General features: G+C 58.9%; 51 protein-coding genes and 1 pseudogene (2 of these 52 only partly in view). 20 read left to right on the forward strand and 32 right to left on the reverse strand.

The features are described from left to right. Positions 1 to 290: the final stretch of an efflux RND transporter permease subunit gene (locus tag P2081_RS15445; protein WP_278923762.1), read on the forward strand. The gene continues 2854 nt to the left of window position 1, outside the view; only the last 290 of its 3144 coding nucleotides appear in the window; its start codon lies beyond the left edge, outside the window; the stop codon is at positions 288 to 290. A 62-nt stretch (positions 291 to 352) separates the two neighbouring features. Here the strand turns inward: P2081_RS15445 and arsJ are convergent, their stop codons facing one another. Genes arsJ through P2081_RS15460 form a run of 3 tightly spaced genes read right to left on the reverse strand, consistent with a single transcriptional unit; the run spans position 353 to position 3494 of the window. Then, positions 353 to 1594 (reverse strand): organoarsenical effux MFS transporter ArsJ, encoded by a 1242-nt coding sequence (gene arsJ / locus P2081_RS15450; RefSeq protein WP_438826542.1) that lies wholly within the window; start codon positions 1592 to 1594, stop codon positions 353 to 355. 14 nt (positions 1595 to 1608) lie between these two features. Then, positions 1609 to 2607, reverse strand: a complete 999-nt coding sequence (locus P2081_RS15455; protein ID WP_278923764.1) for an ArsJ-associated glyceraldehyde-3-phosphate dehydrogenase — start codon at positions 2605 to 2607, stop codon at positions 1609 to 1611. Beyond that, complete coding sequence (locus P2081_RS15460) at positions 2604 to 3494, reverse strand: arsenate reductase/protein-tyrosine-phosphatase family protein (RefSeq protein ID WP_278923765.1); 891 nt, start codon at positions 3492 to 3494, stop codon at positions 2604 to 2606. The genes P2081_RS15455 and P2081_RS15460 overlap by 4 nt, the downstream gene beginning before the upstream one ends. A gap of 163 nt (positions 3495 to 3657) precedes the next feature. Here P2081_RS15460 and P2081_RS15465 point away from each other — a divergent pair, with 163 nt between their 5' ends. Continuing rightward, positions 3658 to 4098, forward strand: coding sequence for a MarR family winged helix-turn-helix transcriptional regulator (locus P2081_RS15465; RefSeq protein WP_278923766.1), 441 nt, complete (start codon positions 3658 to 3660; stop codon positions 4096 to 4098). A gap of 17 nt (positions 4099 to 4115) precedes the next feature. Here the strand turns inward: P2081_RS15465 and P2081_RS15470 are convergent, their stop codons facing one another. The 4 genes and pseudogenes from P2081_RS15470 to P2081_RS15485 form a co-directional block, all read right to left on the reverse strand. After that, positions 4116 to 5912, reverse strand: a complete 1797-nt coding sequence (locus tag P2081_RS15470; protein ID WP_278923767.1) for an IlvD/Edd family dehydratase — start codon at positions 5910 to 5912, stop codon at positions 4116 to 4118. A gap of 53 nt (positions 5913 to 5965) precedes the next feature. Continuing rightward, on the reverse strand, positions 5966 to 7255 hold the full coding sequence (locus P2081_RS15475) for a TRAP transporter large permease (RefSeq protein WP_278923848.1): 1290 nt from the start codon (positions 7253 to 7255) through the stop codon (positions 5966 to 5968). A 156-nt stretch (positions 7256 to 7411) separates the two neighbouring features. Beyond that, a pseudogene (locus P2081_RS15480) lies at positions 7412 to 7975 on the reverse strand (TRAP transporter small permease subunit); the annotation flags it as partial. A gap of 69 nt (positions 7976 to 8044) precedes the next feature. Beyond that, positions 8045 to 9082, reverse strand: coding sequence for a TRAP transporter substrate-binding protein (locus P2081_RS15485; protein WP_278923768.1), 1038 nt, complete (start codon positions 9080 to 9082; stop codon positions 8045 to 8047). 305 nt (positions 9083 to 9387) lie between these two features. Here P2081_RS15485 and P2081_RS15490 point away from each other — a divergent pair, with 305 nt between their 5' ends. After that, the gene (locus P2081_RS15490) at positions 9388 to 10419 is read left to right on the forward strand and encodes a LacI family DNA-binding transcriptional regulator (protein WP_278923769.1); all 1032 of its coding nucleotides are present in this window, start codon (positions 9388 to 9390) and stop codon (positions 10417 to 10419) included. A 139-nt stretch (positions 10420 to 10558) separates the two neighbouring features. Here the strand turns inward: P2081_RS15490 and nqrF are convergent, their stop codons facing one another. From nqrF to P2081_RS15520, 6 genes are read right to left on the reverse strand one after another with little or no spacing between them, the layout of a single operon-like run. Then, on the reverse strand, positions 10559 to 11779 hold the full coding sequence (gene nqrF / locus P2081_RS15495; protein ID WP_232405345.1) for an NADH:ubiquinone reductase (Na(+)-transporting) subunit F: 1221 nt from the start codon (positions 11777 to 11779) through the stop codon (positions 10559 to 10561). Positions 11780 to 11793: 14 nt separating this feature from the next. Next, on the reverse strand, positions 11794 to 12402 hold the full coding sequence (nqrE, locus tag P2081_RS15500) for an NADH:ubiquinone reductase (Na(+)-transporting) subunit E (protein WP_278923770.1): 609 nt from the start codon (positions 12400 to 12402) through the stop codon (positions 11794 to 11796). After that, positions 12402 to 13055, reverse strand: coding sequence for an NADH:ubiquinone reductase (Na(+)-transporting) subunit D (locus P2081_RS15505; RefSeq protein WP_278923771.1), 654 nt, complete (start codon positions 13053 to 13055; stop codon positions 12402 to 12404). The genes nqrE and P2081_RS15505 overlap by 1 nt, the downstream gene beginning before the upstream one ends. Next, entirely contained in the window at positions 13055 to 13861 is an 807-nt protein-coding gene (locus tag P2081_RS15510) for a Na(+)-translocating NADH-quinone reductase subunit C (protein WP_278923772.1), read from the reverse strand. The genes P2081_RS15505 and P2081_RS15510 overlap by 1 nt, the downstream gene beginning before the upstream one ends. Then, the gene (locus tag P2081_RS15515; RefSeq protein WP_278923773.1) at positions 13854 to 15053 is read right to left on the reverse strand and encodes an NADH:ubiquinone reductase (Na(+)-transporting) subunit B; all 1200 of its coding nucleotides are present in this window, start codon (positions 15051 to 15053) and stop codon (positions 13854 to 13856) included. Before P2081_RS15515 ends, P2081_RS15510 begins: the two co-directional genes overlap by 8 nt. Before the next feature lie 4 nt (positions 15054 to 15057). Continuing rightward, positions 15058 to 16395 carry a Na(+)-translocating NADH-quinone reductase subunit A gene (locus P2081_RS15520; protein WP_278923774.1) on the reverse strand — a complete coding sequence of 446 codons (1338 nt, stop codon included), beginning with the start codon at positions 16393 to 16395 and terminating at the stop codon, positions 15058 to 15060. Positions 16396 to 16591: 196 nt separating this feature from the next. Between P2081_RS15520 and P2081_RS15525 the strand changes: the two genes are divergently transcribed. Next, complete coding sequence (locus P2081_RS15525) at positions 16592 to 17617, forward strand: FAD:protein FMN transferase (protein WP_278923775.1); 1026 nt, start codon at positions 16592 to 16594, stop codon at positions 17615 to 17617. 14 nt (positions 17618 to 17631) lie between these two features. Further along, entirely contained in the window at positions 17632 to 17880 is a 249-nt protein-coding gene (gene nqrM / locus P2081_RS15530) for a (Na+)-NQR maturation NqrM (RefSeq protein WP_278923776.1), read from the forward strand. Between the two features lie 88 nt (positions 17881 to 17968). Here the strand turns inward: nqrM and P2081_RS15535 are convergent, their stop codons facing one another. After that, entirely contained in the window at positions 17969 to 18157 is a 189-nt protein-coding gene (locus P2081_RS15535) for a hypothetical protein (protein ID WP_278923777.1), read from the reverse strand. A 97-nt stretch (positions 18158 to 18254) separates the two neighbouring features. Here P2081_RS15535 and P2081_RS15540 point away from each other — a divergent pair, with 97 nt between their 5' ends. Continuing rightward, positions 18255 to 18776 (forward strand): CBS domain-containing protein, encoded by a 522-nt coding sequence (locus P2081_RS15540; RefSeq protein WP_278923778.1) that lies wholly within the window; start codon positions 18255 to 18257, stop codon positions 18774 to 18776. A 55-nt stretch (positions 18777 to 18831) separates the two neighbouring features. On the opposite strand, the gene P2081_RS15545 is transcribed toward P2081_RS15540, so the two are convergent. The 5 genes from P2081_RS15545 to P2081_RS15565 all read right to left on the reverse strand — a co-directional run bounded on the left by P2081_RS15545 (position 18832) and on the right by P2081_RS15565 (position 24338). Next, positions 18832 to 19626 carry an IclR family transcriptional regulator gene (locus tag P2081_RS15545; RefSeq protein WP_278923779.1) on the reverse strand — a complete coding sequence of 265 codons (795 nt, stop codon included), beginning with the start codon at positions 19624 to 19626 and terminating at the stop codon, positions 18832 to 18834. A 67-nt stretch (positions 19627 to 19693) separates the two neighbouring features. Next, positions 19694 to 21034, reverse strand: coding sequence for a TRAP transporter large permease (locus P2081_RS15550; protein ID WP_278923780.1), 1341 nt, complete (start codon positions 21032 to 21034; stop codon positions 19694 to 19696). Between the two features lie 47 nt (positions 21035 to 21081). Next, complete coding sequence (locus tag P2081_RS15555) at positions 21082 to 21585, reverse strand: TRAP transporter small permease (protein WP_278923781.1); 504 nt, start codon at positions 21583 to 21585, stop codon at positions 21082 to 21084. Positions 21586 to 21668: 83 nt separating this feature from the next. After that, positions 21669 to 22733: a C4-dicarboxylate TRAP transporter substrate-binding protein gene (locus P2081_RS15560; protein WP_278923782.1), complete on the reverse strand. Its 1065-nt coding sequence runs from the start codon at positions 22731 to 22733 to the stop codon at positions 21669 to 21671. A 78-nt stretch (positions 22734 to 22811) separates the two neighbouring features. Further along, a complete protein-coding gene (locus P2081_RS15565) occupies positions 22812 to 24338 on the reverse strand; it encodes a class I adenylate-forming enzyme family protein (RefSeq protein ID WP_278923783.1) in 1527 nt (508 codons plus the stop codon). Positions 24339 to 24707: 369 nt separating this feature from the next. On the opposite strand from P2081_RS15565, the gene P2081_RS15570 reads away from it, so the two are divergent. From P2081_RS15570 to P2081_RS15580, 3 genes are all read left to right on the forward strand, one after another. Then, positions 24708 to 25793, forward strand: a complete 1086-nt coding sequence (locus P2081_RS15570) for a TRAP transporter substrate-binding protein (RefSeq protein WP_278923784.1) — start codon at positions 24708 to 24710, stop codon at positions 25791 to 25793. Between the two features lie 113 nt (positions 25794 to 25906). Beyond that, positions 25907 to 26410 carry a TRAP transporter small permease subunit gene (locus P2081_RS15575; RefSeq protein ID WP_278923785.1) on the forward strand — a complete coding sequence of 168 codons (504 nt, stop codon included), beginning with the start codon at positions 25907 to 25909 and terminating at the stop codon, positions 26408 to 26410. Beyond that, positions 26403 to 27953, forward strand: a complete 1551-nt coding sequence (locus P2081_RS15580; protein WP_278923786.1) for a TRAP transporter large permease — start codon at positions 26403 to 26405, stop codon at positions 27951 to 27953. Before P2081_RS15575 ends, P2081_RS15580 begins: the two co-directional genes overlap by 8 nt. 69 nt (positions 27954 to 28022) lie before the next feature. Here P2081_RS15580 and P2081_RS15585 read toward each other — a convergent pair whose 3' ends face one another. After that, the gene (locus P2081_RS15585) at positions 28023 to 28394 is read right to left on the reverse strand and encodes a hypothetical protein (RefSeq protein WP_278923787.1); all 372 of its coding nucleotides are present in this window, start codon (positions 28392 to 28394) and stop codon (positions 28023 to 28025) included. Positions 28395 to 28591: 197 nt separating this feature from the next. Further along, a complete protein-coding gene (locus P2081_RS15590; protein ID WP_278923788.1) occupies positions 28592 to 29752 on the reverse strand; it encodes a lytic murein transglycosylase in 1161 nt (386 codons plus the stop codon). Positions 29753 to 29930: 178 nt separating this feature from the next. Between P2081_RS15590 and P2081_RS15595 the strand changes: the two genes are divergently transcribed. Next, complete coding sequence (locus P2081_RS15595; protein WP_278923789.1) at positions 29931 to 31172, forward strand: lytic murein transglycosylase; 1242 nt, start codon at positions 29931 to 29933, stop codon at positions 31170 to 31172. 32 nt (positions 31173 to 31204) lie between these two features. Here P2081_RS15595 and P2081_RS15600 read toward each other — a convergent pair whose 3' ends face one another. Then, positions 31205 to 32350, reverse strand: a complete 1146-nt coding sequence (locus P2081_RS15600) for a trans-sulfuration enzyme family protein (RefSeq protein ID WP_278923790.1) — start codon at positions 32348 to 32350, stop codon at positions 31205 to 31207. A gap of 190 nt (positions 32351 to 32540) precedes the next feature. Between P2081_RS15600 and P2081_RS15605 the strand changes: the two genes are divergently transcribed. Next, a complete protein-coding gene (locus tag P2081_RS15605) occupies positions 32541 to 33026 on the forward strand; it encodes a GNAT family N-acetyltransferase (protein WP_278923791.1) in 486 nt (161 codons plus the stop codon). Between the two features lie 2 nt (positions 33027 to 33028). On the opposite strand, the gene P2081_RS15610 is transcribed toward P2081_RS15605, so the two are convergent. The 3 genes from P2081_RS15610 to P2081_RS15620 all read right to left on the reverse strand — a co-directional run bounded on the left by P2081_RS15610 (position 33029) and on the right by P2081_RS15620 (position 36200). Then, the gene (locus tag P2081_RS15610; RefSeq protein ID WP_278923792.1) at positions 33029 to 34237 is read right to left on the reverse strand and encodes a pyridoxal phosphate-dependent aminotransferase; all 1209 of its coding nucleotides are present in this window, start codon (positions 34235 to 34237) and stop codon (positions 33029 to 33031) included. Between the two features lie 171 nt (positions 34238 to 34408). Further along, complete coding sequence (locus P2081_RS15615; RefSeq protein WP_278923793.1) at positions 34409 to 35302, reverse strand: LysR substrate-binding domain-containing protein; 894 nt, start codon at positions 35300 to 35302, stop codon at positions 34409 to 34411. A gap of 1 nt (position 35303) precedes the next feature. Beyond that, positions 35304 to 36200, reverse strand: a complete 897-nt coding sequence (locus P2081_RS15620; RefSeq protein ID WP_278923794.1) for a LysR substrate-binding domain-containing protein — start codon at positions 36198 to 36200, stop codon at positions 35304 to 35306. 144 nt (positions 36201 to 36344) lie between these two features. On the opposite strand from P2081_RS15620, the gene amaB reads away from it, so the two are divergent. After that, positions 36345 to 37847, forward strand: a complete 1503-nt coding sequence (amaB, locus tag P2081_RS15625) for an L-piperidine-6-carboxylate dehydrogenase (RefSeq protein ID WP_278923795.1) — start codon at positions 36345 to 36347, stop codon at positions 37845 to 37847. Further along, positions 37837 to 39114 (forward strand): NAD(P)/FAD-dependent oxidoreductase, encoded by a 1278-nt coding sequence (locus P2081_RS15630; protein WP_278923796.1) that lies wholly within the window; start codon positions 37837 to 37839, stop codon positions 39112 to 39114. Before amaB ends, P2081_RS15630 begins: the two co-directional genes overlap by 11 nt. A 66-nt stretch (positions 39115 to 39180) precedes the next feature. Here P2081_RS15630 and P2081_RS15635 read toward each other — a convergent pair whose 3' ends face one another. Next, positions 39181 to 40248 (reverse strand): zinc ABC transporter substrate-binding protein, encoded by a 1068-nt coding sequence (locus P2081_RS15635; RefSeq protein ID WP_278923797.1) that lies wholly within the window; start codon positions 40246 to 40248, stop codon positions 39181 to 39183. Positions 40249 to 40363: 115 nt separating this feature from the next. On the opposite strand from P2081_RS15635, the gene P2081_RS15640 reads away from it, so the two are divergent. Genes P2081_RS15640 through P2081_RS15650 form a run of 3 tightly spaced genes read left to right on the forward strand, consistent with a single transcriptional unit; the run spans position 40364 to position 42455 of the window. Beyond that, positions 40364 to 40852, forward strand: coding sequence for a transcriptional repressor (locus P2081_RS15640; RefSeq protein WP_278923849.1), 489 nt, complete (start codon positions 40364 to 40366; stop codon positions 40850 to 40852). Continuing rightward, positions 40843 to 41628, forward strand: coding sequence for a zinc ABC transporter ATP-binding protein ZnuC (gene znuC, locus P2081_RS15645; RefSeq protein WP_278923798.1), 786 nt, complete (start codon positions 40843 to 40845; stop codon positions 41626 to 41628). Before P2081_RS15640 ends, znuC begins: the two co-directional genes overlap by 10 nt. Next, positions 41625 to 42455: a metal ABC transporter permease gene (locus P2081_RS15650; RefSeq protein ID WP_417701414.1), complete on the forward strand. Its 831-nt coding sequence runs from the start codon at positions 41625 to 41627 to the stop codon at positions 42453 to 42455. Before znuC ends, P2081_RS15650 begins: the two co-directional genes overlap by 4 nt. 2 nt (positions 42456 to 42457) lie before the next feature. On the opposite strand, the gene P2081_RS15655 is transcribed toward P2081_RS15650, so the two are convergent. Together P2081_RS15655 and P2081_RS15660 are read right to left on the reverse strand one after the other, a co-directional pair. Then, positions 42458 to 44761 (reverse strand): hybrid sensor histidine kinase/response regulator, encoded by a 2304-nt coding sequence (locus P2081_RS15655; protein WP_278923799.1) that lies wholly within the window; start codon positions 44759 to 44761, stop codon positions 42458 to 42460. An 18-nt stretch (positions 44762 to 44779) separates the two neighbouring features. Continuing rightward, the gene (locus P2081_RS15660; RefSeq protein WP_438826543.1) at positions 44780 to 45631 is read right to left on the reverse strand and encodes a PhnD/SsuA/transferrin family substrate-binding protein; all 852 of its coding nucleotides are present in this window, start codon (positions 45629 to 45631) and stop codon (positions 44780 to 44782) included. 462 nt (positions 45632 to 46093) lie between these two features. Between P2081_RS15660 and P2081_RS15665 the strand changes: the two genes are divergently transcribed. Next, positions 46094 to 49951: a PEP/pyruvate-binding domain-containing protein gene (locus tag P2081_RS15665; protein WP_278923852.1), complete on the forward strand. Its 3858-nt coding sequence runs from the start codon at positions 46094 to 46096 to the stop codon at positions 49949 to 49951. A gap of 124 nt (positions 49952 to 50075) precedes the next feature. Then, the gene (locus P2081_RS15670) at positions 50076 to 51002 is read left to right on the forward strand and encodes a MurR/RpiR family transcriptional regulator (protein ID WP_278923800.1); all 927 of its coding nucleotides are present in this window, start codon (positions 50076 to 50078) and stop codon (positions 51000 to 51002) included. Here the strand turns inward: P2081_RS15670 and P2081_RS15675 are convergent. The 4 genes from P2081_RS15675 to P2081_RS15690 all read right to left on the reverse strand — a co-directional run bounded on the left by P2081_RS15675 (position 50988) and on the right by P2081_RS15690 (position 55503). Further along, positions 50988 to 51770, reverse strand: a complete 783-nt coding sequence (locus P2081_RS15675) for a dimethylarginine dimethylaminohydrolase family protein (protein ID WP_278923801.1) — start codon at positions 51768 to 51770, stop codon at positions 50988 to 50990. The genes P2081_RS15670 and P2081_RS15675 overlap by 15 nt on opposite strands. A 4-nt stretch (positions 51771 to 51774) precedes the next feature. Continuing rightward, positions 51775 to 53382, reverse strand: a complete 1608-nt coding sequence (locus P2081_RS15680; RefSeq protein ID WP_278923802.1) for a 5-guanidino-2-oxopentanoate decarboxylase — start codon at positions 53380 to 53382, stop codon at positions 51775 to 51777. Continuing rightward, entirely contained in the window at positions 53379 to 54587 is a 1209-nt protein-coding gene (locus P2081_RS15685) for a pyridoxal phosphate-dependent aminotransferase (RefSeq protein ID WP_278923803.1), read from the reverse strand. Before P2081_RS15685 ends, P2081_RS15680 begins: the two co-directional genes overlap by 4 nt. Positions 54588 to 54819: 232 nt before the next feature. Next, positions 54820 to 55503, reverse strand: a complete 684-nt coding sequence (locus tag P2081_RS15690; RefSeq protein ID WP_278923804.1) for a DnaA N-terminal domain-containing protein — start codon at positions 55501 to 55503, stop codon at positions 54820 to 54822. 647 nt (positions 55504 to 56150) lie between these two features. Here P2081_RS15690 and P2081_RS15695 point away from each other — a divergent pair. Further along, positions 56151 to 57455 carry an AAA family ATPase gene (locus tag P2081_RS15695; protein ID WP_278923805.1) on the forward strand — a complete coding sequence of 435 codons (1305 nt, stop codon included), beginning with the start codon at positions 56151 to 56153 and terminating at the stop codon, positions 57453 to 57455. Beyond that, on the forward strand, positions 57452 to 57671 hold the start of the coding sequence (locus P2081_RS15700) for a ParB/RepB/Spo0J family partition protein (protein WP_278923806.1). Its footprint extends 926 nt past the window's final position; 220 of the gene's 1146 nt are visible here — the first part of the coding sequence; it begins with the start codon at positions 57452 to 57454; the stop codon falls past the right edge of the window. The genes P2081_RS15695 and P2081_RS15700 overlap by 4 nt, the downstream gene beginning before the upstream one ends.

Consider the following 57671-nt stretch of genomic DNA (forward strand, 5'->3'; position numbering starts at 1 on the left):
GCCTTACAATCCGCGAAGCCGCGCTAGAGGCCGCCAGCCAGCGCTTCCGGGCGGTGATGATGACGGCGCTGTCCTTTCTGCTGGGCGTGGTGCCCCTGCTGGCCGCCAGCGGCGCGGGCGCGGCCAGCCAGAAGGCCATCGGTATCGCCGTCTTTGGCGGTATGCTGGCGGCAACGGTTCTGGGCGTGATCATCGTGCCCGTTCTTTATGTGCTACTGCAAAGCCTGCGGGAATGGATCAAGGGAACCGGGCCAACTGCGGGCAATGCCCCAGCACAGCCAGAGGCCTGATGTGACGGCAAAGCGCAGGGCGTCACGGTGCCCTGCGCTTTGCCATGCCGATTGCCTCCGCCCTATGCAGAAACCGAAGCTTCATCACGGAGCTGCGCCACCGCCAGCGTGCTGCAAACAACCATGGCCGCAGCCGCCCCGAGACAGGCCACCAACCCACCCATCTGATACATCGCCCCCGACAGGACCGTGCCAATCAGCCGTCCAGCCGCATTTGCGGTGTAGTAGAACCCCACATCCATGCTGACCCGCTCGGCTTTGCTGAAGGCAAGGATCAGATAGGAATGCAACGCCGAGTTCACCGCAAACACCGCCCCAAATGCCAACAGGCCCAGGATAAGCACCCCTGTCAGCCAGGGTGCCGTTCCGCCTGACAGGGCAACAGCCCCGGTCAGAACCGCCGGGATCAACGCCAAAGCGGCGGCCCAGTTGCGCGCCGATGCCGCCAGCTCTGCCTGGCTGCGCTGTGCCGCCCGCAACAGCCGTGGAGAACTTGCCTGAACACCGCCATAGAGGATGGTCCAAAGTGCCATGAAACTGCCAATCAAGAAAAACGCTGAGCGATTTCCGGCTTCGCTGCCATCGGAAAACACCGCGTAAAAATAGACTGGGATGCCCACCACAAACCATATGTCTCTGGCGCCAAACAGGAACACCCGCGCAGCCGACAGCCAATTGATGCTACGGGATTTTGAAAACACCTCAGAGAATTTTGCCCCCCTGCGCCCAACAGGCAATCCCTTTGGCATCGCCACCAGAACCGCGCCCAGAATAACCGCCAGGATCAGCGCCATCGCCAGTACCGAGGCGGTGAAACCCGCCGTCGCCAGCAGGCCCGCGCCCAGCAAAAAGCCCAGGCCCTTGATCGCGTTCTTGGATCCGGTCAACGCCGCAACCCAGCGAAACAAGCCGTCGCCCTGTGTCGGCGCCAGCAATTTGACCGCCGATTTTGATGACATCTTCGCCAGATCCTTGGCCACCCCCGACAGCCCCTGCACCAACATCACAAAGCTGACCGAGGCAGCAATCTGCCAGCTGGGATCCAGCTGCGTCAGCAACAACAGTGCCACCACCTGCAGGGCAAGCCCGCCATAGAGCGTCGCCGCCAGGCCAAAGCGTGCCGCAATCCAGCCCGCCGATAGATTGGTCACCACGCCTGCAATTTCATACAGAACAAACAGATAGGCCAGCTGCACCGGCGAAAAGCCCAGCGTGTGGAAATGCAGAAGCACCAGCATGCGCAACGCGCCATCGGTCAGCATGAAGGCCCAGTAAGAAGCAGTTACCGCAACATAGGCCGCCATCCCGCCACGCTCTGTCACAGCTGATCCCCAACCATGCGGGCCACATCCACCAGCCGGTAGGCATAGCCCATTTCATTGTCATACCAGGCGTAGATCTTCACCTGGGTGCCATTCACCACCATGGTCGAAGGCGCATCGACAATGCTTGAACGCTGGTCATTGGTGTAATCGGCCGACACCAGCGGCCGCTCTTCATAGCCCAGGATACCCTGCAATGGCCCGTCAGCGGCAGCTTGGAACAGGGCATTGACCTCTTCTGCCGTGGTTTCACGCTCCACCTCAAACACGCAATCGGTGATCGAAGCATTCAACAGCGGCACCCGCACTGCGTGGCCGTTCAATTTGCCCTTCAGCTCGGGATAGATCAGCGTGATCGCCGTGGCGCTGCCGGTGGTGGTCGGGATCAGATTGGTCAGGGCAGAACGCGCCCGACGCAGGTCTTTGGCAGGACGGTCGACAATGGTCTGTGTATTGGTCACATCATGGATCGTGGTGATAGAACCATGCTTGATGCCAAGCGCGTCATGGATCACCTTGACCACCGGAGCCAGGCAGTTGGTGGTGCAGCTAGCGGCGGTGACGATCCGGTGGCGCAGGGGGTCATAGATGTCTTCATTGACACCCATGACGATATTCGCCGCATCACCGTCCTTGACCGGCGCCGAGACCACAACCTTTTTTACGCCCGCCTCGAAATAGGGGGCCAGCTTGGCCTCCGATTTGAACACCCCGGTGCAATCGATCACCACATCAACGCCATCAAGCGGCAGGTCCTGCAGCCGTGCAGTGCAAAGCGTCGGCAACCGGGTCCCGTTGACGGTAATCGATTCTGCATCATGACAGAATTCTGCGTCCCAGCGGCCATGGACGGAATCGAACTCCAGCAGATGAGCGTGCATTTCCGGGTTGCCAACCGCATCGTTGATCCAGGCAATGTCAGCCCCGCTTTCCAGCAGGGGTTTCAGTGCCAGTTTGCCCATGCGGCCTAGGCCATTCAGTGCGTAGGTGGTCATGGTTTATCCTCATCATGGTCTTGGGCGATGCCATCAACGGCGTGTTGCAGAGAAATCAGATCAAGCTGTTGCAAAGGCAGGGCCGCAAAGGCCCGCAATCTGCGATGCAGCACCCCATAGGCCTGTTGAAAAGCAAGGCTCTTCTGGGCTTCAGTCCCAGTGGCCTTGACCGGGTCCGGCATCCCCCAATGGGCACTGATCGGCTGCCCCTCCCAGGCGGGGCATTCTTCATTGGCCGCCTGATCACAGACGGTGAAAACAAAATCGAACTTTGGCGCGCCACTGTCGATGATCTCTTGTATCAGTTTGGGGTGCAGATCTTCGCGCCACAGACCTTTGCTTTTCAGCATTTCCGCGGCGACCGGGTTCACCGCTGTATGCGGTGTGGTCCCGGCAGAAAAGGTTCGGAACCGGCCGGGGGCGAGGTTGGTCAAAATGGCTTCGGCGAAAATTGAGCGCGCCGAATTACCAGTGCAAAGGAACAATACGTTATATGGTCGGGGCTGGGATGTATCTACAGCCACGAAAGACGTCGGGGCGGAATTCAGGTCAGTTTCCATATCAGTTTTCATGTCAGGATCTGCGGTCGGGCCGCAAAGATCCGGGCGACCGCGACAGCAATCAAGATAGAGCGCATCAAGCGTCTGTCGCGTGGCGGTCATATTGATCTGATAGCGCTGCCATGTGCCTTCACGCGTTTTGGTGACCAAGTCGGCCAGGGTCAGCGCCGAAAGATATGAAGACAGGGTGCTGGGCTTGATCCCAAGCGCGGCAGCAATTTCGCCCGCGGCGACGCGATCTGGATAGCGACGCATCAACAGGCGAAATACCGCAAGGCGCTGCGGGTGTCCCAGGATCGACAGGCGGAGGGGTATTGATTCTTCCATATTTCACGTTTTATCGAAATAGAAATCCTGATGCAACCTCGAAACTGCTAAAACCGCCCCGGCCTCCCCCGCAGTTTCCTGCGAAAAACAATCGGCCAGAAACTACCACCGGGGGGAAAGTTGCAGTACACAGGCCCCGGCAGGCCGCAGCAGGAGGAAGGCGATGAATGTGCAGAAAATGGCGGGGCATTTGATCCGTCGCCTGAATCAATCTTCGACCCATATTTTTGTTAACCACATGCAGGAGGCTGGGTTTGATCTCACCCCGGTGCAGTTTGCCGCCCTAGATACCATCGCCTCAAATCCTGGTATCGATCAGGCTGGGGTCGCAGCAAAAATCGCCTATGACCGCGCCACCATTGGCGGTGTGATTGATCGGCTTGAACACAAAGGCTATGTCGCGCGCAGCGTCAGCACCCGGGATCGCCGGGCGCGCGATGTGCGGCTGACGGATCGGGGGCAGGCGCTCTATGATCAGGTTCTACCCCTGGTCAACGCCCAAAAAGACGACATGCTCGGCGCGCTCAGCATCGACGAACGCGCCACCTTCTTGCAGCTTGCCAGCAAAGCCTTGGGGCAGGACCGGAACCAAGACCCAAGCTAGGTCAGCCCCAAAGCGCCCTAGTGATTGTTGCGCGGCAGATGTTTGCGGGCGATGGCGCGGAAATCAGCGGCGCCGCGCAGGATCATCCCTTCATCAAACTGGGTCACGTAGTCCCGAAAGATCTGCTGCCAGGGTGTCTGCGACGGCGGCACAGGATAGCCACCAGAATCGGCAAGCGCTTGGTATCTTTCCGTTATCTCATCTTCGGAAAGATCCACCATGACCCGGCGCTTCCCCAGATCAACGCGGATCTTATCCCCTGACCGCAAGATGGCCAGCCCGCCACCCGCGGCCGCCTCTGGGGCGGCATTCAGGATAGAGGGCGAGCCAGACGTCCCCGATTGACGGCCATCGCCAATGCAGGGCAGCTCTTTGATCCCCTGTTTCAGCAAATAGGCGGGGGGCCGCATATTGACCACCTCGGCGCCACCGGGATAGCCAAGCGGCCCGGTGCCGCGCATCACCAGAATAGAATTCTGATCGGCCTGCAACGCCGGGTCATCGATACGGGCGTGAAAATCCTCTGGTCCGTCAAAGACCAGCGCGCTGCCTTCAAAGGCATCGGGGTCATCGGGATTGGATAGATAGGCGCGGCGAAACCCTTCGGATACCACCGAAGTTTTCATGATGGCGCTGTCGAACAGATTGCCCGACAGGTTCAAAAAGCCAGAGGCAGGTTTCAGCTGCGTTTCGATTGAGCGGATCACGTCTGGTTCACCGCTGCGGTAATCTTCATAGTTTTCCGCAAAACTGCGCCCCAGACAGCCCTTGATATCCGGTGCCGGGATCAAACCAGCCTGTAGCATTTCCCCCGCCACCGCAGGCACCCCGCCGGCACGGTGGAAATCTTCTGCCAAATAGTCGCCAGCGGGCTGCAGATTGGTCAGCAGGGGCACATCATGGCCGAAGGCCTCCCAATCGGCGTTGTTCAATTCCAGCCCCAGATGGCGGGCAATGGCGTTCAGATGGATTGGTGCATTGGTTGACCCACCCAAGGCAGAACACATTGCAATGGCATTTTCAAAGGCGCCGCGCGTCATGATATCGGATGGCTTCAGGTCTTCATGCACCATTTCGACTATCCGCTGGCCAGTGCGGTAGGACATCTGCCCCCGTTCCCGCAGCGGTGCCGGAATTGCCGCCGATCCGGGCAGCTGCATCCCCAGAACCTCGGCCAGGGAATTCATCGTGCTTGCGGTGCCCATAGTGTTGCAATAACCCACCGATGGCACCGAGGACGCCGCCATTTCAAGAAACTGTGCCTCGTCGATTTCACCTGCGGCCAGCATCTGACGCGCCTTCCAGATGATGGTGCCCGACCCGGTACGTTTGCCGTTCAGCCAACCGTTCAGCATTGGCCCCACAGAAAGCGCAATCGCCGGGATATCCACCGTGGCAGCCGCCATCAACAATGCAGGCGTGGTCTTGTCGCAGCCAATGTTCAACACCACCGCATCAATAGGATAGCCATGCAGTGCCTCAACCAGCCCCAGATATGTGAGGTTGCGATCCAGGTTGGCTGTGGGGCGTTTGCCGGTTTCCTGAATGGGATGCACCGGGATCTCCAGCGGCGTTCCCCCGGCGGCAATAATCCCGTCGCGCACCCGCTTGGTCAGCTCCAGATGGTGGCGGTTACAGGGGCTCAGATCACTACCGGTCTGGGCGATGCCAATGATCGGCCTATCCTCCCGCAGCTCCTCCCAGGTCAGCCCGTAGTTGATATACCGCTCCAGATAGAGCGCAGTCATTTCCGGATCATCCGGATTGTCAAACCACTGGCGCGATCGCAGATTTTTTGGATTGAATTTGGTCATCGGGGTCTTTCACTTGAATAGTCATAACAAAACTGAAGATGCCACCTGGCCGGTCAGTCCAGCCAGTTGGGCAGCCAAAGCGCCACATCAGGCACCATGAAGACAATCGCCAGCGCAATGATTTGAATGGCGATAAAGGGCAAAAGCGCGCGGAAGATTTCCGCCAGGCTCATATCCCTTGGCGCGACCGATTTCAGATAAAAGGCCGCTGGACCAAAGGGGGGCGACAGGTAGCTGACCTGCATGTTCATCGCAAAAAGAATGCCGAACCAGACCGGATCCATGCCCAGTTTGATGATGATCGGTACAAAGATTGGCATGGTCAGCAGCGCGATGCCAATCCAATCCATGAACAGGCCAAGCACAAGTAGGATCGCCATCATGATCAGGACGACCACCGCAGGCGACGCATCGCTGGCCAGAATTGCGCCCTCAATAAAGCGGTTCCCACCCATCAGGTTGTAAACGCCAACCAGGGCGGCGGCGCCAACACCAATCCAGATGATCATACCACAGGTTTCCAGCGTCTGCTGCAGACTGTCGCGGATCAGCGCCCAGCTGACTTCCCGCCGGATTGCCGCCGACAGAAACACACCCATGACGCCCATCGCCGCTGCCTCGGTCACCGATGCAACCCCGCCATAGATCGACCCCAGCACCAACACCGCCACCCCAAAGGGCAGCACCACACCTTTCAGCTTGGCCAGTTTTTCCGCCATGGGAATGTCTTGCTCTTCAGCCGACAGCGCAGGTGCCATATCCGGCGAAATCGTGCAGCGCACATAGATATAGAGAATATAAAAGCTTGCCAGCATCAAGCCAGGCAGCACCGTGGCCAGAAACAGATCGCCAATGGAAACGCCGGATGTCAGCCCATAGACGATTAATACGATCGACGGTGGAATCATCGTCCCCAGTGATCCGCCCGCGCAGACGGTGCCAATGGCCAGCGCCCGATTGTAGCCCAGCCGTAGCATCTGCGGCAGTGCAATCAGACCCAACAGCACAATTTCGCCGCCAATAATACCAGAAATCGCCGCCAGAAACACCGCAGCGACCAGCGTCTGGATCGCGACGCCACCGCGCAATCGCCCCGCCACAATGCGCATCGCGTCATAAAGATCGCGCGCCATGCCAGAGCGGTCCAGCAATGAGGCCATCAGCACAAACATCGGGATCGCCACCAGGACATATTCATTCACAAAGGAATAGATCCGGCTGGACACCAGCGGCACTCCCATGGGGCCAAACCAGGCCAGGGTAAACAGGATTGCAATCAACCCGGTCACAAAGGCCAGCGGAATGCCAGTCAGGATCATTACCATAATGCTGCCCACCAGCATCCAGGAACTGATCTCTATGCCCAGACTGCGCCCCTGTGTGAACAGCACTGCGCAGACCGCCAGAAGAATGGCAAAGACCAGCGCAATCCCAATCATCGCGGATTTGCTGGGCGGTTCCTGGCAGGATTGGCGATGCCCAGTGCCTTTAACTGCCACCCAGATATGACCAAGCGATTGCAGGGTCAGCACCACCGCTGCCAGAAAAAGCGCCATTTTGACCAGCGCCGGGGTCACCGGGTTCCAGGCGGAACCAGAACGTTCTAGCCGCAGATCCCCCTGCGGGGTCCACCAGGATTTTTCCACCATACTATAAGCGGCATAGGCAATGGCGACGGCAAAACACAGGGTCAGCAGGGCATTGACCAGATCCAGCAGACGACGGGTGCCGCCTTTGGTGTCAAAATAGATCAGCCCGATGCGGATATGTTTGTCCGATGCCAGACACTGCACGCCGCCAAACAGGTAACACACCGCCACCAGCGCGATCACCGTTTCATGCGCCCAGATGGTGGGGGCGCTAAAGAAATAGCGCATCACAATTTCGTAAATCGACACCAGCGTTGAAATCGCAAACAGAAAGGCAACGCCACCGCCCAGCGACAGGATCCCGCGATCCAGCCTGGTCTGCGCACCACCGCTATCGGCTTCATGTGCCTGTTTCAGCGCTTCAATCTGCGCTTCGGCCTCAGCCGCAAAATCCACTGTTGTGTCCTGTGCCATGCGCAATTCTTTCCCGCCCCGGATAAAGGAGGGGCCGCAAAGCCCCTCCTCTTCTGTCTGAGATCTATGCTATTTGGCCAAAAGACCGGCCGAAATCAGATAGGCAGAGACGCTTTCATAGGCCTTGCCGGCCATTTCTGAACGATCAGCCCATTGCGCCCACTGCGTCTGGGCGATACCGCGGAATTTGGCGCGCTCTTCGTCGGGCCAGTTGATCACCGTGACCTCTGGATCGGCCATGGCTTCGGCGACGGCCACCGCATTGGCCATATCCAACCGCGCCACCATATCCTGGGCGAAGTCACGCACAGAAACTGCGAGAATTTCCTTCAAATCGGCAGGCAGGCTGTCGTAGATTCCCTTGTTCATCGACACATCCACCACCGGCATCGAATGAAACCCCGGATAGATAGGATAGTTGGCAAATTCATGCATGCCCTGCGCATGGTTGGTGGAAAACACGGTATAATCGGCCGCGTCAATCACGCCTTTTTCCAGTGAGGTATAGACCTCGGATCCAGGCAGGTTCACCGGGGCAGCCCCGGCGGCGGCGAAGACCTCTTGCACCATGCCTTCGGGCGCGCGCATTTTCAGCCCCTTCAGATCGTCCACAGTATTGAGCGGCCGGGTCGACAAGAACGCCTCTACCCCAGTGGCCGAGGCACCGAGAAACTGCAAACCGTAGGGATTTACCAGTTCGTTATAGAGCTCCATCCCGCCTCCATAGTTCATGTAGTTGAACATCTGCTGCGGATCTGACCAGGCACCAACCAGATTTCCCAGCATGGCAAAAGCCGGATCCTTGCCGGAAAAATAGGACGGATCGGTCATATGCCCCTGTAGGATACCGGCCCCTACCGCATCCAGGGTTTCGCCATGCGCCACCACAGAACCGACTGGAACAATAGTGATTTCCAGCCGTCCGTTTGACATGGTCTTGACCCGCTCGGCCCATTCTTCCTCGATCGCAAAGAAATTGTCCCCCGCCTGGGCAGAGGTCTGGAATGTCCACTGATGCTCTTGCGCAGCTAGAGGCGCGGCCAGGGCCGCCAGCGCGGTAAGGCTCAGCGCTGCGGACCGTGGAAATTTTACAAAATTCTTGATCATCGTTGTTCTCCCTTACAGGCCGGTTTCGCCCGACCGCTCCTATGTGCGAAGGCTAGGCCCCGCATCCCAACCGCCCCCTATGGCTGCACCCCTGCGGGCTTTGCGGCGGCAACATATTCCACCAAAATGGTGCACCGGTTTCTCCAGCCTCCCAACTGGTATCGAAACCGGTATCGGTACCATGCGCGAATTTCCATCCACAGGTCAACGCGTTTCAACGCTTTGCTATTGGCCGCCGCGTCCACTAAGTTGGCAAAAATCGGGGGCCGCGCGACATTACCTTTGGTCAACAACAGGTTGAAACAATGCACAAGAGAAAGACCTTGCAGGACGTTGCCTTGGCTGCCGGGGTCAGCAAGATGACTGCCTCGCGCGCCCTGCGAGGGGACAAGGACGTGTCACAGCGCAGTATCATGCGGGTGCAAAAGGCCGCGCGCGAAATCGGCTATGTCGGGAATCACCTTGCCTCCTCTCTTGCCGGGAAAGCCACCGACCTGATCGGCGTGGTGCTGCCCAACCTTGAAAACATCGTCTTTTCGCATGTGCTGAACGGCATCACAGAGACGCTCTATGGGACCGGATTGCAGCCCGTTTGCGGCATCACCGAATACGACCCGGAACGCGAATACGAGGTGGTGCGCAACATGCTGTCCTGGCGGCCCACCGGGCTGATTGTCACTGGCCTGGAATTTCCCGCCGACACCGCAAAACTGCTAGTCGAGGCCGACATTCCAGTGGTGCAGATCATGGATACCGACGGCGACCCCATTGGCGGCTGCGTCGGGTTTTCGCATCATCAGGTCGGCTTTGACATGGCGCAGGCCCTGGTGCAAAGCGGCAGAAAACGCATCGGGTATATCGGCTGTGGGCTTGGTCAGGACAACCGCGCCCAAAAGCGTTTTGATGGCTTCCTTGCGGGGTTGCAGCAGGCCGATGTCAGGCTGGTGGCGCAGCGCCAGGATCCTGGGTTTTCCTCAATTGCAACTGGTCGCCGCCTGACCCAGGCATTGTGGCAGGATCACCCGGATCTTGATTGCATTTATTACTCCAACGATGATCTGGCCGCTGGTGGCTATCATTATTTCAATGACTTACAGGTTGCCATCCCGGATCAGGTCGGATTGGTCGGCTGCAACGGGCTTGATTTTATTTCTGGCGTGCCGGGCAGGATCGGCACCACACGCACCCCGCGCCACGAAATCGGCGAAGCCGCCGTGCGGATGATTTTACAGGCGGTGGCCAGCGGCGCGCCATTGGCCCCAATCAAGCAGGAACTGCGCCCTGAAATCGACCTTGGGCTGATTGCCACCCAGCCACCCGCAACGCCAGATCCATAAGACCATGCCTGCTGCATAGGCCCCGCCCCTGCCCTGTTGGGAACCCGCGGCTACGCTCGTGCTCAACCCAAAACGGCCCCCCGAAAACCGGGGGACCGTTTTGAATTTCCGCAATCAAATCAAGGGCAAACCGGCGGGATTAACCGCCAAAATCGTCCAGCATGATGTCTTCGCGGTCAACGCCAAGATCAAGGAGCATGTTGATCACCGATTGGTTCATGATGGGCGGACCACACATGTAGTATTCGCAGTCTTCCGGTGCCGGGTGGTTCTTCAGATATTCCTCGAACAGGATGTTATGGATAAAGCCGGTATAGCCAGTCCACTCGTCCTCGGGCATCGCATCCGACAGCGCCACGTGCCATTCGAAGTTGGGGTTTTCAGCGGCCAGGCCGTCGAAATCCTCGACAAAGAACATCTCGCGCTTGGAACGTGCACCATACCAGAAGCTAATCTTGCGATCCGTATTCAACCGCTTCAGCTGGTCAAAGATATGGCTGCGCATTGGTGCCATACCGGCCCCGCCGCCCACAAAGATCATTTCCTTCTTGGTATCTCGCGCGAAGAATTCGCCAAAGGGACCCGAGATGGTCACCTTGTCGCCGGGCTTCAGGTTGAAGATGTAGCTCGACATCTGACCGGCAGGGATACCTTCTGAACCGGGTGGCGGCGACGCAACCCGCACATTGAGCATGATCATGCCCTTTTCTTCCGGATAGTTGGCCATGGAATAGGCGCGTTCAACCGGCTCTGACACCACGGATTCATACTGCCAGACATTGAAGCGGTCCCAATCGCCGCGATACTCTTCTTCGATGTCAAAATCGGTGTATTTCAACGCATGGGCCGGGGCCTCGATCTGGATATAACCACCCGCGCGGAAATCGACGTTTTCGCCTTCGGGCAGGTCCAGGACCAGCGCCTTGATGAAAGTGGCGACGTTTTCGTTGGAACGCACGGTGCATTCCCACTTTTTGACGCCAAACACCTCTTCGGGCACTTCAACTTCCATGTCCTGCTTGACCGCGACCTGACAGGACAGACGGTCGCCGCAGCCGGCTTCGCGTTTGGTGATATGGCCCTCTTCGGTGGGCAGGATAGAACCGCCGCCGGAATGCACGCGTACCCGGCACTGGGCACAGGTACCGCCACCGCCACAGGCCGAAGGCACAAACAGCTTTTCCGCCGCCAGCGTCTGCAGCAGTTTACCACCCGCAGGCACGGAAATGGTTTTTTCGCCGTTTATGGTGATGTTCACATTACCAGTCGACACCAGCTTGGAACGGGCTGCAATGATAATGCTGACAAGCGCCAGAACGATCAGGGTGAAAAGGACAATGCCAAGTCCAAAGGTCGCCATATTTCCAGCCCCTCTTACAGTTTCACGCCGCTGAAGGACATGAAGGCCATAGCCATCAGTCCAGCGGTGATGAAGGTAATGCCAAGCCCCTGCAATCCATCAGGAATGTCAGAATATTTCAGCTTTTCGCGCACGCCTGCCATGGCGGTGATGGCCAGGGCCCAGCCAAAGCCGGAAGACAGGCCATAGGTCGCTGCCTCGGCAAAACCATAGTCGCGTTCCACCATGAACAAGGACCCACCAAGAATGGCGCAGTTCACGGTGATCAACGGCAGAAAGATCCCCAACGCATTGTAAAGCGGCGGGAAATATTTATCCAAAACCATTTCCAGGATCTGCACCAGCGCCGCGATAACGCCGATATAGGAAATCAGACCCAGGAAGGTCAGATCCACATCGGGAAAGCCAGCCCAAGCCAGCGCGCCGGGCGCCAGCAGGTAGGTCAGGATCAGGTTGTTGGCCGGCACGGTGATCGCCTGCACGATCATCACCGAGATACCCAGGCCGATAGCGGTGGGAATTTTCTTCGAAACGGCAATGAAGGTACACATGCCAAGGAAGAAGGAGAGGGCCAGGTTTTCAACAAAGATCGCCTTGACCGCAAGAGAGAGGAGCGCTTCCATCAGTGGGCCTCGACTACTTGGATTTTATGTTCACGCGCTTCCACCTGTTCAGGTTTCCAGGAGCGGAAGGCCCAGATCAAAAGACCAATGATGAAAAAGGCCGAAGGTGGCAGCAGCAGCATCCCGTTCGGCACATACCAGCCGCCGTTGTTCACGGTCTCCAGGATGGTCACGCCGAACAGCGAGCCCGCGCCAAACAGTTCGCGAACAAAACCAACCAGCATCAAGATCAAGCCATAGCCCAACCCATTGCCAATCCCGTCAATGAACGAAGCCACCGGAGGGTTCTTCATGGCAAAGGCTTCGGCCCGGCCCATCACGATGCAGTTGGTAATGATCAAGCCGACAAAAACCGACAGGGTTTTTGAAATCTCAAAGGCGTAGGCCTTGAGCACCTGATCCACCAGGATCACCAAGGATGCAATAATCACCATCTGCACAATAATGCGGATAGAGCTGGGGATCTGGTTGCGCAGCACCGAAATGAACATCGATGAAAACGCCGTCACCAGCGTCACCGCAATTGTCATTACCAGCGCCACTTTCAGCGAAGAGGTCACCGCCAGAGCAGAACAGATGCCAAGCACCTGCAGGGTAATCGGGTTGTTGTCGACCAATGGGTCGAGCAGCATTTCCCTACGTGTCTGGGCCATCAGATATCTCCTGCTTTGAGATTGGCAAGGAAGGGGGCATAACCGGTTTCGCCCATCCAGAAGCGTACCAGATTATCAACACCAGCCGAGGTCAGCGTGGCACCCGACAGGGCATCCACATGGAACTCTTTGCCAGCGGCGGGCGCTGTCTTGGCGACGGTGATTTGCAGCTCACCGCTGTCATCCGTCAGGCGCTTACCCTGCCACTGCGCTTTCCAGCGCGGGTTGTCGACCTCGGCGCCCAGGCCGGGGGTTTCAGCATGGCTGTAGAATTGCAGACCAAAGATGTCATTGCCGTTTTCTTCCACAGCGATAAAGCCATAAAGCGTCGACCACAGACCATAGCCATGCAGCGGCAGGATCACCTTGTCGACCGCGCCAGCCGCATCTTTCAGCAGATAGACGGTCATGTATTTTGACTGCCGCCCAATCGAGGCCGGATCTTCGTCCAGCTTGATCGAGGTAGCCGGATCATCCGCCGCAGCGCGGTCGTCGAATTCGGCCACATCAAACTGATCCGTAAATCGCCCGGTTGCCAGCTCCAGCACCCGCGGTTCAAACGAGGCGCCAAAGGCTTCGGTGATATCCATGCCTGGCTCATAAAGCCCCGCGACCTGCAAAATATTGATCTGCTTGTCTTTCAGCTTGTTGGCTTCCTGCGTCGGTCGCAAGGCAACCGCAGCCGCCGACACGATCATCGAGGCACAGAGGCAGAGTGCCACAGCCACAAACAGGGTTTTACCCGTCGAATCCGGCGAAGCCTCCAGAAAACGGCGGATGGCACCTTTGTTGGTTTGCTCAGACATAACGCTTCGCTCTCCGTTTGATATTGGCCTGCACGACAAAATGGTCGATCAGCGGCGCAAAGACGTTGCCGAACAGAATGGCGAGCATCATGCCTTCGGGGAAGGCCGGGTTGATCACCCGGATCATCACCACCATGAAGCCAATCAGCGCACCATAGATGTAGCGACCCGCATTGGTATGGCTGGCCGACACAGGTTCCGTCACCATGAAGACCAGGCCAAAGGCAAAACCACCGGTGACCAGATGCCAATACCAGGGCATGGCAAACATCGGGTTGCTGTCAGACCCAATGGCGTTCAGCAGCAGCGAAAAGCTCACCATGCCCGCCATGCAGCCCAGAACAAGGCGCCAGTTGGCAATCTTGGTGATCAACAGGAAGGCCAGACCAATCATGCAGGCCAGGGTCGAAGTTTCGCCAAAAGACCCCTGAATGGTGCCGATAAAGGCATCCATCCATTCCATCCCATTGGCCGCCAGCTGGTCAAACCCGGACGAGGCCGAGATCGACAGCGCGGTGGCACCGGAAAATCCGTCTACAGGCGTCCAGATGCTATCGCCGGACATATAGGCCGGATAGGCAAAATACAGGAAGGCCCGCCCAGTCAACGCCGGGTTGAGGAAGTTCTTGCCGGTGCCGCCAAAGACTTCTTTGCCGATCACAACGCCAAAGGAAATGCCGAGCGCAACCTGCCACAACGGAATGCTGGCCGGCACGATCAGTGCATAAAGCATCGAAGTCACCAGGAAGCCTTCGTTGACCTCATGCCCGCGCACGGTGGCAAAGATCACTTCCCAGATACCGCCCACTACCAGCGTGGTGATATAGATCGGCAGGAAATACAGCAGCCCATGCGCCATATTGACCAGCGGATTGCTGGGGTCAAAGCCGATGCCAAGGAATTCCAGCACAGCAACACGCCAGCCCGTGGCCTCATAGGCGCCTAGCGCGGTATTGACCTGCAAGCCGGTGTTATAAAGACCAAAGAGGATACAAGGGATCGTTGCGATGACCACATAGGTCATGATCCGCTTCATATCGATATAGGACCGCGCATGGGGTGCTGCGGTGGTGACCGTCTTTGGTGTGTAGAGAAAGCTCTCGACCATCTCGTAGATGGGGAAGAGCTTTTCCCATTTGCCGCCCTTGGTAAAGTTCGGCTCAATGCGGTCAAAAAAGTTACGGAGACCCAAGAGACTATCCCTCCTTTTCGATCTTCGTCAGACTGTCGCGCAGCGCCAGTCCGTATTCGTATTTTGCCGGGCAGGCAAAGCCGACCAGCCCGAGATCTTCTTCGTCCAACTCCAGCGCACCCAGCGCCTGGGCCTGGTCGGTATCCATCACCAAAAGCGCGCGCAACAGCTGCGTTGGCAGATAGTCCTGCGGCATCAGCCGTTCAAAGGTGCCGGTGGGCACCATGGCACGCCGTCCTCCGTTCAGGTTTGATGTCAGCGCATAGAGCTTCTTGGAAAACAGCGATCCCAGCACCGGCTGCACCGCGTATTTGCTGGCCATCGGGCGAATCCAGCCCAGCGGGATCTGTTTCTTGTCTTCTTCGATCACGGTGATCTGCCGCGCATAACGCCCCAGATAGCCATCCAGCCCGGCACCAGCGCGCCCCGACAGGATCGAGCCAGAAATCATCCGCACGTTTTCAGTGCTGTCCAGCTCACCGGCCAGCAGCTCTTCCATAGAGGCACCAGCAATGGTGCGCAGCAGGCGCGGATTGCGCAGCAGCGGACCTGACAGCGCCACGACGCGTTCGGCATTGATCTGGCCAGTGCTCAGCAACCGGCCAATGGCGATCACATCCTGGTAGCCGATGCTCCAGACCGTCTTGGTCGCGGTGGGCGGCTCGATGAAATGCATGTGGGTGCCAGCCAGACCTGCAGGATGCGGGCCGTCAAAGGTGGCGACGTCGACCTCATCCACGCTGGGAATCGCAGTTCCGGGCGTTTGGCATAGATAGGTTTTGCCCTCGCTCAATCGGCTGATCGCGCGCAGGCCATTGGCAAAATCTTCGGCGGCCTCCTGAATGATTACCGCCGCCTCTGGCGCCAGAGGTTCCGATTCCATTGCGGTGACATAGATCGCGGCCGGGCGGGCTTCGAGGCTGGGCACCTTGGAATAGGGCCGACTGCGGAACGAGGTCCACAGACCCGCAGCACAGAGCCGCTCTGCCAGACCTTCGGGGGTGGTGATATCGCCCACCGCCGAGAAATCAACCGGATCAGCCGCCGCGGCGTCCACTTCGATTTCAACGCTGATCAGCACCCGGCGTGCACCCCGGTTGATCGCTTTCACACGGCCTGCCACTGGCGAGACCACCTGCACCTCAGGGGTGTCTTTATGGGCAAAGATCGGGGTGCCAGCGGCGACCACATCGCCTTCTTGCACCGCGAGACGGGGTTTCAGACCCAGGTAATCGCTGCCCAGCAGGGCAACGGTCCTGACTGCCGGACCCATATGAACTTCCTGCGAAGGCGCGCCTTCAACCGGAAGTTCGAGTCCTTTTTGTAGCTTGTAATGCCGCAACTCTATCTCTTCTTCTCTGCTATCGGTCAGAACCAACACATCGTGGCCGTTGTTCGGATTCGGCCTGCAAATAGTCTGATCTGGACCAAGTTCCCACTGGAAAAATGCAAAAGTGTCAGATCAGGCCCACCGAGGCTTGATTGACAGGGCCGCGAATAGCGTACAATAGGAGGGCGTTTCAAGGGTAGGTGAACAAATGGCTCGGCTCTTTCTTGTTGCTCTGATGGTTCTGCTTGCCGCCTGCAAGTCGGATCCGGTCACTCTGACCTTCAGCGGTGAAACAATGGGCACAACCTATAATATCGTCGCGGTAGACAAGACCGCTGCGCTTTCACCAGATGTAGTGCAGGATGCGATCACTCAGGCGCTGGATCAGGTCAATGCGCAGATGTCCAATTGGGACCCCAGTTCAGAAATTTCGCGCTTCAACGCCGCCGCCGTGACCGACCCGGTCAAGATCTCGCCGGAACTGGCCAAGGTGATGCGTGCCGCCACCGAGATCCACCGCAAAAGCGAGAAGCTGTTTGACGTCACCCTTGGCCCGCTGATTGAAATCTGGGGCTTTGGGGCGCGCAACGCCGACAGCCCGGTGCCGTCGGACGCAAAGATCCAGGCGGCGCTGGCGGTGATTGGTCAGGACAAGATCCTGTCGCTGTCAACGGCCCCCAACAGCCTACGCAAGAGCCTGCCTGATACTTCAGTCTACTTGGCCGCCATCGCCAAGGGCTATGGGGTAGATCAAGTCGCGGCCGCACTACAGGCGGCAGGACTGCACGACTATATGGTCGAAATCGGCGGCGATCTGGTCACCGCAGGCCAGAATCCGAATGGTGCCAGCTGGCGCATCGGCATTGAACGCCCTGATGCCGCAGCCCAGACGATTGAAGAAATTGTCGATGTCTCTGGGCTTGGCATGGCGACATCCGGCGATTACCGCAATTATTTTGAACAGGATGGCATACGCTATTCCCATATCATCGACGCGGTCACAGGCCGCCCAATCACCCATGGAACAGCCTCTGTCACCGTGCTGGCCGATTCTGCCATGATGGCCGATGGCTGGGCCACCGCACTGCTGGCCTTGGGTCAGGACCGTGGGCTGCCCATCGCCGAGGCAGAGGGACTCGCGGTTTTGTTCATTGCACGTCAGCCCGATTCTGGTGAAACAGGGTTTGAAACCACCGTCAGCACCCAGTTCGCGAAACTGCAGGCAGAGCAATAGAAGGCACAGATCCCATGACCACTTTCCTGTTTACCTTTGGGCTTTTGACACTTGTCATGCTGGGCATGTCGCTGGGGGTCTTGTTGATGGGCAAGACCATCAAGGGCAGCTGCGGCGGGCTGAACGCCATTTCCGGCGCCGATAAATGCGTTGTCTGCGCCAAGGATATCGATCCCGACAGCCCACTGCGTGACAAATTACAGTGTAAGCGTGCCCGGAAGATGGTGGAACAAATGGAAGCAGAGATGCAGGCCAAGCCCTGATCTGCCCAGCTGATTGCCAGACCCATGCATAACAGGCGGCCCCTTGGGTCGCCTTTTTGCTGTGTCTGCCCCGACGTTCAGCCGGCTGTCACGACGCCTGCATCGGCACAAAGGCCAGTAGCAACAGCGCCCCAGCTGCCAGCAGACCAAACAGCCAAAGCTGCCAGCGCGGCCCCTCTGCCTTCCAAACGCGGCGATAGCGATTGCCCGCAAGCACCGCCAGAAATATCAGAACCGTGGCAACAAGAGGCGTCAGAGTGATCTGCGAGGCAAGCAAGGTATTTCCCCATTGGTATTTTGTCGTCTAAGCTGAATGGCACGGCACAGCACCATGAGACAACCCAAGCACCGCAACCAAAAGGGAGCATTTCAACATGCCAAGCTCATATCAGGCGCCCCACGTGGGCGACCACCCCAAACAGGCCAGTCACAGCCAGTCTGTCGATAGCAATATCGCGCAAGAGACGGCCACAGTTGAAAAACTGATCGCGCGCAAGGGCAGCACAGTCTACACGATCTCTCCCAAAGACACGATCAGCACCGCTGTCAAAGTTCTGCGAGATCGCAGAATTGGTGCGCTCTTGGTCACCAATACCGAAGGCGGGCTCGACGGCATCCTGTCAGAGCGCGACATCGTGCGCAAACTTGCGGAAACGCCCGGCCAGACCCTGCCGCAAACGGTCGCCGACAATATGACACGATCAGTGGAAACCTGCGCCCCGGCTGATCCTCTTGTGACGGTACTGCGGCGCATGACCGAAGGGCGCTTTCGCCATATGCCGGTGATCTCGCAGGGCAAAATTTGCGGTATGCTGACGGTTGGCGATGTGGTGAACTACCGCCTGCAAGAGCTGGAGTACGAAGCGCTGCAACTGAAACAAATGATTGTTGGCTAAGCGCTCTTCTTTCGCTCCCACTCTGTGCCAGTGGGCGGGGGCATGGCGCGCGGGATCAGTCCTCCGAGAGGATCGGAAAGCGGCGCCCGGTGATATGCAACAATTCCTGCACCGCAGTCACCAGCGCCGGCCCGACGCTCTCGGTTATCAATTCATCCGTCAGATCGACGGTGCGCGCACCGCTCAGAAAGGAGACCGGTTCGCCAAATTCTGACGGACGGTAGGGCGCGGCTATGGCGTTGATCGAGGTATTGAAACGCTGCTCTCCGCGCACAAAGGCATAGCCATCGCTAAGCAGGCCGGACTGCGCCTCGGCCCAGGCCTCTTGGTATTGGCTTTGATCCTGCGGCGTCATGGATTGGGTCAGTTTGGTCAGCTCGCTCCGCCCCAGGGCCCCCAGAAAGGCCGCCCCGGTAGACGAGGCCAGGATCGGCATCCGGTAGCCCACATTCAGCCAGATGGTGGTTGAATTGCGCGGCCGCCAAGTCTTGACGATCAGCATCTTGCCATCGTCCTGAATTGCCACCCCGGTCAGCGTTTTGGTAGCATCCGCCAGCCTTTGCATGATCGGCCCAGCAGTTTCCACAAAGCCAAAAGAAGCCCCCGCGATATTGCCAAGCGCCAGTGCGGCAGGCCCCAGCCGATATTTGTCATGGTGATGTCCATGGGTCAGATAACCAAGCGCGCAGAGCGTGAAGGTCAGCCGTGAAACAGTGGAACGCGGCAGGCCCGTGCGCTCTGATATTTCAAGATTTCCAAGTCCATCGTCATTAGGCCCAAAGGCCCGCAACACATTGAGACCACGCGCCAGGGTATTGGCAAATCGCTTATCGTCTTTCAGTTCTGACATTGCCTCAAGTCCTAGCCATGGTTAGAAATTCCAACTTATCGAAATTAAAGCCAATGAAAAAGCCTGTTCATCTTGCTGTCATCGACAACACAAGCGAAATCGACGGAAAGCCCACAATGAGTGCGAGAACCAGCACATCAACGCAAAGAAACCGCCAGATGCCGGCAAAAACGGTGCCAATCGGTGCCGCTCGGCCCACCACATTCGACAGGACAAAGACATTCAGCCCCACTGGTGGGGTGATCAGGCCGATTTCCAGCAGCTTGACCACCACAACGCCAAACCAGATCAGGTTCATGCCGTAGGATTCGACCAGAGGCACCACCAAAGGCAGGGTCAGAACCATGATGCCAATGGGATCAAGGAACATGCCCAGCATCAGATAGACAGCACAGATACACAGCAGCAGAACCATGGGCGACAGCTGTGCATCGGCCACCGCCTGCACCAGTGCTGGCGCCATGCCGGTCAGGGCGATGGCGGCAACAAAGATCTTGGCCCCGGCAGCCACCACAAAGATCGCAGCGGTCTGCACACAGGTTTCACGCACCGCTTCCCACAGGCCCTGCAAGGTCAGGCGTCTTTGGCCAAAGCCGATGAGGGTGGTGATCACGACACTCACCGCGGCCGCCGCCGTAGCGGTGAAAAACCCGCCATAGATCCCCACCACGATGATCACAAAGATCAGTGCCGCAGGCCATGCCTCGCGGGCGGCCGCCATTTTCTCGCCAAAGCTGGCCGCTGCACCACGTTCGGGCACAAGTCTGGGATTAACCTGGATCCAGGCCCAGATCACCAACACAAAGCCCGCCAGCGTCAACAGCCCCGGTAGCACCCCCGCCAGAAACAGTTTGCTGACGGATGTTTCTGTGAAGATGGCGTAGATGATGAACAGGATGCTTGGTGGGATCAGCGACCCCAATGTGCCACCCGCTGCCACGCTTGCCGTCGCCAGACGCGGATCATAACCAAGGCGCAGCATCTCCGGCGTGCAGATCTTGCCCATGGTCGAGGCACAGGCCAGGCTAGATCCGGTGATGGCGGAAAACCCGCCACAGCCCATGACCGAAGCCACCGCCAGCCCACCACGCTGGCGCACCAACCAAACCTTGGCCGAATTGTAGACCGCCGTGGTGATACCTGCCCGATAGGCGATATTGCCAAGCGCCACAAACAGCGGAATCATCGACAAATCAAAGCTATGCACCAGATCGAAAGAGTTCGAAAACACCAGAGACGCAGTCGCCCGGATGGCGCGCTCGGGCATGAAGGTTCCGGTTCTGAAGGCGAAAATGCTAAAGGCCGCCATAGTCGCCACGCCGATCAGCGCAAAGGCAATCGGCACCCGCATCGCCAGGAGCACCAGCATCAGGCCAAAGGCCACCAATCCAATCGTTGCCGGATCCATTACATCTATTCCCGATATTAAAGAGGTCTACGAAAGGGGCGTGTCGCTTAGTTGCCCGCAGCGTCCAAGGCTAACCTGCCGCCACGCCAGAGGGTGACAATATCGCTGCAGCCCATCATCAGCAGCCGCAGCCAACACAGCGCAATGCCAATCACAAAGGCCAGTCTCCCTGGCCATTGTGGCAGGTTGAGATCCCCATAAAAGGCGCTGCCAGTATTGATCTGATGCATCAGCTCCTTCCCGCCCGCATAGATAAGCGGCGTCAGGGCAAAGACCCCGAAGAAGGTGCCAAAGACCACAAAATAATCCACCAGACGCGGTGGCAGCATATTGGTCAAGAATTCAACTGCGATATGCGCCCGCTGGGTGGTGGCAGCCGCCAGCGGCATAATGATGGCCAGCACCATCAATTCACGCACGATGATCACCGCATCCGGCACCGAGGCGTGAAACAGGTTCAGGGCAATCACATCGGCAAAGATCATCAAAGCCAGTAGAATAATCGCTGCCGTTGCCACGTCGATACAGATTTTTTCGATCCGGTCCAGCATACCTGCCACCTTTGCCATATGTTGAAAGTTGAAACATCGGGGCAGGACTGCTCCTGCCCCGGCGCATCAGGTTCGGGCGCGGCTCAGTTGCGCTCCCAAGGGTAGCCCTTGGCCTCGAACTCGGCGGTGAAATCAGCCACAGCCTGGGTATAGACCTCGATCATGTGATCCGGGTTCAGCCCAACGCTGGCGGCGTTGTCTTTCCAGTCCTGCAAAAAGGGTTCAGTGGCTGCGTTCAGGGCTGCGCGCTCTTCGACAGAGACCTCGATTACCTTGACGGGGCGGTCATATTCATCCGCCCGCATTGCCGCCAGCGCCTTGGAATTGGCGCCAATGACGATCTGGGCGAATTTATCGGCCAGCTCGGTGCCTGCCTGGGTCATCACCGCCTTTTGCTCATCGCTCAGCGCATCATAGCTATACTTGTTCATGAACATGCCGTAGCCGCCGATCTGGCCCCAGTTCAGCACCGTGTAGCTGTCGATGACCTCATGCCATTTCAGCGCCGGAACGATGTAGGAATAGCCCTGGGTACAATCGATCAACCCGGTATCAAGCCCTTGATAAGCATCATAAACGCTTAGGTTGACCATGGTGGCGCCCAGCTCGCCAAAGACCTTGCCGTAGACGCCAGCGCCGCGCACCTTCTTGCCTGCGATATCTGCAATCGATGTGATCTCACCGCCCTTGCAGGCGACATTCACATCCGAAGCGGTGAAGGTGCCGATATAGACCAAATTTTGGCGGGCCAGGTTTTCCGTGATCTCTGGCACCGTGCGCATCAGGTGGTCAGTGGCGCGCAGGCCAACCCAGGGGTTCGGGCCGCCCAGGGGCAGATCTGCCAGCGAATAAGCCGCCATTTCCTTTTGGAAATAGGCCGAAATGATCGACCCCGCATCCGCAACGCCATCACCGATCGACTGCACCGAGGCAGAGGCCTTGAACAGGGCACCGCCCCATTGCACATCCAGTTTCAGATCGCCGTCGGACAGTTCACCGATCCGGCCATCGAACCATTTCAACGCTGCAGGCACAGTGCCGCGGGCCGGGCCGCTATGGCCATAGAAAATGGTGGTCTGGGCTGCTGCAACGCCGCCCATGGACAGGGCAACAGCGGCGGCCCCCATTGTGGTTTTCACAAAACGCATAGTCAAAATCTCCTCCCCGAGACGACATTTGATTCTAGCTAACATACAGAACACACTTCTGCATAGTAGAATTTGCGTTCACACAGTGACTTCCCGCAAGAGCTGGTCCGTGAAAGACGAAATCAATTTTGATTTGAGAATCTTACCGGTTGGCGCCACCGGCAACTTCTGCGCCAAAATGATCCGGGTCGGGCGTTTATAGGGGGCAAGGCGATCATGAACAAAGGCCGCCAAATCCTCCTCGCACAGGCGGCAGTTCGGCGCCACTTTAACAAAGGCGAGCACCTCTTCGTTGCCCGTCGCCGGCCTCCCCACAACCCCCGCCATGATGACCTCGGGGTGATCGGTCAGCGCCGCTTCGACCTCGGCCGGGTAGACATTGCGGCCAGAGCGGAAGATCAGTTCTTTTGAACGGCCAACGATATGCAGCCGCTGCTGCGCATCCAATACCCCCAGATCACCGGTTCGAACAAAGCCGTCTTTGGTCAGAACCCTGGCGCTTTGCTCTGGGTCGCGGAAATAGCCCTTCATGACCTGCGGCCCGGCCACCAGAATTTCACCAATACCTTCAGCAGGGGTGGCGCCTATGGCATCAAAATCCAGCTGCAGCCGACTGCCCTGCATCGGGTAGCCGACGCTTACATCCGGGTCGCCCAGCTGATTCTGGGTGCTACAGACCCCGGCGGCACCTTCGGTCAGCCCATAGCCGTTTTGCAGGGGAAGGCCATAAAAGGCCTCGGCCTCACGCTTCCAGACAGGATCCAGCGGCGCCCCGCCAGAGGAAACAAAGCGCAGGCATCCGCCTTCATAACTGTTTTTGTTTTGCCCGCGGGCATAGTGAAACAGTAGCGCATGCATCTGCGGCACCGCTGGCAGCATCGTCACATCACGTTGCAGCGCAGCAAAAAGCCGTTCGACCGAAAACCGTGCTTCAAGTCGCACCTTTCCCATGGACCCGCAAATCGACAAAAATGTGACCAACCCAAAGATATGTGAAAGCGGCAGCGCCAGAAAGGTCACGTCCTCGGACAGCATGCCTCGCACCTTGACCGTCGCCTCCGCCGCAGAAATTAGATTTTGATGTGTCAGCATCGCCGCTTTGGGCGCCCCCGTGGACCCCGAGGTATACAGCAGCAGCGCCACCTGTTCATTTGGGTCGTCAGAACAGGGTTCCGGCCGATTGCCACGCCGCTGAAACAGGCCCACCGCACCATAGCGCCCCCGCTCTGACCGCGCGGAATAGGCCTTGCCATGGGTTATGGCCGCCTCAGACGCGGCGTGGCAAAACACCACCACGCTGGGGTCGCTATGGGTGATCAGCCGATCCAGTTCGGCATGGGTGAGTCGCGCATTCAACGGCACCGCGACGGCGTCCAGCTGACTGATGGCAAAAAGGAAGGCGCAGGCCTCCAGACTGTTTTCAAAGACAAGGACCACCCGATCCCCTGGCCCGACCCCGCGGTCCTGCAACACTGCCCTGGCCTCTGCACTAGCCGCAGCCAAATCGGCCCAGCTATAGGCCTGGTCTGCAAAATCGATCATTGCAAGCGCATCTGGCTGTGCCGTCGCAGCGCCATTCATGGCGTGATGGATGCGGGTCTGCATGGGCGTCCCTCTCTCATATGGATGACCTAATAGCCTGGCCTCTAGCCCCGACCAGGACGGGAAGAGGCTGATACCAAGTATAGCGCCCCAGGTTGAAAATTTCAATATGTGGAATTTACAGCGTCATAGTGAAATACACCTCAGCCGCGCTACCGCCCAAATGCCAGGCCGCTGAAAATATAATCACAACCAGACAGCCCTCTGCCCGGCCCAATAGATCAAGGGTCACGCCACCTTGTCGCCCGGGCATCTGACCGCCCCAGACACTAAAGTGCTTGCCCACATCAAAGGCGAATTGACATTTTTTATGTGCAGACTTAAAAATTTCATGCGTATGCTTAATAAAAATCTTCAGGGATAGAGACAGACATGAAACGCAGAGACTTTATCAAGATTGGTGCCGCAGGCGCCGCAGCCAGCACCCTTGCGGCCCCTGCTACTGCGCAGGGCGTGCGCCAATGGAACATGGTCACCGCCTGGCCCAAAAACCTGCCTGGACCCGGCGTGGCCGCGCAGATGCTGGCGGATCGGATCACCACACTATCCAGTGGCCGTATTGAGGTAAAGCTGCACGCCGCTGGCGAGCTAGTACCCGGACGCGGTGTCTTTGACGCGGTTTCCGAAGGCACGGCCGAGCTGTACCATGCGGTCCCCGCCTATTGGGGTTCCAAATCCAAAGGTATGTTGCTGTTTGGCTCGCAGCCTTTTGGCCTGCGCGCAGATGAACAGTTTGGCTGGCTCTACCATGGTGGCGGTCAGGCGCTGTATGATGAAATCTATGGCCGCTTCAACCTGAAACCCTTCCTCTGTGGCAACTCTGGCCCGCAGTGGCAGGGCTGGTTCCGCAATGAAATCAACTCTCTTGATGATCTGAAAGGGCTGAAGTTCCGCACCACCGGCCTCGCTTCGGAGATGTGTTCCAAGATCGGCATGGCCGTGCAGTCCATGGGGCCGCGCGACATGTTCCAGGCGCTGCAGACTGGTGCGCTGGATGCCGGCGAATTCATCGGCCCCTGGAGCGACAGCGCCATGGGTTTCTATCAGGTAGCGAAAAACTACTACTGGCCCGGTGTCGGCGAACCATCCTCGGCCGAGGAATGCGGCGTCAACGCAACCGCCTACGCGGAACTGCCCGAAGACCTGCAGCAGGCTGTCAGCTTTGCCTGCGAAAGCCTCTACAATCCGGTCTGGACCGAATACACCACCAAACACGCCCAGGCGCTGAAGCAGATGGTCGACAACGAAGGCGTCAAGGTCAAGAAACTGCCCGATGATGTGCTGGCGGCCATGGCTTCTGCCGCCGACGAAGTGATGGCGGAACTGGCCGAGGATGACGACGAGCTGGTGCGCCGCATCACCCAGAGCTTCCTTGCCTACCGCGATTCTGTTGGGTCTTATATGAGCTATGCAGACAACGGCCAGATGAACGCCCGTGCCAAGGCGCTAGGCTACTAAGAGTCTGAAAACATAAAGCTAGCTATCCGGTGCGGGTCTCTCGCGCCGGATTTTTTTCAATACGGCCTTTCGGGGCCATAACGAACCGGAGCCAGGCAAAAGATGGGACAGAGATGCAGCGATTAATCTCAATGTTGGACGGCATCAGCCGTACCACCGGCACGCTTGTGCGCTGGCTGGCGCTGGCGATGCTTATGGCGCAGTTCCTGATTGTGATTGCGCGCTTTGTCTTTGGCTATTCCTCGATCGCAGCGCAGGAATCGGTGCTCTATATGCATGCCACCCTGTTCATGCTGGGGGCGGGCTATACCCTGCTGCAGGATGGCCATGTCCGGGTGGATATCTTTTACGACAAACTCAGCCAACGCGGCAAAGACCGCATTGATCTGTTTGGCCATCTATTCCTGCTGACGCCAGCGATGCTGATGCTGCTCTACTGGTCCTGGCCTGCGGTCTCCAACTCGTGGAAAATTCTGGAAGGGCCGATTTCCGTTGGCGGCATCAAGGCCGTGTTTCTGCTGAAAAGCCTGATCCCTGCCTTTTGCATTCTGGTGCTCTTGCAATCCCTGTCCTGCGTGCTGCGCATCCTTTTAAAGACTGAGACCCGTGATGGCTGAATATCTTGATCTGCTAATGTTTGGCGCCCTGATGGTGGCCATTCTGTCAGGCTTTCCGGTGGCCTTTTCCATTGCCGGTACAGCGATCATTTTTGCCATTGTTGGCTGGTCTATGGGGGCAATGAACCTTGGGCTGCTGGGCGCGATGTCACAGCGGATCTTTGGCCTGCTGACCAACAATGTGCTGATCGCCATTCCGCTATTCGTGCTGATGGGGGCTATTCTAGAGAAAAGCCGCATCGCCGAGGATATGCTGGATACCATGGGGCGCTCTTTTGGGCAGCTGCGCGGCGGGCTTGGCATTTCGGTGATTCTGGTAGGCATGCTGTTGGCGGCATCAACCGGGATCGTCGGTGCCACTGTGGTGGCCATGGGCATGATCGCCCTGCCCACCATGCTGCGGGCGGGCTATGATCCGCGCGTGGCCTCTGGGCTGGTCTGTTCGGCCGGCACGCTAGGGCAGATCATCCCGCCTTCGACCCTGCTGATCATCCTGTCGGATGTAGTGTCAAATGCCTATCAGCAGGCGCAGTACGAGCAGGGCAAATTCACCATCGAAACCATTTCCGTCGGGCAGATCTTTGCTGCGGCGCTATTGCCAGGGCTGACACTGGTTGGGCTTTATATCCTTTATGTGCTGGCGCGCGGCTGGATCCGGCCCCAGGACATGCCCCCTGCCCCCGCCAACATGCCACGCCCGCCCCTGAGCGAAGTGGCCCAGGCGATTCTGCCTGCCATCCTGCTAATTCTTGCGGTGCTGGGCGCAATTCTCAGCGGCATTGCCTCCCCAACCGAGGCGGCTGCCGTTGGCGGTATCGGTGCCGCCTTGATCGCAGCTGTCAAAAATGGCGCGAATCGTCGCCTGATCCTGATTGGCACCGTCAGCCTTGTCCTGCTTGCCATTGGCGCCGGGATCTTTCCGGTGCGACTGCAACGCAGCGATCTGGGGCTGGGCAGCTATCTGCTTGGCGGTGCCTATATGGTGCTGGCTCTGGCCGGACTGGTGGCCATTGCCCTCGCCCTGCGCAGCATGGTTGTGCAAAAGGTACTGCAACCGGCGCTGAATTCCACCCTCACCATGACCTCGATGATTTTTGCCACCATGTTGGCGGCCGGGATCTTTTCGCTCGTGTTCATCGGGCTTGGCGGCGAAGATCGGGTGCATGAATTGCTGTCATCAATGCCCGGCGGCGCCATCGGAGCCCTGGTCTTTTCGATGCTGTTCATCTTTGTGCTGGGCTTCTTCCTCGATTTCGTCGAAATCTCGGTGATTGTGCTGCCGCTGGTGATGCCCACGCTGATGATCATGGGGCATGATCCGGTCTGGCTATCAGTGCTGATTGCAATCAACCTGCAGACCTCTTTCCTGACGCCGCCCTTTGGCTTTTCGCTGTTCTACCTGCGCGGTGCAGCACCGAAGGAAATCACCACCGGCCATATCTATGGCGGCGTGATGCCCTTTATCCTGATCCAGATTATCGCCGTGGCGCTGATCTGGTTCTTGCCGGCGATCGCCACCTATCTGCCCAGTGTGATGTTCTAAGGCGTGGAATGAAAATAGGGTCAGGATCCAATGGTCCTGACCCGCCACTCTGGCATCACCGGCACGAGATCAATTGCCAATAGTCAGGACGCCCGGTTCTCCCCGACCTTTATCGCGAATAAACTCCACCTGGTTGCCATCAACACTGATCTTCTGGCAATCGGTTCCTCTTTCTTCCTGTTTTCCAATTCGAACGTTGCGGCACCAGTACCTGCCTTGCCAGTTCCACGCACCAACCATCTTTTGACTGCCAACAGTGCCGGAAATCTTGCCATCGGAATGGATGACCATTTTGCCCCATTCAGCGGTCAGGCTTTTGTCTACGATACGATCAACGAATTCATTCTGTGATCTTATCTGCTTAAAGGGTCCAGCCTGTGCCATCAGCGGCGCCAGTGAGATAAGGCAGCCAACAAAAGCCGCAAGATAATTACGCTTCATGTTTATACCTCCTGATCTATATAGCTTGCGCAACAGGCGAGATAATACACCAAACGCCGCCAGAATTTGCATCGCTCGGTCAACAGCACGAGATTTTTACGATAGTTTTACGGCGCCAACAGACCAAGGCCAGCCCCCACTCGGGACTGACCTTGCAAGCCACAAAAGACCGGCCAAAGTCGTAAAAGGCCTGCGCCTTATTTCAGAGCGAGCAGCATTTCAAGTGAAGGAACCCCGGTCGTAGGCTGGCCAATGCTGGCCTGATAGGCGCTGATTGCCGCCTGGCTTTTGGGGCCAAGCACCCCATCAGCGCCGTCCGTGTCAAAGCCCTTGGCAGTCAGGCGCTTTTGCAGCTCCACTCGGTCATCCTTGGTCAAACCGTTGGCATCAGGCGGAAATTTACCGCGCAAAGGGGCGCCACCGGCGATCCGGTCTGCCAGATGCCCTACCCCGATGGCATAGGCATCCGAATTGTTATAGCGCTTGATGGCGCGAAAATTGCCAGTCACTGCAAAGCTCGGTCCGCCGGGCTGTGGTTGCAGCGCCCCCGCTGCCGCCGCGCCAGTGACCTCCCGCCCCCAGCTTTGCCCGCGGCTCCAGCCGTTGCGCGCCAGATAGGCAGCGGTAGAGGCCAGCGCATCCGCGGGGTCTTCGGACCAGATATCACGCCGCCCATCCCCGGTGAAATCAACCGCAAAAGCCTGATAAGATGTTGGAATAAACTGGGTATGGCCCATGGCCCCGGCCCAGCTGCCAGTCATTTTCGACGCTGAAATATCGCCGTTCTGCAGAATCTTCAGCGCCGCGATCAACTGCTTTTCAAAAAACGCACCGCGCCGCCCATCATATGCCAGCGTCGAGGTGGCTGAAATCACCGGCACATCGCCGCGCCTTTCGCCATAAAAGCTTTCAAGCCCCCAGATGGCGGTGATGATCGAAGCATCTACGCCGTATTTCGCCTCGAGCGATTTAAGCGTGGCTTGATGCCGCTGATAGGCGGCGCGACCCTTCGAGACCCGTTCATCGGACACCGCAATCGACAGATAATCTTCCAGCGTGCGTTTGAATTCGGTCTGGTTGCGGTCGCGCTTGATAACGCCGGGCAGATAGCCAGCACCGCGAAACCCGGCCCGCATGGTGGCATCGGAGATGCCCTGATCACGGGCACGTTTTTGAAAACTGGCGACCCAGGCGTCATAGCCCGTATTGGCCGTCGGGCGCAGATCTGGCGGCAGTCCCGCCTTGGCGGCAGGCACACTGCCCTGATTGGCCTGGGTGACATTGCTACAGGCCACCAAGCCAAAGGCGGCAAGGCCAAATCCAAAGCTGCGTCGGCTTATATCCTTGGTAAAACTCATATCTCTGCTCGCTATTTTTTCTTCACCCTACCGCATCTTGATCCACTTGCAATCTATCGCAAGCCAGGCGCCAACCTCTGGGCGTCTCCTCGCCGAGGGTGCAATCTGACAACGTGCAAATCGACCCCAGCTGCGCTAGCCTGCCAGCCAAGATAATGACGCCACGGAGCCCGCGCCGATGTTCACCCGCCCTGTTCTCTTTGCACTGTGCCTGTGTCTGCTGCCCCTGATGGCAACAGCGCAAAACCGCGCCAAAGTGGAGCGCCAGTTTCAAACCTGGTTGCAGCAAGACATCTGGCCCGAGGCCAAGACCGCAGGTGTCTCTCGCCGGACATTCAAACGCGCCTTTGCCGAAGTGGCCCTAAACTGGGATCTCCCCGATCTGGTGCCCCCCGGTGCCAGTCCAGAGGTGCCAAAACAGCAGCGCCAGGCCGAATTTGGCACCCCTGCCAAATATTTCAGCCCCGGTGCGGTGCAAAGCGCCAGCAATACGGGGCGGCAAATGGCACGGATCCATGCCACCACCCTTGCAAAGGTTGAGGCCAATACCGGGGTGCCTGGCCGAATAGTCCTGGCGATCTGGGGCCGCGAGAGCGCCTATGGCCGGGCCAAGATCCCGCATAATGTGTTTCGTGTACTGGGTACCAAGGCCTTCATGAGCACCCGCGCATCCTATTTCCGAGCTGAGCTGATCGCCGCGCTACAAATTGCACAGGGAAAACACGCAGATCCCAGCACCATGAAAAGCAGCTGGGCCGGCGCCCTGGGCCAGCCGCAGTTCATGCCGCGCAACTATCTGCAATATGCAGCGGATGGTAACGGTGACGGACGCGCCGATATCTGGAACTCAGAGGCGGATACGCTGATGTCGATCGGGTATTTCCTTGCGCAGCACGGCTGGCAAAGCGGCCGTGACTGGGGGTTCGAGGTCACCCTCCCCACTTCAGTGTCCTGCGCGCTGGAAGGCCCGGATCAGGGCCGCACCATTGCCGATTGGGAAAAGCTGGGCATCAAACGTGTCTCTGGACGCGCCTTTCCCGCGAAGGAACGCGCCGAGCAGGGTTTCTTGATGCTGCCCGCCGGACGGCATGGGCCAGCCTTTCTGGTCACCCGCAACTTTTATGTGCTGAAGGACTACAACAAAAGCGATCTCTACGCGCTTTTTGTCGGCCATGTGGGGGATCGCATCCAATACGGGGTGGGCGATTTCGCCGCCAGCTGGGGTCGGCTGGACAGGCTTTACCGCTCTGACGTGGCCGCGATGCAGCGGGGGCTAGAAGCGCTCGGCCATGATGTCGGCGGTGCCGACGGGCTGGTCGGCTTCAAAACCCGCCGCTCTCTCGGGCGCTGGCAGGAAGCATCTGGAACCGCCCCCAGCTGCTTCCCGGATCGGTCGATGAAAACACTGGCGTCGAACTGATCCGCACCGCAACACTTGGCACTGACGGGTGGTCAGCCACCCTGCAGCGCCTGCGACAGATCCGCGATCAAGTCATCGACATCCTCAATCCCGATTGAGATCCGCAACAGGTTTTCAGGAATGCCCGTATGCGGCTCAATTGTGTGGCGATGTTCAACCAGGCTTTCGACGCCGCCCAGCGATGTGGCGCGGTGAAACAGGTTCAGCCGCCCCGCCACCGCCAAGGCGGCTGCGCGCCCGCCCTTGACCAGGAAGGACATCAAGAACCCATACCCACCCTGCATCTGCCGCGCTGCCAGGTCATGACCTTCGTGGCTGGGCAGACCGGGGTAGAGAACCTCTTCGACCTCGGGGTGGGCGGCAAGGAATTCCGCCACGGTCATGGCATTGGCACACATCTTTTCTACCCGCAGTGGCAGGGTGCGCATGCTGCGCACCAAAAGCCAGGCCTCAAACGGGCCCATGACGGCGCCTGCCTCGTTGCGATCCATGCAGATCGCCTCCCACACGGGGGTACGTGCACGGGTGCTCAGCACGCCGCCCAACACATCAGAGTGGCCGTTGATCACCTTGGTGGCGGAATGCATCACCAGATCAGCCCCCAACGCCAGAGGCCGGCTCAGCAACGGCGTCGCCGCCGTACTGTCGACAACCAAGAATGCGCCACAGCTTTCGGCGCAGGCCTTTGCGGCAGTGATATCAACCGTTTTCAGCCAGGGGTTTGACGGGGTTTCAACAAACACAAGCTGCGCCTCAAGCCCGGCGCACAGCTCCTGCAGCGCGCCTGTATCGCTGGCGTCGACCTCGTGCAGGGTAATGTCGCGGCGGCTGCAAAAGTCGCGGATCCATTTGGTGGTGCCCCAGTAGATCCCCGACTGTACGATCACCGCACCGCCATTTGGCACGGTGCGAAACACGGCGGCAATCGCCGCCATTCCCGAAGGAAACAACTGCGTATCCTCGGCCCCCTCCAGACGGGACAGGATCTCTTCGCCCAACCGCACCGCATCATTATGCGAACGCAGATAGACATTATCCTCGTTCACCAGTTGATAATCCCGGTCGCGCACAAAGGTGGTTGAGGGCTGAATGGGGGGCACCACGCCACCGCTAGCCAGATCAATGGCCCCCGCCGCCTGGGCAGCAATTGTGGCTGGTTTCATATCATTGCGCTGCATCGTCCGGGCCCTCCGCTGTCTGTTTCGGCATATCTTTGAAGTGTGCCCCAGCCAAGTTCAATTGCTTTCCGGCCAAAACCTGCCCAGACGCAGGGTGAAAACAACCACTGCCCCGCAAACAGGCTTGAGCTTTGACACCACCCATGGTCCAGATTGCATTCCCGAAAAGGCACAGAGGATAGATGCCGCCATGCCCACCCTGATCCGCCAGGCAGGCCCCCAAGATGCGGTGCAGATTGCCGACATTGCCAATCGCCTGATCCGCGACACCTTGTTTACCTTCACCACCCAGGAACGCCACCCAGATGAGATTGCCAACCGCCTGCGCAGCGACCCGCCGCCCTTTCTGGTGGCCCAGATCGATGACCGCGTCATGGGCTTTGCCACCTATGGCCCCTTTCGCAATGGTCCGGGGTATCGCCACACACAAGAACATTCGATCCAACTAATGCCTGCAGCCCAGGGCCGGGGCCTGGGGCGGTCCTTGATGCAACATCTGGAAGAACGCGCAAGGGCGCAGGATGTGCATGTGCTGGTGGCCGGGATCAGCAGCGCCAACCCCAAGGCCGTCGCCTTTCACAGCGCCCTTGGCTTTCGCCACGCCGGGCTGATGCCGCAGGTCGGGCGTAAATGGGATCAGTGGCTGGATCTGATCCTGATGCAAAAACAGCTATAGCCTCAGGTCAGCTGCGCCACCGCATGACCAAGACGCGTCAGCGCTTGGCGCAATTCCGCCTCGCTGGTGGCATAGGAAATCCGAAAATAGGGCGACAAGCCAAAGGCGCGCCCCGGCACCATGGCCACATCGTGGTGATCCAGCACATAGGCGCAAAAATCCGCGTCACTTTGCAACAGATCTCCCGCCGGGGTGCGCCGCCCCAGAACGCCTGAGCAACTGGCAAAGGCATAAAAGGCACCCTCCGGTCGCGGACAGCTAAGTCCAGGTATCGCGTTCAGCCCATCAACCACCAGATCCCGCCGCGCCTGAAAGCTGGCAAGACGCTCTTGCAGGATATCTTGCGGGCCGTTCAGCGCCGCCACGGCCGCCGCCTGCGATACCGAAGATGCACAGGATGTCGCCTGCCCCTGAATCACCGCCATCGCCGAAATCAAAGCGGCGGGTCCCCCGGCATAGCCAATGCGCCAGCCCGTCATCGCATAGGCTTTTGACACACCATTGATGGTCAGGCAGCGCTCTTTCAGCCGAGGCTCCACCGCTGCGGGGGTGGCAAAATCGAACCCGTCATAGACCAGATGTTCGTACATATCATCGGCCATGATCCAGACATCCGGGTACTGCAGCAACAGCTCCAGCAGCGGCGCATACTCTGCCGCACTATAGGCCGCACCCGACGGATTAGAGGGAGAGTTGAACAAAACCCAGCGCGTGCGCGGGCTAAGCGCCTGCTGCAACTGCGCCGTCGTCATGCGAAACCCGGTCTCTGCGCCGCAGGGCACCAGCACCGGCCTGCCGCCAGCCAGCGCGATAATATCGACATAAGAGCTCCAGTAAGGTGCCGGCACGATCACCTCATCCCCCGGTTCCAGGCTGGCCATGAAGGCATTGTACAGCACCTGTTTCGCCCCGGTAGAAACTATGATTTCATCCGCAGCATACTCTAGCCCCTGATCACGCAGGAACTTGGCCTGGATCGCCTGCTTCAAGGCCGGGGTGCCGCCAAGGGCGGTGTATTTGGTATCTCCGGCTTGGATTGCATCCATGGCCGCCGTCTTGATCCAATCGGGCGTATCAAAATCCGGCTCGCCTGCGCCCAGTACAATCACCGGTCGCCCCTGCTGTTTCAGCGCCGCTGCGCGAGCGCCGATCTGCAATATCTCTGAAACTTCGATGGCATCAATACGGCTGGCCCGGCGAAAATCTGACATGATGGCGTCCTACCATGAGAAAGCCCCGGCACAATGCCGGGGGCAGCAGTGCCAATTCTAGGTCAGGATCGACCCGGAAACCAATCGCCAAACCGGACCCAGTGCATTCCAAAACCGACTGGGTAAGGCACTGCTTATCTGGGCCGGTTTTTCGCCACCGCAGGATCCGCGTTACGACCCGACTGGGTGCTGGCGCAACTGCCGGGTAATCCAGGCCTCGAATTGCTGCACCGGCTCTGCTGCCCCGCCATGCGGGCGCACCAGATAATACTGCTTGTTAGAGCGCAAGCCAGGGCCTGGAAGCTGTTTCAGTGTCCCTGCCTCCAGCTCTTGGGCGATCATGTCAAAGGGGACAATCGCCGCCCCCAGCCCAGCCACGGCCGCACCAATGACCATCGAATACTGATCAAAATAACGCCCATCCTGACGGGGCTGCCCGTCCACTTCGGCCTCGCGGAACCAATCGCCCCAGGCACCACTGCGGCTGTCCAGATGCACCAGCGGCACCAGTGGCAGACTGGCGCGATCATCCAATGCGTGATCAGCATAGAGCTGCGGCGCGGCAACCGGCACCATCTGCTCACCAAACAGGGCCACCATGCGGGCACCGGGCCAGTTGTCGCGCCCATAGTGGATCGCCAAATCAAAGGGGTCACGCGCAAAATCAAAGGGTTGCAACCGTGTCGACAGGTTCAGCTCTATCTCGGGGTGGCGGGCAAAAAAGTCTGGCAACCGGGGGATCAGCCAGCGATTCGCAAAGGTCGGCAAGACAGCAATCCGCAGCGCGCTGCGCCCTCCCCCCGCCGCCACCGCCTTTTGCACGGTATTGCGCAGCGCACCAAGGTTCTGCGCCAGATCCGCCGCCAGACCGGCCCCTGCCGGGGTCAAGACCACCCCGCGCCCGACCCTTTGAAACAGGGCAAAGCCAAGATCGACCTCCAGCTCTTTGACCTTCTTGCTGATGGCGCTTTGCGTCAGGCCGATTTCTTCACCAGCGGCGGTGAAACTTTGATGGCGGGCGGCACTGTCAAAGCAGCGCAAATGGGTAAGACTGGGCAAGCGCATATCAGGCCTCCTGCGGTGGGATCTGGCCCTGCAGCCAGCTGCGGAACTGAATCAACGGGTCATCATCCACCCGGTCGCGGGGCCAGACCAGAAAATACTCTCCCAATGTCACCGCCGGGCCGTCAATGGCAAGACAAAGCCTGCCTTCGGCGATTTCGCTTTCGGCCAGAAACGTCGGCAGCAAGGCAATGCCCAGCCCATGTACTGCCGCCTGGGTCATGGCCGAGGATTGGTCAAACAACATCCCCTGCAAGCGCGGTGCCGCGACATCATGATGGGCAAACCATTGTTCCCAACTGTCGGGGTGGGTTGCCAGATGCAACAAAGGGTATTCCAGCAGATCCGCCACCGCCGCAAGCGGTGCTGTCAGCAGGTCTGGGGCGCAGACCGGCAGCACATGTTTGGGCATCAAGGGCATGTACCCCACCCCCGGCCAATCACGGCTGCCATAGTGGATCGCCGCCTGCGCGGTGCTGGTGTCAAAACTGAACGGCAGGTTATGGGTCTGCAGGTTCACGGTAATGCCCGGATGCTGACCGACAAAATCCTTCAGCCGCGGCGCCAGCCAATGCAGCCCGAATGAGGCCAGGATCGACAGATTCAGGCTTCCCCCCGTTGGATTCGCCCGCAGCTTGACCGAAGCCTGGGCCAGTCGGGACAAGATATCGCGGGCTTCGCGCGCATAATTCACCCCACCCGGCGTCAGCTGCATCCGCATTTGATCCCGGTCGATCAGATCAACCTCCATCTGCTGTTCCAACTGCTTGAGCTGACGACTGATCGCGCTCTGGGTCAGGTTCAGGTCCTCTGCCGCCGCTGAGGCACTGCCCAGCCGGTCAACCGCCTCCAGTGCCAGCAGAGAGGATATCGACGGCAAGAAGCGGCGCGGCGCAATCATATGATTTGACCTCATACCTTTAGGATTTAGTTTCATGTGCAATTTGGCGATCTCCGTGTGATTTATCGGAAAACGCCCAAAGGCTCCAGCCCGAAACCCCGCGCAATGCTCATGGGTGCAACATTTCCTTGAAAGGACAGCCCAATGCCACATTCCCAGATCCTCGCCGCTGCTGGCTTCAGCACCGACAGCCTGACCGGCGGCAGCCTCAGCGTCACCACCCCGGTGGATGGCAGCGAGATTGCCCGGCTCACACCACATAGCCTGGCCGAGGCCGAGGCGCAGATTGCACATGCGAAAGCGGCGTTCAAATCCTGGCGGATGGTCCCCGCCCCACGGCGCGGCGAACTGGTGCGCCTACTGGGTGAGGCCCTGCGCCGGGAAAAGGAAAATCTGGGCCGACTGGTGACACTGGAATGCGGCAAGATCTACCAGGAAGGTCTGGGCGAAGTGCAGGAGATGATCGACATCTGCGATTTTGCGGTGGGCCTGTCGCGTCAGCTCTATGGTCTGACCATCGCCTCGGAACGCCCCGGCCACGCGATGCGCGAGAGCTGGCACCCGATGGGCACCTGTGGCGTGATCACCGCCTTCAACTTCCCCGTTGCCCCCTGGGCCTGGAATGCAGCACTGGCGCTGGTTTGCGGTGACCCCGTGATTTGGAAACCCTCGGAAAAGACCCCGCTCACTGCGCTGGCGGTACAAAAGATCTGCGACCAAGTGACGGCAGAATTTGGCGACGATGCGCCCGAAGGCCTTATCCAGACCCTGATTGGCGAACGTGACCTTGGCGAGGCCCTGACCGCATCGCCGGATGTGGCGATCATTTCCGCCACAGGCTCGGTCCCCATGGGCAAATCCGTCGCCAACGACATGTCGCAACGTCTGGGCCGTACAATTCTGGAACTGGGCGGGAACAATGCGATGATCGTGGCCCCCTCTGCCGATCTGGAAATGGCCCTGCGCGCCATCGTGTTTTCAGCGGTGGGAACAGCAGGCCAGCGCTGCACCAGCCTGCGCCGCCTGATCGTGCATGCCGATGTCTATGACGCGCTGATCCCGCGCCTGATCAAGGCCTACGCCGGCCTGCCGATTGGCGACCCGCTGGCGGAAGGTTCTTTGGTTGGGCCACTAATTGACAGCGCGGCGCTCGCGGCGATGAACGATGCCCTGGCCCAAGCCAAGACCGAAGGCGGCAAGGTACATGGCGGCGGACAGGCTCTGAGCGACAGCCATCCAGGTGCCGCCTATGCCCACCCGGCCATCGTCGAGATGCCAGCGCAGAGCGCCATCATGCATACGGAAACCTTTGCGCCAATTCTCTATGTGGTGAAATACGACAATCTCGATCAGGCCATCACGCTGCAAAATGCCGTGCCTCAAGGGCTTAGCTCCTGTATCTTTTCGACCGATCTGCGCGAATGCGAATTTTTCCTCTCGGCAGCGGGATCGGATTGCGGTATCGCCAATGTCAACATCGGCCCATCTGGCGCTGAAATCGGTGGCGCCTTTGGCGGCGAAAAAGAAACTGGCGGTGGCCGGGAAAGCGGCTCTGACGCCTGGAAAGGCTATATGCGCCGCCAGACCAATACCGTGAATTACTCGCGGGAATTACCGCTTGCACAGGGCATTAAATTTGACATCTGAGTCCACCTCGAGTCTCTGGCAAAATACCTGCCGGGAAAACCCTTCCTCCTCGGTCCTGACCGGGGAGGTAAGCGCAGACCTGGCGATTATTGGCGGCGGCTATACCGGGTGTTCAGCGGCGCTCAAGGCGCGCGAAATGGGGGCCACGGTCTGCCTGATCGAGGCCGAAACATTTGGCCATGGCGGATCTGGGCGCAATGTCGGATTGGCCAATGCCGGGCTCTGGCTGCCCCCGGAAGATATCAACGCGCGTCTCGGCCCTAAAACCGGGGCGCAGCTATCACAGGCCCTGGCCATGGCCCCCGATCTCGTCTACGGCCTGATCGAGCACCACGATATCGCCTGTGAACCTGTCCGCAACGGCACCCTGCACTGCGCCCACGCCCCCAGCGGGATGGCGGACCTCCAGCGCCGGGCAGAACAACTGCAGGCCATCGGTGCGCCAGTTCAACTACTGGACAAGGCCGAGGCCCAGGCGCGCGTCGGCTCGCAGCAGGTGCATGGCGCCCTGTTTGATCCCCGCGCGGGCACCATCCAGCCGCTGGCCTATGCACGTGGTCTGGCCCGTGCGGCCCAGGACGCCGGGGCTCAGTTATACGACCACAGCCCCGCCACCGCGCTGAGCCGGGGCAAGGCCGAGTGGCTGGTCACCACCCCCAAGGGGCGCATTCAGGCCAAACACCTGCTGATGGCGACAAATGGCTACGCCCTGCCCATCGCCGGCTACCAGGCGCCGAGCATCGTACACGTGAATTATTTCCAGGGTGCCACCGCGCCACTGCCGCCTGCAATACGCAGCCAGATCCTGCCCGGACAAGAAGGCTGCTGGGATTCTGCCCTGGTGATGTCATCCTGGCGGATGGACCAACAGGGGCGGCTGGTGATTGGCGCCATGGGGGCGCTGGACCATTTTGGCAGCAAAATCCACCACAGCTGGCTCATCCGAAAACTGGCCGCACTGTTTCCGGCGCTGGCAGGCACCCCGCTGGAAAGCCTGTGGTTCGGGCGCATTGCCATGACCTCGGAACACCTGCCCAAAATCCAGAAGCTGACGGATGGCTATGTCTGCTTTGGCTATTCCGGGCGCGGCATCGGGCCGGGGACATTGTTTGGCCAACAGGTAGCCAAGGCCCTGCTTAGCGGCGATGAAACCGCCCTGCCCCTGCCCGTCTGCACCAACCACAGCCTCCCCTTTGCCGGGCTGCGCGGCGCATACTACGAAACCGGTGCCACCCTGACCCATCTTATCAAAGACCGGATCGGCTAGAGCCCAAAAGAAGGGTCAGAGCTATCTCTGACCCTTCTTTTGGTGATACATCGTGAAACGGGAAGGTTACTGGCAGGCCGCCATGGCATCCCCAAGCTTCTGCAAAAGCGCCGGGTAGAATTCAGCACCCAATGGGAGCCCTGTACCCAAGGGATCAATCACCACGGTTTTAGCAGCACTGCCTTCCATCACCGTGGCCACCAGATCCGGATTGAACTGCGGCTCGGAAAAGACACAGGTGACGCCATGGTCTTTTACCAACTGCTGAATTTCGGCAATCCGCGCCGGACTGGGGTCCGAGGCATCGCTCAGCGCAATCGCCCCAACCGCCTGGATATCAAAGCCCTGCTCAAAATACTGATAGGCATCGTGAAAGACGACAAACCCACCGCCGGTTAGATTGGCTGAAATCTGATCTGCCACCGCCTGAATCTCTGCCTGTCCGGCAGCGGCATTGGCAGCATAAACCGCCGCATTGTCCGGGTCCAAGGCAGAAAGTTCACCTGCGATCACCCCAAGCCAGGCCTGCGCATTTTCAGGCGACAGCCAGGCATGCGGGTCGGCGCCGGAATGATCATGCCCCGCGTGGTCGGCGTGGTCGGCGTCTGAATGATCCTTGGAATGGTCCTCTGCGTGTTCATGCTCATGGTCATGGTCATGTTCCCCATGATCTTCTGCATGATCATGGTCGCCATGGTCAGCGTGGGTGTCGTGATCATGGTCATGCCCGTGATCATCACTCGGCGCGCCTGCGTGATCGTGGGAATGCGGTTCAAAACCAACGCCTTCGCGGAAAGGAAGCACCATCGTGGCCTCGTGCTCCAGCAATTCGACAACCCGCGCCTGGCCGGCCAGCTCCGTGATGGCGCCCTGCAACCAGGGTGTCAGGGGCTCGCCCATCCAGAACACCAGGTCTGCCTGCGCCAGCGCCATCGCCTCGGAGGGGCGCATGGAATGATTGTGCGGCGAGGCACCCGCAGGCACCACCAGATCAGGCGTAGAGATGTCCTGCATCACACGCGCAACCAAGCCATGAACCGGCGCAATATCCGTTGCGACCCGAGGTGCCTCTGCCCAGCTGGTGCTGGCAAACCCAAGAAGGGAAACGGCTGTGGTCAGGCTGAGTTTTATCATCGGTTCTCTCATGTAATCTTATAACATCTCACGGCTTGATAAACGTCATATCATAACATATCAAGAGCCAAGTTCGCCAACCTTGGCCCAGATCAGCGCACCGGAGAGCACGACCATGGAAACCATCGGGTTTGAAACCCATGATCACAGCAGCTGCATTGCCAGCTGCATCGCGACCGTTGATGCCCAGTGCAAGGCGCAGGGGCTGCAGTTCACCCCGGTGCGCAAACGCGTGCTGGAAATTCTGCTGCAGGAACACCGCGCCCTGGGTGCCTATGAAATCCTCGACCGGCTGCGCGAAGAAGGGCTGGGATCACAGCCGCCCGTGGCCTATCGCGCGCTCGATTTTCTGGTCAAGAATGGCTTCGCCCATAAGATCGAGCGTTTGAACGCCTTTATTGCCTGCACCCATCCCGGCGAAATCCACGCCCCGGTCTTTATGATCTGCCGCCTGTGCACCGCCGTCGCCGAAGCCCAAACCATTCCCACCAAGGGCCAGCTGGGCCAGGCTGCAAAAGAGGCCGGTTTTCAGATCGAGCGCACCGTGGTCGAGGCCGAAGGCCTGTGCCCCAAGTGCCAGGAGGCCACCGCGGAATGCCGCTGATTTCGCTGCAGAACCTATCGGTGCGCTTTGGTGGCAATACCGTCCTATCCAATGTGAGCTTTGCCATTTCTGCCGGCGAAATCGTGACCATCGTCGGGCCAAATGGCTCGGGGAAATCGACACTACTGCGCAGTATTATCGGTGCGCAGCACCCAGATCAGGGCCAGATCAAGCGCAGCCCCGGCCTGCGCATTGGCTATGTACCGCAAAAACTGCATATCGACCCGACCCTGCCGATGACGGTGCGCCGCTTTCTCAGCCTGCCACAGCGGATCAGTGACCAGCAGGCCGCCACAGCCCTGGAACAGGCCGGCGCCGGGCAATTGGCCAGCCGCCAGATGGTCGACCTATCGGGCGGCCAATTCCAGCGGGTTCTGCTGGCGCGGGCGCTGCTCTGCGCGCCACAGCTTTTGATCCTTGATGAGGCCACCCAAGGGCTGGATCAGCCGGGGTCAGCTGGGTTTTACCAACAGATCGAAACCCTGCGCGAAACCCTGGGCTGCGCTATTCTGATGGTCAGCCACGAATTGCATGTGGTCATGGCCACCTCGGACCGGGTGATTTGTCTCAACGGGCATATCTGCTGCGAGGGCGAACCCGAACAAGTGGCCTCGGCCCCGGAATACCGCGCCCTTTTTGGCACGGGCACCCAAGGGGCGCTGGCACTCTACCGACATGAACATAACCACCGGCACGACCACAGTTGCGGCCATGACCATGGCCAGGACGCCGTAGACCAGACCCGCCCCGCCGCCGCGAGTGAGACCCGCCCATGATCAGCCTCTTTGACAGTTTTCTGCTGCGTGCCGCCCTGGCCGGAACCGGAGTCGCCGTCGCGGCGGCGCCCCTGGGCTGTTTTGTCGTCTGGCGGCGCATGGCCTATTTTGGCGATGCCACGGCCCATGCCTCTATCCTGGGTGTCGCCTTGGCGCTGGGATTTCAGGCGCCGGTCTTTGCCGGGGTGCTGATCGTATCGTTGCTCATGGCGACTGCCGTTTCCAGCCTCAGCGGGCGGGGTTTTGCCATGGATACCCTTTTGGGCGTTCTGGCCCATTCCTCGCTGGCCTTTGGTCTGGTTGCAGTCTCGTTCCTGCAGGGCATTCGCATTGATCTAATGGCCTATCTGTTTGGCGATATTCTTGCGGTCAGCCGCATCGATCTCATGGTGATCTGGGGCGGGGCGGCCCTGGTGCTCTTGCTGCTTTGGGCCCGCTGGTCGGCGCTGTTGACCGCGACACTTAGCTCTGATTTGGCCTATGCCGCAGGTCTAAACCCCAAGCGCGAACAACTGGTGCTGACCATCGCGCTGGCTTTGGTCGTTGCCGTCGCCATCAAGGTGGTTGGAGTTTTGCTGATTTCAGCCCTGCTGCTGATCCCTGCTGCTGCTGCCCGCCCCTTTGCCGCTACCCCTGAACGCATGGCCTTTGCAGCAGCGATCATTGGCATGCTCTCGGCCTTGGCGGGGCTGCAACTGTCATTTCTGCTTGATACGCCAACCGGACCGACAATTGTCTGCGTGGCGGCGGGCTTCTTTGCGCTGACCAGCCTGGGCGACATGATCCGGCAGCAATTACTGATGAAAGGGCCACGCCCGCGGCATTAGGCCTAGCCCGCATCGGCACGCGAGATCTGCGCCGTGGGCGTGGCGACCCAATTGTTGATCGCCGCAAGCAGTGCCTTTTTGCGCAGGGGCTTACTCAGGAAATCATCCATCCCGGCGGTCAGGCATTTTTCCCGGTGGGAGTCCAGCGCATTTGCCGTCAAGGCGATGATACGGCAAGGCCGGATCTGCTGCGCGACCTCCATCTCGCGGATCTTCATCGTCGCTTCGATGCCATCCATCACAGGCATCATCATATCCATCAACACGATGTCGGGGTGGTGCTCTTCATACAATGCAACGGATTCGACGCCATTCACAGCTAGGATGATATCAAAATCCGCCCCTTTAAGCATCTTGGTTACCACCAGGCGATTGGTCCGATTGTCTTCGGCCACCAGCACCTTGATGCGGCGCTGCGGGCCGGGCACGGCGAATTGTGGCGTGGCAGGTATCACCTGGGGCGCCTCTAAGTGGAGCACCCGGCGCAGCACCTGTTTCAGCTGTGCCACGCGCACCGGCTTCAGTACGAATTGACAGCTTTGCCCACCGTCACGCGCACTCTGTGCCACTGCTTGCTCGATGGACAACAGCATGACAATTGGCACGTCCCGGTAATCGGCAATGGCGCGAATGCGCTGTACCAGCTTATGCCCTTCCTGCTCTGGCATCTGGTCATCCAGAATGATGAAATCCAATTGTTGCTGGGCAAGTTGCAGATCCGACAAGACCTCCAGTGCCTCTGGCGCAGTGTCAGCCACAAAAGCCTGACCGCCCCAGCTGCGCAGCCGTTCGGCCAGAGCCGTGCCACTGACGGCAAGCCCATCAACGACCATCCCGGTCATGCCATGTAAAGACAGAGACTTCTCGGCAGGTTCCGTGACACCATTGCCAAGGGGCAGCGACAGTTGCACCGTAAAGACGGAGCCAACACCAAGCTCGGACTGGACTGAAATCCGCCCGTGCATAAGCGCCAGCAAACGGGACGAGATAGCCAGCCCCAGTCCAGTGCCTTCAAAATTGCGCGTGGCACCGCCATCCACCTGTTCAAAGGCATTGAACACCGCATCAACCCGATCTTTGGGAATGCCAATTCCGGTATCCGTCACGGAAATGGACAATTCGCGTTCTCCTGGGCGGCCAAGTTTTGTTCCAGTCACATCAATATAGACATGGCCCGAAGTGGTGAATTTCACCGCATTGCCAATGACATTGGTCATCACTTGGCGCAGCCGCCCGACGTCACCTTCATAGAATTCCGGCAGATCGGGATCATAACGCAAAACAATTTCGACGCCATTGAGGTTGGCCTTGGGGGCCAACAGGGTGACGATATCTTCAACGCTCGTCAGCAGGTTAAAGGGGCGGCGCTCCAGCTCGATCTTGCCCGCCTCAATCTTGGAAAAGTTGAGAATATCATTGATGATAGTCAAAAGTGCCGAACCGGATTTTGCAATGGTGTCTGCGTAGACCAACTGATCATCATCAAGATCGGTTTCCAGCATCAATTCGGCCATGCCGATCACACCATTCATCGGTGTACGGATTTCATGGCTCATATTGGCAAGGAAATCAGATTTCGCCTGACTGGCAATCGCCGCCGTTTCACAGGCCTGTTCAAGCGCTATCTCGCGCTCGTCCCTTTCCGCAAAGGTATCTTCCAGCACCTCGACCGAATGATTGAGCGCCCAAAATTCCCGTGAAGCATACCAGGGCAGAACCTTGGCGGGTATATCGGTCTGGCGCAGTGTCCCGGAAATTGCGCCAGACATGCGCTGGTGAATGATCTTGAGCGGCTGCAACGCCAGCAGGGTCACCAAGAGCAAGACCAGCAGCGTCAGTACACCAATGGCCAGGATCGTCCATTTGATCGTATAGTGGACCTTCTGTTCAACCAGCGCCAAACCATCTTGCACCGACCACTGCACCATCATGGTGCCAAACTGAACGCCTTCCATCTCGACGGGTTGTTCATAGGTGACAAAACCCTCCTGCCCCCCCTGTTGATCGTGCCCGGCAGAGGCAATCAACCTGTCCGCACTGTTCAGGATCTGGATCGACAGGATACTCCGGGTGCGTGCCAAGGTCTCGTGCAATCCGGTCTCAAGGACCGGAATATCCTCAACAATGATGGATTCCAGCATCAGCCCGCTCAATAGAGAAACGGTCAGCCCCGCTTGCTTGAGCTGCTGTTCGCGCAGGCGCTCCCCCTCATATTGCCGCACCACGCTGCCGACCGCCAAGGCCACCAGAACAGCAGCCAAAGACAGCGAAAGGACAATTTGAAACAGGATGCCTGTGCGTTTCATCTCTTTCCGCTTCACGGTCTAAAATCGACGGCTTCGGTCGATGGCACCGCGGATCAAATCGTAATCCGCATCTTCGCCGACCAAGAAACCATTCTTGGAAATGCGTCGCACGATTTCTTCGTTCTGCGACGCGAACATAACATCACGCATGGCCTGCAAGATCGAAGGGGCCAGATCTGCCGAGGCCAGCCAGGGTTTGGTGACATTGTCAAACGACGCCAGAACCCGGATTTCGACCCCATTGGCCACCAGGGTTTTGAAGGTACTTTCTTTCAGTGCCCCAGCTGAATATTTTCCCGCCCCCACTGCAACGCCAACCAGATCGTGTCGACCAAGATAGTCAAAATTTTTCAGATCAGCACTACTGATACCTGCCTCTAACAGTTCGGCCTGGGCCAGATAGCGGCCGATGGTCGACAGCTCATCCCCAAAGGCAAAGCTCTGACCTGAGAGATCTTCCAGCGAGCGTATCGGGCTGTCGCTATGAACAACGATCACCCCCTTGAACCGCTTTTGGCCCCCTTTCGATTCCATCGCCACAATTTGGATCAGCGGGTTTATCGACTTGGCAATGACATAGGACGCCGGACCAAAACGGGCAAAATCCACTTCGCCCGCGGTCAGTTGGCGAATGCCCTCCTCATATTCTTTGGCTATTACCATCTTGATGGTAACGGTTTTGCCCAGGCGCTCTGTCAGGCGGTCCGCCAGAAACGACAAAAACGGATGATACTGGCGGACCGTTTCGGTGGGCTTGTCGGCAGCATAGGTTCCGAAGGTCAGAGTAATATCTTCACGCGCCATGGTCGGCGCAGCCGCCAGAGGGCCAGCAGCAAGCAAAAGCACAAGCGCCCAAACGCGCAGATGCATATCAAGACAGGCGCCCCACACGCGCAAGGTGATCGGACGTTTGAACTCGTCTGCGTGCCGCATCACCGATGCCTCCTGGCCAATTTCGCAATACCAGACCCCATTTGGTCACCCTGCACTCTACCCTGCGATGCAAACTGCAAGGTTAACATTTACGCCCTTGATATAGAAAATTGGAGAAAAAATCAGCCCCTGGACGACAAACAGGCAATACTGCACGATCTTAAGATAATTTTTTCCAAACTGTTACAATTCTGAAGATTCTCTTAATAGGCGACAGGACTTGCAGTGAAACTCCCCAGCTATATCCCGACCTCATCGGCCAAACCCGGCTTATTTTTCGGGCTTGGCCTCTGTGCTGCCCTGGTCCTCTTCCCCTATGAAGTGCAGGCAATTCCCTCGCCAGAACTGGTGATTGGATCAGTTTCATCCCTATCGCAGGTCTTTGCCGTTGCGCTCGCGATGATGTCCGGGCTTGGGGCTGTGGTTGCCACCAAGCTGGGTTTCAAAGCAAAAGGCAAAGGTCAGGCGGCCCGCTATCCGGTGCGGCTGATCCTGGCCTTGGTGGCGCTGGTGACCCTGTTTGGAGCCGCAAACTACTGGCAATATACTGCGCGGAAAAACGCCGATCTGGCGCGTTTGCAGGCCACCTTGGTACGCCCGGCGCAGTTTGACGGCACCAAAATCAAGGATGACACCCTTAAAGAGACCAGCTTTTCCAAGCAAACAGACAATCCGCTGGCCATCTCCACCCAAGAGGCCGCGGCGCTGCTGATGGCGGGCGACACTGTCTTTTTTGACATCCGCGAAAGCGGCGAGAACGCCATGGGGACCCTGCCCGGCGCCGCGCATATTCGCTTCCCGGATTTTCTCCAGTCGCGCCCGCTGCAGCCCGGACAAAAAGCGGTCGTCTTTTGCCACAATGGCAACCGCAGCTCTGAAACCTGCGCCCAATTAGCCAAGCTTGGCATCGATTGCAGTTTCATCGCCGGCGGCATCGAAAAATGGATCGTCGAGGGCCGCCCCTTCAGCGATGCCTCGGTTGAAACCCTGGCCGATCTGCGCGCCATTCCCGACTATCCAAACAAGGACACCCTGCTCAGCACTGCAGATTTCACCACACTGATAGAAACCGACGATCTGCAGATCGTCGACACCCGCTATCCCGGCGATTTCGCCAGCGGCCATCTGCCCGGTGCCATCAACATCCCAATCCGTGCCCTGCCCACGGATGAGCTGCGCCAAAAGATCGCGCAACTGCAAGACAAGCCAACCCTGGCTGCCTGCTATGACCGGCGCAGCTGCTTCATGGGGCAGGTACTTGGCCTCGAGCTGAGCCAGCAAGGAATAGATTATCGCGGGCGTTATACCCTGCCCTGGGAGTATTTCATCGCCCCCCCCCCCAAGCCGCATGTGCAGGCCTGGCTGGCCGATCAGCAATCGACCTATTGGCAAAAAACGATTTCACTGCTGGCGCAGGCCCTGATCTGGAGCCATGAACGCAGCCATTTGTTGGTGGGGCTGTTTGCCCTGTCATTGTTGACCCGCATCCTGATCCTGCCCGTTGCCCTGAAATCAGAACGTGACCAGATCACCACGCAGGACAGCGCCCAAGAGCTGGCACGCCTGAAGACTGACCTGGCCGATGATCCGGTGCGCCGGGCCCGGGCCATTCAGGCCTTTTATGCAACAAAGGGACTGACGCCGCTGCGCAATCTCAGCGCGCTTCTGTTCTTACCCGTGATGATGCTGGGGGTTTCGGCAGCCGGGAAGGCCAGCGGCCTCGTGCCGATCAGCCTGCTCTGGATCCCTGATCTGGGGCAGCCGGATCCGCTGCTTCTGTTGCCGCTCATGTTTTGCGCTCTGGCCGCGATTTATCTGGTCTGGGCCGTTGCCAAGACCGCGCGCCAGATCAAGCTTTGGCTGCTGATCGGCGTGCCGGTACTCTTTGCCATGGTCTTTGGTCTCAGCGCTGCCGCCAATGCCTATCTGTGCTTCAGCCTCAGCCTGTTGTTGCTGCAACGCGCCTATGTGACCGGGCTGCACCAGCAGCTACTTCATGGCATTGCACGCAAAGCGCATCAGGCGCGCCTTGCCAGGCTGCCTGCCGGGGTGGTCCCCTTAGGCTACAGCGAAGAGCTGGCCACCGCTGGCAACAAGGCACTGCGCCTGTCACTCTTGCAAAATGCCGGTTTGCCGGTGCCGGCGGGCGTTGTCCTGCGTCACGAGGCCATTGCCGCCTATCAGCGGATGAACCGCAGTCAGAAGGACGCATTTGTCGAAAAGATCTGGCATCTGGTGGGGGCAAAGCCCTGCGCCGTGCGCAGCAGCGCCAGCAACGAAGATGGCGCCGATCAGAGCTTTGCCGGTGTTTATGAATCCGAGCTGGATGTCACCGCCCAGACATTGCGCCGCGCACTAGACCGGGTGATTGTCAGCTTTTCCTCGGATCGTGCCGCCAGCTATGACCAGGCAGCAAACGGCGAGAATGCGGCCAATATTCTGGTTCAGCAGATGGTTCAGGCCGACTATGCCGGGGTGCTGTTCACCCAGGATCCGACCGCCCCTGGCATGACCATGGTGGAATGGGTACGCGGCTGCGGTGACGATCTGGTATCGGGCCGTGTAACGCCCGTCTCACTGCGCTTTGGCCGTTACACGGGTCTTGCGGCAGTTCCAGATCAAGACGACACGCTAGACATGGCACCACTGCTGGCGCTGGGGCAAGAAATCGAGCGTATATTTGGCTGCCCACAAGATGTGGAATGGGCCTATGTCGATGGGAAATTCCACATCGTACAAAGCCGCGATATCACCACTCTGGCGCTGGGGCCAAAGGCCGAACAGATCCGCCTGACCGAATGGCGCGCCCTGCTGGACCGCTTTGGCAGTGCCAACCCGGAGCAAGTGATCCTGGAACAGGACGAAATGTCCGAAGTCCTGCCGCGCCCGACGCCGCTGTCCTTTTCGCTGATGACCCGTCTCTGGGCCCCCGGTGGCAGCGTCGATCTGGCCTGCCGCGCCCTGGGCATACCCTATGGCCTGCCCGAAGGCGGCGATGGCCATCTGGTCAACCTCTTTGGCAAAACCTATGTCGATGCGACGCTGAAGCAGAAAATGACGCTCAGGCTCAGTGCCGGCAATGCAAAGCAGCTGCGGCGTCAGGCAGAACCGCAGATCGCCCACTTTCGCACAGAGGTGATGTCCGATCTTGCCGATAGGCTGCAGCTCTGGAAAGCGGTAGATTACAGCGCCCTGACACCGCAAAAACTGGTACAAAGCCTGCAGATTCTGCAGGATCTCTTTGTTGGTGAAGCCTATGTCGAGGCCGAGAAAATCAACATTCTGGCCGGCTTCACCATGGGCGAGGCCAGCACCGCCACAGCGGGTGATCCGGCGCTACGCGCCCATCTGATGCAGGCAGACCTACCGCATGCACCCTCGGCCTTGCTGGCGTCTTGCACCGGGGCCAAAGCCCGGGATCAGGCCATGGCCCTGATGGGGCACCGCGCCATGTTCGACTATGAGCTGAGTTCGCCGCGCTATAGCGAGGCCCCTGCCCTGCTCTGGCCGCTGCTCGAAAACCAGCTGCCGTCCGGCCCCAGATCTGCCAACCTGCCCGCCGCGTTGCCCAGTCACCTCAAAGAGAGCATCTCGCTAGCCCTGCGCCTGCAGGATCTCAAGGAGCAGGCCAAGCACGAATCCCTACGCATTCTGGCAGAACTACGCCGCGCGCTCCTGGCGCTGGGACAGATTTCAGGGCTGGGCGATCTGATCTTCTACCTGACACTGGATGAAATCCAGCAGGGGAACTGGACCACACCAGAGGCCCTGCATCTGCAGGCACAGAACAGAAAGTTCCATGAAAATATGCGCAAACCCGCAGCACCGACACAGATTCAGCTGACCCTGCGGGCGTGTGAGCTGCTGTCGCTCGGCGCGCAGCTCGAGCAGGAGATCGGCACCCTGGGTGGCACCTGCGTTGCCGGAAATGGCCGCGTGACGGGGCGCGCCTTTTGGCTGGCGGATGAATCCAGCACCGACCCCGCCAGTTTTGACGGGTTTCAGGACGGCGATATTCTCGTCTGTCGCATGATCAACCCAGCCTGGCTGCCCTATGTGCAACGCTCTGGCGCGGTGCTGAGCGAGGTTGGCGGCTGGCTGAGCCACATGGCCATTGTCGCCCGCGAAAAACACATCCTGATGCTGGTCGCCTGCAAGGGGCTGGGCCAGATTGAAACCGGGGCCCGCATCACTGTGGATGAGGACGGCAGCATCACGCAGCATGACGATCAAAGCCGACAAGCCGCTAACGGCTAAAGGCAAGTACCCGCAGTTGCGACACCTCACTGGGTCGCAACTGCGGACAGTCAAGAGTGCACCCCGTCTTTCAGAATGAATGTTTTTAATTCTACTCAGGTGAAACACATGATATTATTTGGGCATGGATCCACATCTTGACCCCAAACAAACTGCCCGGTTGATCGCAACGCTGAAAGCGCAGATCGCCGACATGCCCGCCAAGCTATCGCAGGCGGCAAAATACATCATCGACAACCCTGGTCCCTTTGCGCTGGATCCGGTCCGCGACACCGCCCGCAAGGCGCAGGTCAGCGCCAATAGCTTTGTGCGCCTCGCAGAGCGCCTGGACTATGACAGTTTCGAGGCCCTGCGCCGTCCCTTTCGCGACGCTCTGATCACCACCGGCGAAACCACGCTTGGTACTGAATGGCTGACCCGCATGGCCAAAGGCGGTCCAACCGCAGCCCTGCAGGCCCGCGCGGCGCAGAGTGAACTAAATGTGGTCAGCCGCTCGCTGCGACAGATGACGCCAGAACGCTGCGAGGCCATTGTTGCCACCCTGCTGGGGGCCAAGCGCTGCCACGTCACGGCCAGCCGCGCCAGCTATGCCCTGGCCTATTATTTCCACTATATCGCGCGGATGGCGATGCCTTCGATTGATCTGGTCCCCCGCCATGTCGGCACCACGCTGGATGATCTGATGGGGCTGGGACCCGAGGATTGCCTTATTGCACTGACCTTTGCGCCCTATTCGGCCAGCACCATTCAAGCCCTGCGTCTGGCGCAGAAACAGGGGGCGCACATTCTGTTGATTTCTGACAGCGAGGTCATCGCGCCGGGTATCACGCCCGATCACGTGCTCAGCGTTGCGGCAAATTCACTGCACCCCTTTGGCGCCTATGCGGGTGCCATGGCGGTGCTGGATTGTCTACTGACCCACCTGATCGAAGCCGGCGGCGCCGAGGCGCGCCACCGGATAGAGGCCTATGAAGCACTCAGGCAGGACAGCGGCGCCTATTGGAGCGCGCCGAAACTGCCACAGATCCGCAGCAAATCAGAACCGCAATGACAGGCAGGACATGCCGCCATCCAGCTTAGCGCAGTCTGTGTTGTCAATCTCGACCACCTCAAACCCGGCCTTGTCCAGCATTTCCGCCGTGCGGGGAAAACCAGCCGGGCAGAGCACCAGATTGTTGAAGCGGATAGCATTGGCCGCTGCTTCTTCGCCTTCAGCCACATCCAGGATGCGATAGCCCTCAAAGCAGCCAGAAGCCGACAGCCGTTTGGTGGACAAAATGGTCTCTCCGTCCATCAAGGAACAATCGGTCTTGAAATGCAGCACACCGGGCGGGGTAAAGACCTCGCGCAGACTGTGCCCCCATTCGCCAACGATTTCGACCAGTTCGGCAACGCCAGCGGCATCAGTGCGATCCGACCGCCCCACCAGAACTTCACGCCCGGTCACCAGAATATCACCGCCTTCGATATGGCCCGGACCCTTGATTTCACGGACATCCGCGTAGCAGTCCCGCAAAGTTGGTGCCATTTCAGCCACTTCGCCCATGCGTGACGGCGCGCCCGGACGCATCAGGACCGCACCCTGCGGCAGGCACAGGGCTGTGTCTTCAACAAAGACCGCGTCAGGAAAGGCCTCTAGCGGGCCCAGCTCAATCACCTCAGCACCTGTGCTTTTCAGTGCTGCAACATAGGTTTTATGGGCGGCCAACATGCCCTCTAGGCTGGGGGTGCCGATATCAGCCGCGCGCAGACCTTCGGTGATACTGGCAGCAGGACGGCGGGTAATCGCACGGGAAAATTCAAAACTTGGGTTGGTCAAAGACTTAATCCTCAGCTGGCGCAAAGACAGGCGCAGTAATTTCGACAAAGCTGGGCCCCTGGCCCAACGAGTTGGCAACCGCCGCGGCAATCGCGGCCGGGTCGGTGCCGACAGCAACATGCCCAATCCCAAAGGACTGGGCCGTGGCGGAAAAATCGGGCGGGGTTGGGTCGCAGCCCAAGACCTCAACACCCACCGCCTCCATCGAGGTGGCGATTTCGCGGTAGCCTTGGTTGTTCCAGATCACAAAGATGATGGGCAATTTTTCATCCACCGCCGTCATCACCTCGGGCAAGGAGAACTGTGCGCCACCATCGCCCAGAATGCAGATCACGGGGGTGTCCGGTGCCGCAATCGCGGCGCCAATCGCTGCCGGAATCCCATAGCCAAGCGCACCGTAGCCGGTGGCCGCATTGAACCAGCCACCTGCGCGGTCGTGATCGTAGTAGAGATTGCCCGCATAGATCGGCTGGGTGGAATCTCCCACCATCAAACTGCCTGGGACCGCATCCCGCATTGCCGAAAGAACGTCAACCTGGGCAAGATATTCGCTACCGATTTCCTGTTCTGCGGCGCTGCGTGTTGCCGCCGCCCGCGCTGCCCCATCGCGGCCTGAACAGGCCTGGGGCAGGCTCTGCAATAGGGCAGCGGCAAAGGCCCCCGCCTCAGCCTCGATCGCCAGCGCGCTGGCATGGCGCTTCAGTTGCTCGGCGCAGCGATCCACCCGGATCAACTGCCGCATCTCGGGCCAGGTGCCGGTGGCGTACATATCATAGTCTGTGGGGCCAAATTCGGTTCCCAGGGCCAAGACCACATCGGCACTTTCGAGTAACGCGCGCACGGATTGCAGGCTGGGGCTGGCTGGAACACCAAGGGGATGCGCAAACATCAACCCCCGCCCATTTGCGGTTTGCACCACGGGCGCATCCAGGCGCTCGGCCAGGGCAGCCAGTGCCGTGCCAGCGCGTTTGGCCCCGCCCCCTACCAGAATAACCGGCTGCTTGGCCGCCTGTATCAGGTACACCGCCTCTTGCAGCTGATCCGGTTCGATATTCTGGGGCGGCACCACCGCGGGCGGCAGCAGAGCATCCGCCGCAACACCCGCCACATCCAGCGGGATTTGCACATGGGTGGGACCAGGGCGACCCGTTGAAAACGGCGCAAAGGCCGCGTCCAATGCCGGAGACAGCTCTGCTGCGGTGGCGACATGCTGCGAGGTCAGAGCCACCGTCTGCGCCAGAGCCTGCTGATCTGGCAGTTCATGCAGATGACCCATTCCTTTGCCAAGGCTCGACTGGGCGTTGACGCCAGAAACCACCAGCATCGGCACCGAATCCGCCCGCGCCTGTGCCATCGGTGTCAAGGTATTGGTCAGCCCCGGCCCGGTGATCACAAAGGCCACCCCAGGTTTGCCACTTACCCGCGCATAGCCATCCGCCATAAAGCCCGCGCCCTGTTCGTGGCGGGGTGTCACATGGCGCAGCCCCGAAGCGGCCAAGCCGCGATAGAGTTCGACCGTATGCACGCCGGGGATGCCAAAGACGCAAGAGACCTCGCGCGCTTTCAAACCATCTACCAGCGCTTCACCAATGGTTTTTGCGGCGTCAGTCATGCGACCCCCTGTGTTGCTGATGCTGCCTGGTCCTGTGTCTTGGCCTGCGCATGAGAAATGATCCGGTTCAGGGCCAGATCAAATTTCGTATCATCAATGGTCAGCGCCACCCGTACCCAAGAGGTCAGGCTGTCGCTAAAGGCAGAGCCGGGCATGACCGCGACCCCCTGATCCAGCAAATCCCAGGCATAGGCATCACCACTCAACCCGGTGGCCGCGACATTGATCATGGCGAACATGCCCGCCTCGGGGCGGTGCACCTGCAACGCGGTTTCCGCCTGCACCCTGTCAGCCAGGATCTGGGCGCGGCGATTGAACCGTGTCCGCATTCCCTCTGCCACCGCGGAGTCCCTTTGCAGGGCCAACTCTGTCATGTCAGCGATAAAGGGCTGATTGCCAAAGAGCATGGTCTCGGAATAGGGCAGCAACGCATCGCAAAAGGCTTTGGACCCCACGCACCACCCACTGCGGAAGCCGGGCGCGGCGTGGGATTTGGAAATCGACGAGACCGCGATCACCCGGTCGGCATAGTCCGGCAGCGACAGCGGTGAGGTGAACTCTGCCCCGTCAAACACCAGCTGTTCATAGACCTCATCGGAAATGATCCAGAAATCATGCTCTTTTGCCAGTTCACACAGGGCGATCAGCTCTGCCCGGTCCAGAATGGCACCGGTAGGGTTGTGCGGGCTGGTCAGCAGCAGCGCCCGAGTACGCGCGGTAATGCGCGCCGCCACATCGGCGGCCTGCATACGAAACCCGTGTTCCGGCGTCAGCGGCACCGGCACCAGCGCGGCACCGCTGGCGGCCACGACACCTTCATAAGTGGCATACATCGGGTCGCCGACCAGAACCTCATCGCCCTGCTGGGCAACCCCGATCATGGCCGCAAAAAGGGCTGTCTGGGTGCCGGGGAAGCACAGAAAGTTGTCTGGCTCAAATTGCCGCCCGCGGGTGGAAGTGTAGCGGGCAGCCAGAGCCCGCCGCAGGTTGATTTCGCCACGTCCGTCCGAATACCCGGTACGCCCTGCCTGCATAGAGGCAATCGCCTGCTGCATCAGCTCCTCGGGGACCGGCACGTCGGGTTCGCCAATGGTCATCTCGACAATATCGGCCCCCGCCGCAACGCGGTCGCGCGCGGCAAGATGAAGATCCCATTTTGCGCCGCCCAAAGAGGCAAGGCGCGCGGTTACATCCGTGGTTTTCATGGCTTTTCCACCTATTTCGACACGAGGCTCTGAAAAGGAATGAGGCCGTCACCTGCAGGGTGGCTGCCTCAATGTCCGAAGAATCTCGTGAAACACAGTAATTATACAATTGCATAATTACTGGTTCGATCGATACAGGCAAGTGCAAAACTGCACCGGCTCACCGATGCCAGTCAAAGACCTGCCCGCCTAGTGACCAGGTTCCCCTACCAAACGACCGTCGTGCGGCAGGCTAGCTAAGGATAACAATGTCGGAAATTTGTTCGTCCACATCCCGGCAGGCTGCGAGCAGCCGGGGTTTCAGATGCGACAGAACATAGGTGGCATGAAACCGGCTGGGTGCGGCAAGGGTCAACCGCCCCCCTGCCCGATCGCTGCGCGTCAGGGCATCAATCCAGGCTGTATAGATGGCAGGATCTTCCTGATGCAAAACCGCCTTGACCAAGCTCCACTCATCGCCCTTGCTCAGATCCGGTGCGGGGGCAATTTCGTTAGTGCGCAATGGCACGACATTTGACGGTGGCGCATCTGTGCCACGCATGCGGTGTTCAAAATCGGGACCAACGCTGGCCCAGCTGTCACGGGTGTCTTCATAGATCCGATCTAGATCCAAGCCATATTCACTGACCCGCCCGCGCACGCCCTGCTTTTTGACAACCAGCCAGCCCATCGCCCGCAGCTTCGCCATCTCGCGTTTGACTGTCCGTTCATCGACGCTCCAGAGGCGGGCGATTTCGCGTTGCCCGACAGCAAGCTCATTCCTCGTCCAATTGTAGCGCGCGGTGACCAGGGTCATGATACGCAACACCAGACGCTGCAGCGCTTTGGGTTGCGCCAAGGCAAAGGCACCCAGTGCAGTGAGTATGTCATACTTCAGAGCCGAAGCATTTCGCCCGGCGGGTTTTTGAGCCTGCATTGCGGCACCCGTCTTTCTAACCACTCCTGGCAGGGATTATCCCTTGCCGATCAAGTTTGACCAAACCCTGTAGACAAGAGCTTCGCCAGCCTGTCGGGTTTAGGATATATCTGCCTCACATCGCGGGTTGTTCCCGGATTACGTTGGGTCCTGATCTAAGGAACTCAACGCTATTTGTTCAATATACACGATTTGCGTCCTTATCCACGATTCTGTCAAGGCCTCTGTCGATTTCCATTCGGACCCAATCCCTTTTTTGATAAAAAAATTGGTATCAATGGTATTGGGGGACGTTCAGGCTGTCCCCTATTCGGGTTGAAATGTCCCCCAATAGGTCGTGGTGCCTTTTGTTGTGTCCCCCAATATCTGCCCCGCCTTCCGAGACAGAGACCAGATAAAGACAGACCGATTCGCAAGAGACCGGCGAATCAATGGCGGCCTAGGTTTTGCCCGTGACGCCCTGTTTTCATGGGGTTTCAGCGCTTGGCCTTGGCGCTGAAAATTCCCTGTGTCCCTGCGGGGACAGGACGCTTATCAATAGAATAATAGGTTTTGCGTTTTTTACAAATCCGGCGTAAATGAGAGTTGATGAAAAATTAGCGTCCCGCTGAAAAGGACGCATGGCAGAGTACGAGCAAGGAGCCGTCATGTTAACCCACGAAGACCTGGCCCGATTGCAGGCGCAATCCCTAAAGATGCAGAGCTGGATCCGACAGCAGACCTTTTCACCCGAGATGGAAAAGACTCTGCGGCGGTTTTCCAGTTGGGAGGTGGCCGAGCTGATCTTCAAGGTCAATCAATCCACCCTGCGTGGCAGGCTGGCGGCGGACCCTTCCCTGCCCCAGGGCCATGTAGAAGCAGACGGCCGCCAGCGCTGGTATTCGTTGGAAGAGATCAACGAGCTGCGCCGCCGGATCAAGATCAACCGCAAATCTCTGATGCCGCCACGCCCCGAAGGCAAGCGTGCGCTCAGGGTGGCGATTTCCAACTTCAAGGGGGGCGCAGGCAAATCCACGGTTGCGCTGCATTTTGCCCATGCGGCGGCGTTGGATGGGTATCGGGTGCTATGTGTTGATTTTGACCCGCAGGCGACGCTGTCGCATTCCATGGGGCTGAGCGATGTGACCGAAGACTATACGGTCTGGGGGATCATGGCGCGCGACCTGGTGCGCGAGACCGAGAGAATGAATGCCTCTGCCCGTGGGGCCGAGACAGGCGCGGCCTTGCCAGAACGGCATCTTCCCGATGCGATTACTGGCATGGGGCTGCAGGATCTGCGGATCAATGATTTCATCAAGCCGACCAGCTGGCCCACCATTGATCTGGTGCCCAGCTGCGCCAATGCTGCTTTTGTGGAATTCGCCAGCGCCCAGTATCGTCATCTCAATCCCGAGTGGTCCTTTTTCGCCGCTGTCTCTCGCTATTTGGATCAGGTCTCTTCGGATGATTACGACATGATCATTTTTGATTGCCCGCCTGCGATTGGCTATCAGTCGATGAATGCGGTCTTTGCTGCCGACATGCTCTATATCCCCTCTGGTCCCGGTTATTGGGAATACGACTCGACCACCTCCTTTATCGGTCAGCTGTCCGAGGCGCTGGAGGATCTGTCGGCCTTTAACGGGGTTGTCCCCGCGGGGACATTCACCCTGCCAAAGGCCTTTCTGGATGTACGCTTCTTGCTGACCCGATATGAAAGCGGCAATGATCTACACCGCGCCATGCGAGATGCCTTCATGAAGGTCTTTGAGGGGCGCATGGCAGATCACCCGATTGAGATGACCCGCGCTGTCGAACAATCAGGGCGGTTCCTCAGTTCGATCTATGAAATTGACTATCGCGATATGACCCGTGAAACATGGCGCCGGGCGCGGGCATCCTTTGATCAGGCCTACGAAGAATTCAAAGGCTACGCCGCAGAAGCCTGGGACCAGATGGAGGATAAAACATGAGCAAGCGTCGCGTATTTGACATCAATTTCCCGTCTGAACCCACCAGTGATCCCACGCCGGCCCCCTCCCCTACCCCATCGGGGAAGGACGATGGAGCAGGCCTTGCAGAGGCCCGTCGCGGCCCTATGGCAATGGCGATCTCCGAAAATGCCGAGGCGCTGAAGGCCCGCGCTGTCGCCGAACAGAATATCCGCGCCGAAAATGACCGGTTGGCGC

Source organism: Pseudophaeobacter profundi, from assembly GCF_029697505.1.
Lineage (GTDB): Bacteria > Pseudomonadota > Alphaproteobacteria > Rhodobacterales > Rhodobacteraceae > Pseudophaeobacter > Pseudophaeobacter profundi.

Coding starts and splice junctions, on each gene's coding strand:
- P2081_RS15600 (WP_278923790.1), bottom strand. CDS start 32,350: ATGCAGCGCAATGATATGAAACCAGCCACAATTGCTGCCCAGGCGGCG.
- nqrM (WP_278923776.1), top strand. CDS start 17,632: ATGACCACTTTCCTGTTTACCTTTGGGCTTTTGACACTTGTCATGCTG.
- P2081_RS15690 (WP_278923804.1), bottom strand. CDS start 55,503: ATGCAGGCTCAAAAACCCGCCGGGCGAAATGCTTCGGCTCTGAAGTAT.
- P2081_RS15580 (WP_278923786.1), top strand. CDS start 26,403: ATGGCTGAATATCTTGATCTGCTAATGTTTGGCGCCCTGATGGTGGCC.
- P2081_RS15655 (WP_278923799.1), bottom strand. CDS start 44,761: ATGAAACGCACAGGCATCCTGTTTCAAATTGTCCTTTCGCTGTCTTTG.
- P2081_RS15670 (WP_278923800.1), top strand. CDS start 50,076: ATGGATCCACATCTTGACCCCAAACAAACTGCCCGGTTGATCGCAACG.
- P2081_RS15585 (WP_278923787.1), bottom strand. CDS start 28,394: ATGAAGCGTAATTATCTTGCGGCTTTTGTTGGCTGCCTTATCTCACTG.
- P2081_RS15650 (WP_417701414.1), top strand. CDS start 41,625: ATGATCAGCCTCTTTGACAGTTTTCTGCTGCGTGCCGCCCTGGCCGGA.
- P2081_RS15595 (WP_278923789.1), top strand. CDS start 29,931: ATGTTCACCCGCCCTGTTCTCTTTGCACTGTGCCTGTGTCTGCTGCCC.
- P2081_RS15525 (WP_278923775.1), top strand. CDS start 16,592: ATGGCTCGGCTCTTTCTTGTTGCTCTGATGGTTCTGCTTGCCGCCTGC.
- amaB (WP_278923795.1), top strand. CDS start 36,345: ATGCCACATTCCCAGATCCTCGCCGCTGCTGGCTTCAGCACCGACAGC.
- P2081_RS15475 (WP_278923848.1), bottom strand. CDS start 7,255: ATGCTGGTGGGCAGCATTATGGTAATGATCCTGACTGGCATTCCGCTG.
- P2081_RS15685 (WP_278923803.1), bottom strand. CDS start 54,587: ATGAAAACCACGGATGTAACCGCGCGCCTTGCCTCTTTGGGCGGCGCA.
- P2081_RS15485 (WP_278923768.1), bottom strand. CDS start 9,082: ATGATCAAGAATTTTGTAAAATTTCCACGGTCCGCAGCGCTGAGCCTT.
- P2081_RS15565 (WP_278923783.1), bottom strand. CDS start 24,338: ATGCAGACCCGCATCCATCACGCCATGAATGGCGCTGCGACGGCACAG.
- znuC (WP_278923798.1), top strand. CDS start 40,843: ATGCCGCTGATTTCGCTGCAGAACCTATCGGTGCGCTTTGGTGGCAAT.
- P2081_RS15635 (WP_278923797.1), bottom strand. CDS start 40,248: ATGATAAAACTCAGCCTGACCACAGCCGTTTCCCTTCTTGGGTTTGCC.
- P2081_RS15590 (WP_278923788.1), bottom strand. CDS start 29,752: ATGAGTTTTACCAAGGATATAAGCCGACGCAGCTTTGGATTTGGCCTT.
- nqrE (WP_278923770.1), bottom strand. CDS start 12,402: ATGGAAGCGCTCCTCTCTCTTGCGGTCAAGGCGATCTTTGTTGAAAAC.
- P2081_RS15570 (WP_278923784.1), top strand. CDS start 24,708: ATGAAACGCAGAGACTTTATCAAGATTGGTGCCGCAGGCGCCGCAGCC.
- P2081_RS15680 (WP_278923802.1), bottom strand. CDS start 53,382: ATGACTGACGCCGCAAAAACCATTGGTGAAGCGCTGGTAGATGGTTTG.
- P2081_RS15455 (WP_278923764.1), bottom strand. CDS start 2,607: ATGACCACCTACGCACTGAATGGCCTAGGCCGCATGGGCAAACTGGCA.
- P2081_RS15490 (WP_278923769.1), top strand. CDS start 9,388: ATGCACAAGAGAAAGACCTTGCAGGACGTTGCCTTGGCTGCCGGGGTC.
- P2081_RS15550 (WP_278923780.1), bottom strand. CDS start 21,034: ATGGATCCGGCAACGATTGGATTGGTGGCCTTTGGCCTGATGCTGGTG.
- P2081_RS15665 (WP_278923852.1), top strand. CDS start 46,094: ATGATGTCCGGGCTTGGGGCTGTGGTTGCCACCAAGCTGGGTTTCAAA.
- P2081_RS15605 (WP_278923791.1), top strand. CDS start 32,541: ATGCCCACCCTGATCCGCCAGGCAGGCCCCCAAGATGCGGTGCAGATT.
- P2081_RS15470 (WP_278923767.1), bottom strand. CDS start 5,912: ATGACCAAATTCAATCCAAAAAATCTGCGATCGCGCCAGTGGTTTGAC.
- P2081_RS15545 (WP_278923779.1), bottom strand. CDS start 19,626: ATGTCAGAACTGAAAGACGATAAGCGATTTGCCAATACCCTGGCGCGT.
- P2081_RS15505 (WP_278923771.1), bottom strand. CDS start 13,055: ATGGCCCAGACACGTAGGGAAATGCTGCTCGACCCATTGGTCGACAAC.
- P2081_RS15575 (WP_278923785.1), top strand. CDS start 25,907: ATGCAGCGATTAATCTCAATGTTGGACGGCATCAGCCGTACCACCGGC.
- P2081_RS15615 (WP_278923793.1), bottom strand. CDS start 35,302: ATGCGCTTGCCCAGTCTTACCCATTTGCGCTGCTTTGACAGTGCCGCC.
- P2081_RS15640 (WP_278923849.1), top strand. CDS start 40,364: ATGGAAACCATCGGGTTTGAAACCCATGATCACAGCAGCTGCATTGCC.
- arsJ (WP_438826542.1), bottom strand. CDS start 1,594: ATGGCGGCCTATGTTGCGGTAACTGCTTCTTACTGGGCCTTCATGCTG.
- P2081_RS15620 (WP_278923794.1), bottom strand. CDS start 36,200: ATGATTGCGCCGCGCCGCTTCTTGCCGTCGATATCCTCTCTGCTGGCA.
- P2081_RS15510 (WP_278923772.1), bottom strand. CDS start 13,861: ATGTCTGAGCAAACCAACAAAGGTGCCATCCGCCGTTTTCTGGAGGCT.
- P2081_RS15465 (WP_278923766.1), top strand. CDS start 3,658: ATGAATGTGCAGAAAATGGCGGGGCATTTGATCCGTCGCCTGAATCAA.
- P2081_RS15540 (WP_278923778.1), top strand. CDS start 18,255: ATGCCAAGCTCATATCAGGCGCCCCACGTGGGCGACCACCCCAAACAG.
- P2081_RS15560 (WP_278923782.1), bottom strand. CDS start 22,733: ATGCGTTTTGTGAAAACCACAATGGGGGCCGCCGCTGTTGCCCTGTCC.
- P2081_RS15660 (WP_438826543.1), bottom strand. CDS start 45,631: ATGCATCTGCGCGTTTGGGCGCTTGTGCTTTTGCTTGCTGCTGGCCCT.
- P2081_RS15695 (WP_278923805.1), top strand. CDS start 56,151: ATGTTAACCCACGAAGACCTGGCCCGATTGCAGGCGCAATCCCTAAAG.
- P2081_RS15610 (WP_278923792.1), bottom strand. CDS start 34,237: ATGTCAGATTTTCGCCGGGCCAGCCGTATTGATGCCATCGAAGTTTCA.
- P2081_RS15555 (WP_278923781.1), bottom strand. CDS start 21,585: ATGCTGGACCGGATCGAAAAAATCTGTATCGACGTGGCAACGGCAGCG.
- P2081_RS15460 (WP_278923765.1), bottom strand. CDS start 3,494: ATGGAAGAATCAATACCCCTCCGCCTGTCGATCCTGGGACACCCGCAG.
- nqrF (WP_232405345.1), bottom strand. CDS start 11,779: ATGGCGACCTTTGGACTTGGCATTGTCCTTTTCACCCTGATCGTTCTG.